This window comes from Peribacillus sp. NPDC006672, from assembly GCF_050274955.1.
In the GTDB taxonomy this organism is placed as follows: Bacteria; Bacillota; Bacilli; order Bacillales; family DSM-1321; genus Peribacillus.
Genome location: NZ_JBNNOR010000022.1, coordinates 1 through 57,671, shown reverse-complemented (window position 1 = coordinate 57,671; position 57,671 = coordinate 1). Strand labels below are relative to the sequence as shown.

General features: G+C 40.4%; 61 protein-coding genes, 2 riboswitches and 1 other annotated feature. Of the genes, 45 read left to right on the top strand and 16 right to left on the bottom strand.

The features are described from left to right. The first annotated feature begins 316 nt into the window (after window positions 1-316). Window positions 317-553, top strand: a binding site (T-box leader). Between the two features lie 59 nt (window positions 554-612). From ACQKKK_RS23555 to ACQKKK_RS23540, 4 genes are all read left to right on the top strand, one after another. Then, complete coding sequence (locus tag ACQKKK_RS23555) at window positions 613-1,962, top strand: amino acid permease (protein WP_427619540.1); 1,350 nt, start codon at window positions 613-615, stop codon at window positions 1,960-1,962. Between the two features lie 261 nt (window positions 1,963-2,223). Further along, complete coding sequence (locus ACQKKK_RS23550; RefSeq protein ID WP_427619539.1) at window positions 2,224-2,880, top strand: phosphatase PAP2 family protein; 657 nt, start codon at window positions 2,224-2,226, stop codon at window positions 2,878-2,880. Between the two features lie 416 nt (window positions 2,881-3,296). Continuing rightward, window positions 3,297-3,626 carry a PadR family transcriptional regulator gene (locus tag ACQKKK_RS23545; protein ID WP_260286719.1) on the top strand — a complete coding sequence of 110 codons (330 nt, stop codon included), beginning with the start codon at window positions 3,297-3,299 and terminating at the stop codon, window positions 3,624-3,626. 2 nt (window positions 3,627-3,628) lie between these two features. Further along, window positions 3,629-4,390 carry an HAAS domain-containing protein gene (locus tag ACQKKK_RS23540; protein ID WP_427619536.1) on the top strand — a complete coding sequence of 254 codons (762 nt, stop codon included), beginning with the start codon at window positions 3,629-3,631 and terminating at the stop codon, window positions 4,388-4,390. 81 nt (window positions 4,391-4,471) lie between these two features. Here the strand turns inward: ACQKKK_RS23540 and ACQKKK_RS23535 are convergent, their stop codons facing one another. The 3 genes from ACQKKK_RS23535 to ACQKKK_RS23525 form a co-directional block, all read right to left on the bottom strand. Beyond that, window positions 4,472-5,860 carry an L-cystine transporter gene (locus ACQKKK_RS23535; protein ID WP_427619534.1) on the bottom strand — a complete coding sequence of 463 codons (1,389 nt, stop codon included), beginning with the start codon at window positions 5,858-5,860 and terminating at the stop codon, window positions 4,472-4,474. A 235-nt stretch (window positions 5,861-6,095) separates the two neighbouring features. Then, window positions 6,096-7,223 (bottom strand): DUF4179 domain-containing protein, encoded by a 1,128-nt coding sequence (locus ACQKKK_RS23530; RefSeq protein WP_427619533.1) that lies wholly within the window; start codon window positions 7,221-7,223, stop codon window positions 6,096-6,098. Continuing rightward, window positions 7,220-7,786, bottom strand: a complete 567-nt coding sequence (locus ACQKKK_RS23525; RefSeq protein ID WP_427619531.1) for a sigma-70 family RNA polymerase sigma factor — start codon at window positions 7,784-7,786, stop codon at window positions 7,220-7,222. Before ACQKKK_RS23525 ends, ACQKKK_RS23530 begins: the two co-directional genes overlap by 4 nt. Window positions 7,787-8,100: 314 nt before the next feature. Here ACQKKK_RS23525 and ACQKKK_RS23520 point away from each other — a divergent pair, with 314 nt between their 5' ends. From ACQKKK_RS23520 to ACQKKK_RS23495, 6 genes are all read left to right on the top strand, one after another. After that, a complete protein-coding gene (locus ACQKKK_RS23520) occupies window positions 8,101-8,613 on the top strand; it encodes a GNAT family N-acetyltransferase (protein ID WP_427619530.1) in 513 nt (170 codons plus the stop codon). A gap of 108 nt (window positions 8,614-8,721) precedes the next feature. Beyond that, a riboswitch (cobalamin riboswitch) is annotated at window positions 8,722-8,909 on the top strand. Between the two features lie 191 nt (window positions 8,910-9,100). Continuing rightward, window positions 9,101-10,180 (top strand): FecCD family ABC transporter permease, encoded by a 1,080-nt coding sequence (locus ACQKKK_RS23515; protein WP_427619548.1) that lies wholly within the window; start codon window positions 9,101-9,103, stop codon window positions 10,178-10,180. Beyond that, window positions 10,177-10,944 (top strand): heme ABC transporter ATP-binding protein, encoded by a 768-nt coding sequence (locus ACQKKK_RS23510; RefSeq protein WP_427619529.1) that lies wholly within the window; start codon window positions 10,177-10,179, stop codon window positions 10,942-10,944. The genes ACQKKK_RS23515 and ACQKKK_RS23510 overlap by 4 nt, the downstream gene beginning before the upstream one ends. A 27-nt stretch (window positions 10,945-10,971) precedes the next feature. Then, entirely contained in the window at window positions 10,972-11,961 is a 990-nt protein-coding gene (locus ACQKKK_RS23505) for an ABC transporter substrate-binding protein (RefSeq protein WP_427619527.1), read from the top strand. Window positions 11,962-12,118: 157 nt separating this feature from the next. After that, entirely contained in the window at window positions 12,119-12,580 is a 462-nt protein-coding gene (locus tag ACQKKK_RS23500) for a VOC family protein (RefSeq protein WP_427619525.1), read from the top strand. Between the two features lie 49 nt (window positions 12,581-12,629). Continuing rightward, window positions 12,630-13,484, top strand: coding sequence for a pentapeptide repeat-containing protein (locus ACQKKK_RS23495; RefSeq protein ID WP_427619523.1), 855 nt, complete (start codon window positions 12,630-12,632; stop codon window positions 13,482-13,484). Window positions 13,485-13,517: 33 nt separating this feature from the next. Here the strand turns inward: ACQKKK_RS23495 and ACQKKK_RS23490 are convergent, their stop codons facing one another. Together ACQKKK_RS23490 and ACQKKK_RS23485 are read right to left on the bottom strand one after the other, a co-directional pair. After that, window positions 13,518-13,718: a hypothetical protein gene (locus ACQKKK_RS23490; protein WP_427619521.1), complete on the bottom strand. Its 201-nt coding sequence runs from the start codon at window positions 13,716-13,718 to the stop codon at window positions 13,518-13,520. A gap of 87 nt (window positions 13,719-13,805) precedes the next feature. After that, the gene (locus ACQKKK_RS23485) at window positions 13,806-14,144 is read right to left on the bottom strand and encodes a hypothetical protein (RefSeq protein WP_427619519.1); all 339 of its coding nucleotides are present in this window, start codon (window positions 14,142-14,144) and stop codon (window positions 13,806-13,808) included. A 181-nt stretch (window positions 14,145-14,325) separates the two neighbouring features. Between ACQKKK_RS23485 and ACQKKK_RS23480 the strand changes: the two genes are divergently transcribed. Both ACQKKK_RS23480 and ACQKKK_RS23475 read left to right on the top strand, forming a co-directional pair. Next, the gene (locus ACQKKK_RS23480; protein WP_427619517.1) at window positions 14,326-15,063 is read left to right on the top strand and encodes a MerR family transcriptional regulator; all 738 of its coding nucleotides are present in this window, start codon (window positions 14,326-14,328) and stop codon (window positions 15,061-15,063) included. 556 nt (window positions 15,064-15,619) lie between these two features. Next, window positions 15,620-16,042 (top strand): UPF0715 family protein, encoded by a 423-nt coding sequence (locus ACQKKK_RS23475; RefSeq protein WP_427619516.1) that lies wholly within the window; start codon window positions 15,620-15,622, stop codon window positions 16,040-16,042. A 30-nt stretch (window positions 16,043-16,072) separates the two neighbouring features. On the opposite strand, the gene ACQKKK_RS23470 is transcribed toward ACQKKK_RS23475, so the two are convergent. Then, the gene (locus ACQKKK_RS23470; protein WP_427619514.1) at window positions 16,073-16,753 is read right to left on the bottom strand and encodes a copper homeostasis protein CutC; all 681 of its coding nucleotides are present in this window, start codon (window positions 16,751-16,753) and stop codon (window positions 16,073-16,075) included. A 242-nt stretch (window positions 16,754-16,995) separates the two neighbouring features. Between ACQKKK_RS23470 and ACQKKK_RS23465 the strand changes: the two genes are divergently transcribed. From ACQKKK_RS23465 to ACQKKK_RS23450, 4 genes are all read left to right on the top strand, one after another. After that, window positions 16,996-17,262, top strand: a complete 267-nt coding sequence (locus ACQKKK_RS23465) for a transporter suffix domain-containing protein (protein ID WP_427619512.1) — start codon at window positions 16,996-16,998, stop codon at window positions 17,260-17,262. A gap of 41 nt (window positions 17,263-17,303) precedes the next feature. Further along, window positions 17,304-17,930, top strand: a complete 627-nt coding sequence (locus ACQKKK_RS23460; RefSeq protein WP_427619510.1) for an NUDIX hydrolase — start codon at window positions 17,304-17,306, stop codon at window positions 17,928-17,930. 367 nt (window positions 17,931-18,297) lie between these two features. Then, window positions 18,298-18,759, top strand: a complete 462-nt coding sequence (locus tag ACQKKK_RS23455) for a DUF2690 domain-containing protein (protein ID WP_427619508.1) — start codon at window positions 18,298-18,300, stop codon at window positions 18,757-18,759. 90 nt (window positions 18,760-18,849) lie between these two features. Then, complete coding sequence (locus tag ACQKKK_RS23450) at window positions 18,850-19,290, top strand: DUF2690 domain-containing protein (RefSeq protein ID WP_427619546.1); 441 nt, start codon at window positions 18,850-18,852, stop codon at window positions 19,288-19,290. Window positions 19,291-19,381: 91 nt separating this feature from the next. On the opposite strand, the gene ACQKKK_RS23445 is transcribed toward ACQKKK_RS23450, so the two are convergent. Further along, window positions 19,382-19,912, bottom strand: a complete 531-nt coding sequence (locus ACQKKK_RS23445) for a methylated-DNA--[protein]-cysteine S-methyltransferase (protein ID WP_427619506.1) — start codon at window positions 19,910-19,912, stop codon at window positions 19,382-19,384. Then, complete coding sequence (locus ACQKKK_RS23440) at window positions 19,899-20,498, bottom strand: bifunctional transcriptional activator/DNA repair enzyme AdaA (protein WP_427619504.1); 600 nt, start codon at window positions 20,496-20,498, stop codon at window positions 19,899-19,901. The genes ACQKKK_RS23445 and ACQKKK_RS23440 overlap by 14 nt, the downstream gene beginning before the upstream one ends. Window positions 20,499-20,681: 183 nt before the next feature. Between ACQKKK_RS23440 and ACQKKK_RS23435 the strand changes: the two genes are divergently transcribed. Both ACQKKK_RS23435 and ACQKKK_RS23430 read left to right on the top strand, forming a co-directional pair. Further along, window positions 20,682-21,608 (top strand): DNA-3-methyladenine glycosylase family protein, encoded by a 927-nt coding sequence (locus ACQKKK_RS23435; protein ID WP_427619502.1) that lies wholly within the window; start codon window positions 20,682-20,684, stop codon window positions 21,606-21,608. 176 nt (window positions 21,609-21,784) lie between these two features. After that, window positions 21,785-22,204, top strand: a complete 420-nt coding sequence (locus ACQKKK_RS23430; RefSeq protein WP_427619500.1) for a collagen-like protein — start codon at window positions 21,785-21,787, stop codon at window positions 22,202-22,204. 33 nt (window positions 22,205-22,237) lie between these two features. Here the strand turns inward: ACQKKK_RS23430 and ACQKKK_RS23425 are convergent, their stop codons facing one another. Continuing rightward, window positions 22,238-22,603 carry a hypothetical protein gene (locus ACQKKK_RS23425; protein ID WP_427619498.1) on the bottom strand — a complete coding sequence of 122 codons (366 nt, stop codon included), beginning with the start codon at window positions 22,601-22,603 and terminating at the stop codon, window positions 22,238-22,240. Between the two features lie 188 nt (window positions 22,604-22,791). Here ACQKKK_RS23425 and ACQKKK_RS23420 point away from each other — a divergent pair, with 188 nt between their 5' ends. From ACQKKK_RS23420 to ACQKKK_RS23380, 9 genes are all read left to right on the top strand, one after another. After that, window positions 22,792-24,369: an ATP-binding protein gene (locus ACQKKK_RS23420; protein WP_427619496.1), complete on the top strand. Its 1,578-nt coding sequence runs from the start codon at window positions 22,792-22,794 to the stop codon at window positions 24,367-24,369. 11 nt (window positions 24,370-24,380) lie between these two features. Next, a complete protein-coding gene (locus tag ACQKKK_RS23415) occupies window positions 24,381-25,070 on the top strand; it encodes a response regulator (protein ID WP_427619494.1) in 690 nt (229 codons plus the stop codon). Between the two features lie 146 nt (window positions 25,071-25,216). Next, the gene (locus ACQKKK_RS23410) at window positions 25,217-26,098 is read left to right on the top strand and encodes a helix-turn-helix transcriptional regulator (protein WP_427619492.1); all 882 of its coding nucleotides are present in this window, start codon (window positions 25,217-25,219) and stop codon (window positions 26,096-26,098) included. A 255-nt stretch (window positions 26,099-26,353) separates the two neighbouring features. After that, window positions 26,354-27,646 (top strand): CitMHS family transporter, encoded by a 1,293-nt coding sequence (locus ACQKKK_RS23405; protein WP_427619490.1) that lies wholly within the window; start codon window positions 26,354-26,356, stop codon window positions 27,644-27,646. A 407-nt stretch (window positions 27,647-28,053) separates the two neighbouring features. Beyond that, window positions 28,054-28,254, top strand: coding sequence for a hypothetical protein (locus ACQKKK_RS23400; protein WP_427619488.1), 201 nt, complete (start codon window positions 28,054-28,056; stop codon window positions 28,252-28,254). A gap of 188 nt (window positions 28,255-28,442) precedes the next feature. Then, window positions 28,443-28,697: a hypothetical protein gene (locus ACQKKK_RS23395; protein WP_427619486.1), complete on the top strand. Its 255-nt coding sequence runs from the start codon at window positions 28,443-28,445 to the stop codon at window positions 28,695-28,697. 138 nt (window positions 28,698-28,835) lie between these two features. Next, window positions 28,836-29,240, top strand: a complete 405-nt coding sequence (locus tag ACQKKK_RS23390) for a DoxX family protein (protein ID WP_427619485.1) — start codon at window positions 28,836-28,838, stop codon at window positions 29,238-29,240. 4 nt (window positions 29,241-29,244) lie between these two features. Beyond that, window positions 29,245-30,090, top strand: coding sequence for a VOC family protein (locus ACQKKK_RS23385; protein ID WP_427619484.1), 846 nt, complete (start codon window positions 29,245-29,247; stop codon window positions 30,088-30,090). A 29-nt stretch (window positions 30,091-30,119) separates the two neighbouring features. Next, entirely contained in the window at window positions 30,120-30,806 is a 687-nt protein-coding gene (locus ACQKKK_RS23380; protein WP_427619482.1) for an FMN-dependent NADH-azoreductase, read from the top strand. Window positions 30,807-30,887: 81 nt separating this feature from the next. Here the strand turns inward: ACQKKK_RS23380 and ACQKKK_RS23375 are convergent, their stop codons facing one another. Beyond that, on the bottom strand, window positions 30,888-32,300 hold the full coding sequence (locus ACQKKK_RS23375) for a sigma-54 interaction domain-containing protein (protein ID WP_427619481.1): 1,413 nt from the start codon (window positions 32,298-32,300) through the stop codon (window positions 30,888-30,890). Window positions 32,301-32,675: 375 nt separating this feature from the next. Between ACQKKK_RS23375 and pruA the strand changes: the two genes are divergently transcribed. The 6 genes from pruA (at window position 32,676) to ACQKKK_RS23345 (ending at window position 38,489) form a co-directional block, all read left to right on the top strand. Further along, window positions 32,676-34,223 carry an L-glutamate gamma-semialdehyde dehydrogenase gene (gene pruA, locus ACQKKK_RS23370; RefSeq protein WP_427619479.1) on the top strand — a complete coding sequence of 516 codons (1,548 nt, stop codon included), beginning with the start codon at window positions 32,676-32,678 and terminating at the stop codon, window positions 34,221-34,223. Between the two features lie 18 nt (window positions 34,224-34,241). After that, window positions 34,242-35,435 carry an ornithine--oxo-acid transaminase gene (locus tag ACQKKK_RS23365; RefSeq protein WP_427619477.1) on the top strand — a complete coding sequence of 398 codons (1,194 nt, stop codon included), beginning with the start codon at window positions 34,242-34,244 and terminating at the stop codon, window positions 35,433-35,435. A 22-nt stretch (window positions 35,436-35,457) separates the two neighbouring features. Next, window positions 35,458-36,723: a Glu/Leu/Phe/Val family dehydrogenase gene (locus ACQKKK_RS23360; protein WP_427619475.1), complete on the top strand. Its 1,266-nt coding sequence runs from the start codon at window positions 35,458-35,460 to the stop codon at window positions 36,721-36,723. A 37-nt stretch (window positions 36,724-36,760) separates the two neighbouring features. Then, the gene (locus ACQKKK_RS23355; RefSeq protein WP_427619474.1) at window positions 36,761-37,015 is read left to right on the top strand and encodes a hypothetical protein; all 255 of its coding nucleotides are present in this window, start codon (window positions 36,761-36,763) and stop codon (window positions 37,013-37,015) included. 497 nt (window positions 37,016-37,512) lie between these two features. Continuing rightward, the gene (locus ACQKKK_RS23350; protein ID WP_427619472.1) at window positions 37,513-38,184 is read left to right on the top strand and encodes a DUF975 family protein; all 672 of its coding nucleotides are present in this window, start codon (window positions 37,513-37,515) and stop codon (window positions 38,182-38,184) included. Between the two features lie 125 nt (window positions 38,185-38,309). Beyond that, window positions 38,310-38,489 (top strand): hypothetical protein, encoded by a 180-nt coding sequence (locus tag ACQKKK_RS23345; RefSeq protein ID WP_427619470.1) that lies wholly within the window; start codon window positions 38,310-38,312, stop codon window positions 38,487-38,489. Here the strand turns inward: ACQKKK_RS23345 and ACQKKK_RS23340 are convergent. Then, window positions 38,457-38,708 carry a hypothetical protein gene (locus ACQKKK_RS23340; RefSeq protein ID WP_427619469.1) on the bottom strand — a complete coding sequence of 84 codons (252 nt, stop codon included), beginning with the start codon at window positions 38,706-38,708 and terminating at the stop codon, window positions 38,457-38,459. The two genes, ACQKKK_RS23345 and ACQKKK_RS23340, sit on opposite strands and share 33 nt — an antisense overlap. Before the next feature lie 453 nt (window positions 38,709-39,161). Between ACQKKK_RS23340 and ACQKKK_RS23335 the strand changes: the two genes are divergently transcribed. From ACQKKK_RS23335 to ACQKKK_RS23300, 8 genes are all read left to right on the top strand, one after another. Then, the gene (locus tag ACQKKK_RS23335; RefSeq protein ID WP_427619544.1) at window positions 39,162-40,397 is read left to right on the top strand and encodes a cytochrome P450; all 1,236 of its coding nucleotides are present in this window, start codon (window positions 39,162-39,164) and stop codon (window positions 40,395-40,397) included. A 1,053-nt stretch (window positions 40,398-41,450) separates the two neighbouring features. Then, entirely contained in the window at window positions 41,451-42,113 is a 663-nt protein-coding gene (locus ACQKKK_RS23330; protein WP_427619467.1) for a phosphatase PAP2 family protein, read from the top strand. A gap of 53 nt (window positions 42,114-42,166) precedes the next feature. After that, complete coding sequence (locus ACQKKK_RS23325) at window positions 42,167-42,781, top strand: DedA family protein (RefSeq protein WP_427619465.1); 615 nt, start codon at window positions 42,167-42,169, stop codon at window positions 42,779-42,781. A 182-nt stretch (window positions 42,782-42,963) separates the two neighbouring features. After that, window positions 42,964-44,601: a spore germination protein gene (locus ACQKKK_RS23320; RefSeq protein ID WP_427619463.1), complete on the top strand. Its 1,638-nt coding sequence runs from the start codon at window positions 42,964-42,966 to the stop codon at window positions 44,599-44,601. Continuing rightward, window positions 44,591-45,814, top strand: coding sequence for a Ger(x)C family spore germination protein (locus ACQKKK_RS23315; RefSeq protein ID WP_427619461.1), 1,224 nt, complete (start codon window positions 44,591-44,593; stop codon window positions 45,812-45,814). The genes ACQKKK_RS23320 and ACQKKK_RS23315 overlap by 11 nt, the downstream gene beginning before the upstream one ends. Before the next feature lie 21 nt (window positions 45,815-45,835). Further along, window positions 45,836-46,954: a GerAB/ArcD/ProY family transporter gene (locus ACQKKK_RS23310; RefSeq protein ID WP_427619459.1), complete on the top strand. Its 1,119-nt coding sequence runs from the start codon at window positions 45,836-45,838 to the stop codon at window positions 46,952-46,954. A gap of 18 nt (window positions 46,955-46,972) precedes the next feature. Next, window positions 46,973-47,206, top strand: a complete 234-nt coding sequence (locus tag ACQKKK_RS23305) for a hypothetical protein (RefSeq protein ID WP_427619457.1) — start codon at window positions 46,973-46,975, stop codon at window positions 47,204-47,206. A gap of 191 nt (window positions 47,207-47,397) precedes the next feature. Next, complete coding sequence (locus ACQKKK_RS23300; RefSeq protein ID WP_427619455.1) at window positions 47,398-50,619, top strand: SNF2 helicase associated domain-containing protein; 3,222 nt, start codon at window positions 47,398-47,400, stop codon at window positions 50,617-50,619. Between the two features lie 159 nt (window positions 50,620-50,778). On the opposite strand, the gene ACQKKK_RS23295 is transcribed toward ACQKKK_RS23300, so the two are convergent. Next, window positions 50,779-50,964 (bottom strand): hypothetical protein, encoded by a 186-nt coding sequence (locus tag ACQKKK_RS23295; protein WP_427619453.1) that lies wholly within the window; start codon window positions 50,962-50,964, stop codon window positions 50,779-50,781. A 386-nt stretch (window positions 50,965-51,350) separates the two neighbouring features. On the opposite strand from ACQKKK_RS23295, the gene ACQKKK_RS23290 reads away from it, so the two are divergent. From ACQKKK_RS23290 to ACQKKK_RS23280, 3 genes are all read left to right on the top strand, one after another. After that, the gene (locus tag ACQKKK_RS23290; protein WP_427619452.1) at window positions 51,351-51,833 is read left to right on the top strand and encodes a DUF2975 domain-containing protein; all 483 of its coding nucleotides are present in this window, start codon (window positions 51,351-51,353) and stop codon (window positions 51,831-51,833) included. Between the two features lie 10 nt (window positions 51,834-51,843). Then, a complete protein-coding gene (locus tag ACQKKK_RS23285) occupies window positions 51,844-52,065 on the top strand; it encodes a helix-turn-helix domain-containing protein (protein WP_427619450.1) in 222 nt (73 codons plus the stop codon). 78 nt (window positions 52,066-52,143) lie between these two features. Beyond that, window positions 52,144-52,935: a DUF817 domain-containing protein gene (locus tag ACQKKK_RS23280; RefSeq protein WP_427619448.1), complete on the top strand. Its 792-nt coding sequence runs from the start codon at window positions 52,144-52,146 to the stop codon at window positions 52,933-52,935. 152 nt (window positions 52,936-53,087) lie between these two features. Here the strand turns inward: ACQKKK_RS23280 and ACQKKK_RS23275 are convergent, their stop codons facing one another. Continuing rightward, window positions 53,088-53,402 carry a DMT family transporter gene (locus tag ACQKKK_RS23275; RefSeq protein WP_370016139.1) on the bottom strand — a complete coding sequence of 105 codons (315 nt, stop codon included), beginning with the start codon at window positions 53,400-53,402 and terminating at the stop codon, window positions 53,088-53,090. Next, window positions 53,402-53,743, bottom strand: coding sequence for a DMT family transporter (locus tag ACQKKK_RS23270; protein WP_427619446.1), 342 nt, complete (start codon window positions 53,741-53,743; stop codon window positions 53,402-53,404). Before ACQKKK_RS23270 ends, ACQKKK_RS23275 begins: the two co-directional genes overlap by 1 nt. Before the next feature lie 72 nt (window positions 53,744-53,815). After that, a riboswitch (guanidine-I (ykkC/yxkD leader) is annotated at window positions 53,816-53,916 on the bottom strand. 180 nt (window positions 53,917-54,096) lie between these two features. On the opposite strand from ACQKKK_RS23270, the gene ACQKKK_RS23265 reads away from it, so the two are divergent. Continuing rightward, the gene (locus ACQKKK_RS23265) at window positions 54,097-55,098 is read left to right on the top strand and encodes a tyrosinase family protein (protein WP_427619444.1); all 1,002 of its coding nucleotides are present in this window, start codon (window positions 54,097-54,099) and stop codon (window positions 55,096-55,098) included. A 579-nt stretch (window positions 55,099-55,677) separates the two neighbouring features. Here ACQKKK_RS23265 and ACQKKK_RS23260 read toward each other — a convergent pair. Then, a complete protein-coding gene (locus ACQKKK_RS23260) occupies window positions 55,678-56,787 on the bottom strand; it encodes a lactonase family protein (protein ID WP_427619442.1) in 1,110 nt (369 codons plus the stop codon). Window positions 56,788-57,050: 263 nt separating this feature from the next. Continuing rightward, on the bottom strand, window positions 57,051-57,584 hold the full coding sequence (locus ACQKKK_RS23255; protein ID WP_427619440.1) for a hypothetical protein: 534 nt from the start codon (window positions 57,582-57,584) through the stop codon (window positions 57,051-57,053). Between the last annotated feature and the right edge of the window lie 87 nt (window positions 57,585-57,671).

The following is a 57,671-nucleotide window of genomic DNA, read 5'->3' as shown; positions in this document are numbered from 1 at the left end:
CAAGGTAGAATACTAAATTAGCATATATGTAAAAGAGTGATCAAATGAGCAAATCAATCATATCCCGTTTTCCCCAGAAGGTTGGTAGGCTTCTTTTATACTATCCTTTGGGCAAACAAAATCTATAAAGGTTTCAGTGATAACCAACCATACTTTATTCTAAATAGTATTTTACTGATTTTATATAGCTAGCTCACCACAATTCACTAAGAATTGTTTCTTTTAAAATATTATCCTAAGAAAATTATTGACAAATTTACTTCGAGTCCGTATAGTATGGGATATTATTAAAAATATTCAGATATAATTTAATTTTTGAAACGCAATGATCAGGAGTAGTAAAAGCACATCATTCGGTAAAGAGAGCTGCGGGTTGGTGCAACGCAGTCCAATGATACTTTGAACTTGCCTGGGAGTGGTAAAGTGAAAGATAGGAATTATTCCATTCTTTTGTTTTAACGATTGACCTTCGTTACAAGGTTTTTAAAGCAGGGTTCTTAAAAGAGCCAATAAGAGTGGTACCGCGGTAAGCTTAAGGCATATCGTCTCTTTCTTCATTTGATTATGAAGGAAGAGACGATATGCTTTTTTTGATTTTTGGGAGGTAAGGATATGGAAACGGAAAAACGGAATTTACAGAGGACAATGACTTCAAGGCATATTACGATGATGGCATTAGGCGGTGCCATCGGGGCAGGTTTATTTAAAGGAAGCAGTTCAGCCATTGATATGGCAGGACCTTCCGTAATCATTGCGTACTTGATAGGAGGCATCATCCTTTTATTCATCATGCAAGGTTTAGCTGAAATGGCGGTCCGCAATAGCGGTGCACGTACATTCAGGGATTTGGTCCAATCGATTTTAGGAAAGTATCCTGCCTATTTCCTGGATTGGATCTATTGGAAAATGTGGGTATTGAATATCGCGGCCGAATCGGTGGTTGCGGCAATTTTCATTCAATATTGGCTGCCTGGATATCCAATCTGGATACTGGCATTAGCTGTTTCGGTGTTAGTTACTGCGGTTAACTTGCTGTCGGTAAAGGTTTTTGCTGAGACGGAGTACTGGCTTGCTTTAATTAAAATTACCGTCATCATTGTGTTCATCATGGCTGGATTATTGTTACTGCTCGTGACTTTTGGTGATCATACAGCCGTCGGTTTCTCTAACTTGACTGAGCATGGGGGTTTCTTTCCAAATGGATCAACAGGCTTAATCACGGCGATGCTGGTGGTAATCTATTCATATGGCGGAACGGAAATTATCGGGGTCACATTGGCTGAAACGAAAAATCCTGAAAAAGTGGTCCCAAAAGCCGTTCGCAGTACTTTGGTAAGGATCATTTCTTTCTATATCATTCCATTTTTTATCATCGTTAGCTTAATTCCTTGGAATGAAGTAAACGGTGTGCCGGAAAGTCCGTTTGTGATGGTCTTTCAAATGATCGGGATTCCAGGTGCAGACCATATTATGAACGCCGTCGTTCTATTGGCGATCATTTCATCGATGAACTCTGGATTGTATGGTTCATCCCGCGTTCTGTATACACAAGCGGTGGACGGTCGCGTTCCGGAAATCTTTTCACGTTTATCCAAGAAAAAAGTTCCTGTTTTCGCAATATTAATGTGTACGTCGGCTTTATACGGCGGTGTACTGATTTCCTTATTTGCTGGAAGCAAGACCTTCGATTTCCTAATGGGATCGCTGGGATATACCGTATTATTCATCTGGTTGATCATTGCATTCGCCCATTTGAAATCACGTAAACAACAGTCCGGAAAAACAAGTGCCTATTCGGTTAAATGGTTCCCGTATACGACATGGGCTGCGATCATCGCTTTAATAACAATCCTGATCGGAATCATTTTCACGACATCCATAATCGTAACGATCATTACACTTTGCATCTACATTTTCATTACCTTAACGTATGTATGGAAAAAACGCCAAAACAAAATCTAGAGAAAGCAGTGAAATCACGTTTTTACCTTCTCGCATATAAATTTCAGTTCCAAGCCGTGGTATGCATGCCATGGCTTTCCTTATGTCATACAAATGAATCGGAATGAAGGCATTCTTGGTCGATAACTGTAAATAGGGTGAAATATCCATTTTACTAGTTCATGGGAATCATTAACTTTAGCAATTAAAGAGTTAATCTAGTGAAAAATGTTGTATAATAATCTTTGGAAAATAACCAATATATTGAAAGCTGGAGCGAGCATGAAAAACAATTCTATCTTATCCTTTCACCCAATATGTTATTTATTACTTTTAGTGATTACTAGTTCCATCTACTCGGTAATCAATCAATCCACAGGTCACGCTGTCGATGTTACGACTATAATAGATGGGGAGATTCCCTTTATTAAAGAATTTGTCGTTCCTTATTTACTTTGGTACCCGTATATTTATGGATTGCTGGTTTACTACTGTTTCGTTGACCGAAAGCACTATTTTGTGGCATTAGGCAGTTTGGTATCAGGGAAACTTATCTGTTTTCTTGTATATTGCCTTTGGCAATCGACAGTCCCTCGTCCAGAAGTGGTGGGGAACGATATCTTTGCCCATTTAATGCGAATCGTTTATAGTCATGATCAACCTATCAACTGTCTTCCCAGCATTCATGTACTGACTACATTCATCATGATGATCGTCGTCCATAAGCGGAAAGAACAGCATAAATGGGAGTACATCAGTGTCACTACGGTGGGAACATTGATTATCCTTTCCACGCTATTCACGAAACAGCATGCTGTATTGGATGTACTCGCAGGGATACTTCTTGCATGTGGGGTATATGCAGCTGTCCAGTATATGTTCCAAGCGCTATCGGCTTTTCAGGCCAATCATTATGCAGCGAGGCAAATGAAAAAGTGATTACAGGCCATAAAAGAAGGAAATGCCACTGTAAGATATTCACTCCCATGGGCTAATATTTTACAGTGGCATTTTGTGTTCAATCAAAAAAATTGGATATTTATGTTAAAGTGTATAAACAGAATTGAAATAGTGGACATTTAATTTAGGGGAATATGTATCCTCAATTTCTTATTAAACTATCATGTAGTTTAACAATAAAATGGACATTAAAAAATAAGTAGCTTTAATGAATCGCCAAAAATTTTATTATAGCCGGAAAAAGAATAAATCCCACTAAAGGAACAATAAGGAATTAATAACTTGCATTACAAGGTAGTTAAATGTAAAATAAAGTATATCTTTCTTTTTAAAGTAAATATTTTTTGAACTAATACCTTGTTATACAAGATAAAGGGGAAGGTGATTCAATATCCATGACATCAACTCAAATGCTTAAAGGGATTTTGGAAGGTTGTCTGTTAGCGATCATTAAAGAAGGGGAGGTTTACGGGTACGAATTAGCCGAAAAGCTTGGGGGATATGGGTTTGATTCTTTAAGTGAAGGTACCATTTATCCATTATTAATACGTATGCAGAAGGAAAAATTAGTAATTACGACTTTAAAGAAATCAACAGCAGGTCCTAGTCGGAAGTATTACTCTTTATCTGAAAAAGGCGAAAGCGAACTGGAAGTCTTCATTGACCGCTGGAGTAAGCTAAGTTCAAATGTAAATAAAATAGTGAAAAACAAAGGGGGAATGTAAAGGTGCTTGATGTTAACAAAGCGTTATCCAAGGAAAGTCAAAACTTTTTAGAGAACCTCAGATTATACCTTTTTTCAAGTGGAAAGAAAACGGCTGAAATCGAGGATATCATCGAAGAGCTAGAGGTCCATCTTCTTGAAGCTGAAAGGAATAAAAAAAGCGTGGAACATATCGTAGGCAGAAGTCCAAAAGAATATATGGAGCAACTTTCTGATGAAATGTCTGTTGATTTTATGGGATGGCTGAAATATATAGTGATGATTTTAATCGGGGCATTTTCTTATTGGATTATTTCAAAAGCTATAAATGGTGGTATTGAATTTTCATTGTGGGAAATCATCGGTTATCCTTTGGCGGGAATCCTTTCAATAATCTTTTATATGTTATCTTTTAGGTATATGGCTAGTCATAAATTATCCAAGGTAAAGCAAGGTGTACTCCTATATGGACTAAGCATGATCTCGATGGCGTTATTTGCAGGTTTATTTTTGGTTAGTGAGATTTATAGCACAACGTTTATTGAATTTGAAAACACAGGTAATATTATTGCTGTAATACTGGCCATTTCGATATTCATTCTCATATCCTTTTGGAGCAAATCCTGGGTTTCCATCATCATTCCGATACTCCTTTTTGCACCTGAATTTTTATTGAAACAGACCCATTACCAAGGGAACGTTAATTTGATACTGAGCAGTTTGATAACGATGCTGGGTATACTTATTTATTGTGGATATACGATCAGGAAAACGAAAAGCAGTTGAAGTGATTATTATACAAGTTCATTAGCCTATACAAAAAAAGCACCAGACTTCCCATGACAGGAAGTCCGATGCTTTTTTCTTTTACATTTCAGCTTCTATTTTCAAAGATGATTCTTCGCTGAATTGTTGCTTATCCAGGTCGCCCGTTATTTTACTGGTCAGAATACCGGAAGTCATGCTTCCGCTGACATTCACAGCCGTTCTTCCCATATCGATCAATGGCTCGACGGAAATCAAAAGTCCTGCCAAGGCAATCGGCAAGTTCATCGCTGACAATACTAGAATAGCAGCAAAGGTTGCTCCTCCACCTACGCCTGCAACCCCGAAAGAGCTAATAGCTACAATAGCAATTAACATGGCTATAAAGGATGGCGTAAGTGGGTCGATTCCCACTGTCGGAGCGATCATGACCGCTAACATGGCCGGATAGATGCCGGCACAGCCGTTTTGACCAATCGACAAACCGAACGATCCAGCAAAGTTGGCAATTCCTTCAGACACCCCTAGTTGTTTCTGTGTTTGGATGTTCAATGGAAGTGCTCCTGCACTTGTTCTCGAAGTGAAGGCAAACGATAATACCGGGAAGGCTTTTCGCAAATATACCATTGGATTCAATCCTGCAAGCGTCAGCAATAACAAATGAATAAGGAACATGACAATTAGGGCGACATAAGAGGCTCCTACGAATTTCCCTAATTTCAGGATAGCGTCCAGATCACTTGTCGCTACCGTCTTAGTCATGATCGCCAAGATTCCGTAAGGTGTTAAACGTAGAATTAACGTTACCACGCGCATGATGATGCTGTGCAATGTATCTACTATTTTAGCAAAAAATTCAGCATGTTCAGGTTGCTTTCTTTTGACCCCTAAATAGGCAATCCCAAGAAATGCAGCAAAAATCACAACAGAAATAGTTGAAGTCGGACGGGCTCCAGTTAAATCCAGAAACGGATTTGACGGAATCAATTCAAGGATTTGCTGCGGCATCGTTTTATCTTGAATCGTACCGTATGTTTCCGTTATTTGATCCCCACGGCTTAACTCTGCATCTCCTTGCTCAATTTGAACGGCTTCCAAATTGAATACAGTTGCCGAGGTGATCCCCACCGCTGCTGCAATCGCAGTCGTTCCAAGCAGGATTCCGATGATCAGGACACTGATCTTTCCGATATTGCTGGTTAGTTTCAATCTTGTAAATGCCGATAAGATCGAAATGAAGACAAGCGGCATAACGATCATTTGCAGGAACTTAACATAGCCTGACCCTACAATGTTAAACCAATCGACCGATTTAACGATCGCTTCTGACTGGGGTTCATAGAAATACTGTAAAAGAAGTCCGAAGACAATCCCTAAACCAAGTCCAGTAAAGACCCTTTTTGTAAAAGAAACATGTTTCTTATTCATGTAAAATAAAACGCCTAAAAGAACGAGCATTATAGCAAGGTTTAAAAACACATATCCAATCATATCTATTCCTCCTAATTCCGATTAACCAAATGTGAATAATGAATATCTGAAGACTATGATACATCATCTGTTGATTTTTTACCAGAAGAAAATAATTTATTTTTGACTTTTGAAGGGATTCATGTATATATCCATATTCACGAACTGGATTAGAAGGAACAATAAAAAGGAGGCATACATGAACCTTTTCCGCTCTCGGATCAAGGGTTCAGTATACCTCTTATAGTTGAAATTGTTATTTCTTCAAATCAATCATGATATCATCCAATACAAACTCTTTAGGAGCATTTTTTTGTTTTGATGGGAAGGATGACACCTTTTCTTCACCATCTTCTGTTATGGTTACTTCCCCATGGTTCTCTGAGGTGAAATTACGTAACGACAAATGAGGAGTTGCAATCAGTTTCGTAGCATTCTGATCAATTTTTTGGAAGGTTTTACTCCAGCTCATATTATAGGAACCCAAACCCATTCCCCCGTTGCCTTGACCAGAGTAAACATTTCCTAAGTCATCTTTAATGGTCAATTCAACATAGACGTCATCCCACATGTTTTTAACCAAGTCGGAAACTTCTTGATTGTAGTGAACGACAAATGACATCGGTGATATCGCGATTTTTTCAACGGAAACCTTTACTCCATATTGATCTAAACTTTTATTGATGACCTTTTCGTTGCTTTCGGTTGCCTCTAAAGAGAAGGCAAAGTTCCAATTTCCTTTTATCTCTTTATCCATGTCGGTAACACTGATGCTGTCTATATCCCAGTCTATATTTACCTTATCTTCTTTAAGATCTTCTAAGTTACTAGCCGTTAATAAGCCTACATATTTTTTATCAGCTACTTTTGTAACTCCATCCGATCCTGCTTGGGCTTTCATTTCTTTTATATTCGGGCCGGGAATATAGAATGATCCATCCCCCAAATCTTCTTCGCTTTCAATAGTATAAGTGATGGTTACCGTTTTTCCGTCATAAATGGCGTCATTTATCGTGAAAGTAAGGCCATTGCTTTTTTCGGTAAGGCCAATTTCATTGGAGTAGGCCTTATAATCACCGTAAAGACCCTTTCCAGTATTCTTGTTATCATCATTTCCATTACCTAAAAAGCTAAAAATATCTCCTATTAAAGGAATGCTTTTAGCAGAAGCGGTAAACGAGAATCCAATCGTTGCGGTGGATAATCCGAATATAATGGAAGCAGCCAATACATTCTTCTGCCAACGCTTCATTTTTTTCTTCTTGCTTATTGATTTTTTGAGTGATCTTTTGATTTTGGCTTTTTCTAGTTCGGTGACTTCCATTTCCTTAAATTCAGTTTCGTCTATGTCCATATCATTTAATAATTCATAAATATCCTTCATACGAAGCTTCCTCCTAACTTAAGATTCGTAGCTTTTTGACTTAGCTTCTTTTTCCCTCTATAAATACGATTGTCTATTGATGCTTTGCTCAACCCGAGTTTTATCGATATATCCTCATTTTTCAAACCTAGAAAGTACTTCATAATAAAAATATCCCGATCAACAGGTTCTAAGAGATCGATTAACTGAAGCAGTTCTTTTCTGTCTTCCAATATAATTAGTTCATCTTCTACAGATTTTTCTGAATCTACTTCTGTGTAACCTGACGTAAGCTCCATTTTCTTCATGGCTTTTCTGTAGTAATCAATCGCTTTAAACTTAGCGATCGCACAAATCCATTTTCTGAAATCTGTTTTATCCCCATGGAACTTTTTCGAATTGTTCCAGATTGAGAGAAAAATATCATTGATGCATTCTTCAATAATTCCGTCGTTCTTAAGGGGGGAGAGAATTTTATATGTGACCCCCTTGATTAATGGCAAATAGGTATCAACTATAAATTCCAATGCATCCTCTTTTTGGCGTTGCAGCCGCTCGATAAAATTTCTTTCGGTAGACTTCATGATCATGATTCCCCTTATTTTTTTGTAAAAGCTTTTACACCTTATACAACGTATGTAAAAAGATTTATTCTCAACTATTTGTGGAGTGGGTATGATGGGTTCATAGCATTTGGAATGATATGGTATTGAGAGTAGCACGATTTATCAGTTTGTTACAGTGTTATCCAAATGAAAGGTATGCTGACAGCAGTGAAAGATCAAAAAAATATTCTTTATCCATTTATCAGGAAGGATAAGCCCTTGGTTTTATTGAATGATAGGTATGGAAGATATCAGCTCTTATATGCTTAGCGTTTTTGGAAAGGGATGAAGGAATGATGGATATATACATTGATAGGCTTAATGAACAGGATGCACAAGAGTTATTTAAATTTGAGTGCAATAACAGAACATTTTTTGAACAAACGGTCCCAGGCCGGGGAGATGATTATTATAGCTTTGGAACGTTTGAAGTCAGGCATAAGGAATTATTAAAAGAACAAGAAGATGCAATATCTTCTTTTTATCTGATTAAGGATGGTTCAGGCACTATCGTCGGCAGGATTAATCTTGTGGATATCGACCCCATTAATGGTACGGCCCATGTCGGTTATAGAATTGGGGAGAAGTATACGCAAAGGGGAATAGCGAATAAAGCGTTAAAGCTTTTGGTTAATCTTGCGCCGGAATTGAATGTGACTCAAATACATGCCAAAACGACAAGCGACAATTTGGCCTCTCAAAAGGTTTTAGTGAAAAACGGTTTTGAACGGACTTCGATTAATGAGAAAATTAGTGCGGATACCGATCAAAAGCTAACATTCTACCATTATAGTAAGAACCTATAAATCCATATTCCTCTATTAATAGACGGCATTCCCATTTTTTAATTGAGAAAAGATGGGGAGTATACTATACTAACGTTGTATTAATGTTTGGGAAATTTTGCGAGGAATTCATATATTTGCCGCTGGGTGCCTTTGTGTGAACAAAGGGTAACAGGGAATCGGGTGTAAATCCCGAGTGGTCGCGCCACTGTAACCAAGGAGTTTTCTTTCAGGATGTCACTTGACAGTCAGTCAGGGAAGACGAAAGGAAATGTTGATCTGGAAGCCAGGAGACCTACCTAGTAGGCATCACCAATTTTTCCTTCGCTGAGAGGAGAGGTGTTCGAGAGAGAAAAGACGGACTTAGGTCCTTCCGTATTTTTTTTGCTTATACTCGTAACTCGATTCTTTGTTAAAAGGATGGGGTTTTTTTGTGTTGTTTTTTTGAAGGAGGAGTTCATCATTGGGAGAGTCATTGATTAGAAGCTCATTGAAAGAGAGCGGGGATGTGCTTGAAGAACCTCATTTTGAGAGAAAAGCCAAACGCAGGTTTCGTTTCCTGCTATTTTTCTTGCTGTGCATCCTTTTATTATCCGTTACATTCGCTGTTACCCTTGGGCCAGTTAAGATGTCAGCAATAACAGTGTGGAAGATTGCCTTAGGGCATCTGCCTTTTCTCGGTGATTCTTTGGAGGTGAATTGGAGTATCGCACAAGAGCGGATCATTTGGGATATCCGTCTGCCCCGTGTATTGCTCGGTGCGGTGGTAGGTGCAGGATTATCCGTAGTGGGTGTCGTCATCCAGGCATTGGTGCGCAATTCACTTGCAGATCCGTATATTCTGGGCATTTCATCTGGTTCCTCTGTTGCTGCAACCCTTGTCATTCTCTTTGGGGCGCTGCCTATATTCGGACAATATGCGTTATCATTCGGTGCCTTCCTGGGGGCCATGGCTGCGATGCTTTCCGTTTATTTATTGGCTCAAGTGGGAGGGAGAATCCAAACGACAAGGCTATTATTGGCAGGTGTAGCCATTTCGATGATCATGTCGGCTGTCACTAATTTCATTGTCACACTTGCACCAAGAGATTCAGGCATCCGTGAGGCGATGTTTTGGATGATGGGCAGTTTAGCAGGTGCAAAATGGGAATACATACCGATTCCAGCAGTTGTGGTGCTTGTGGTTTCCTTGTTCCTTATCGTACAATCCCGCTCCCTCAATATCTTATTGATGGGCGAAGAAGTCGCCGCGACGCTTGGAGTCAATATGGAAGCCTTCCGTAAAGTTCTGATCATCATTACGTCCCTTGTTACGGGGACCGTTGTGGCTGTAAGCGGTTCGATTGGGTTCATCGGTTTGGTCGTACCGCATTTATCCCGGCTATTGGTCGGGACAGACCATAAACGAGTTCTTTCATGCAGCATATTGATTGGCATGATCCTCGTCATTTGGTCAGATGTATGTGCCCGGCTAGTCCTGGCACCTCAAGAACTTCCGATTGGCGTTGTCACCGCACTGTGCGGAGGGCCATTCTTCATTTGGCTTTTGCGGCGAAGTTCATATTCATTTGGAGGTGGGGGCAAGTGAAATTAGCAATTGAAGAAGTGTCTTATTCAATTCTGGACACTCCTATCATTGAGGATATATCTCTACATATAAAAACTGGGCAGTTCGTCGGGCTGATCGGTCCGAATGGGAGCGGGAAATCCACTCTATTAAAAAATGTTTCCCGGATTGTGGAGCCGCATACGGGATCTGTTCATCTGGACGGTCGTGACCTTTACCGGCTTTCACCGAAACAAACAGCCCGGGAAATGGCGGTTGTCAGTCAAGAAACATCCCTGACCTTCGACTTTAGTGTACAAGAGATGGTTTGGATGGGACGGCATCCTCATAAGCGGTTATTTCAGGGAGATACTTCGACAGATAGACGAATCGTCAATCACGCTTTATCTCGTGTCGAAATGAATGGATTTGAAGACAGGAGTTTCATGAGCTTGTCGGGTGGTGAGAAACAACGTGTCCTCATAGCGCGCGCCCTTGCCCAGGAAGCGAAAATCATCATCCTGGATGAACCAACGAATCATTTAGACATCAGGCATCAGCTCCAATTGCTGGACCTTGTAAAAAAACTGGACATTACCGTCTTGACGGCCCTGCATGATATAAATTTGGCGTCCATGTATTGTGATCATATATACGTCATCCAAAATGGCAGAGTAATCACATCCGGAACACCGGAAGCTGTATTGACGACAGAAATGATAAGGAAGGTGTTCGGGGTGGAGACGGAAATCGGCATACACCCCGTCACGCAAAAAACGCATATCACCTTTTTAGCACATATATAAAATAACAATAGATACGAGGGGTAATATATGACTGGTTACCGAAAGATTTTATTAAGCATCAGTTTATTGGCAATGATGATATTGGCTGCTTGCAATAACTCCGAGGAAGCTTCAAAGGGCGGAGGCAATCAGAGTGAAAAAGGTGGAAAAGAAAAGGTGGTCATCACAAATCTGGGTCATAAATTCACCTATGCAGAGGCCCCCAAACGGGCCGTTTCGCTAAATCAGCATGCGACGGAAATCATGCTTGCATTAGGATTACAGGATTCAATGGCAGGTACGGCTTATTTGGATGACGAAATTTTGCCGAAATATAAAGATGCATATGAAACGGTGCCTGTGCTTTCCAAGGAATACCCATCAAAAGAAGTTTTCTTTGAAGCTGAGCCGGATTTTGCATATGCAGGCTGGAAAAGCGCCTTTACGGAACAAACGTTAGGAACCGTCCAAGAGCTAAAAGAAGCCGGAATCAATACATATATCCAAGAGTCTTCCAATACGTCAACACCGACAATGGTAGATGTGTATAAAGATATTGAGAATATTGGCCGTATCTTTCATGTAGAAGAAAAGGCAGCGGACCTCATCGAAGAGATGCAACGGGATATAAAAGAAACTACAGTAAAAATCGAAGCGGCAGGAAAGCCCAAAAACGTTTTCGTATATGACAGCGGTGAAGAAGTTCCGAAAACGGCAGCAAAAAATAATTACATGAACGGGATCATTTCAATGGCTGGCGGCCAGAACATTTTTGGCGATACGGAAGGGGGATGGCCTGAGGTCAGTTGGGAAGAAGTCGTCGATCGGAATCCGGATGTCATTGCCATCATTGATTATGGCGATATCCCCATAAAGCAAAAAGAAGCATTCTTATTAAATAAAAGTGAACTGGCGGATGTGCCGGCCATTCGAAATAAAGCAATCATCGTGCTTCCTCTTTCAGCGGGCGCTGAAGGGATTCGTGCCCCCCTAGCCTTACGGACAGTAGCGGAAGGACTTTACCCCGAAAAGTTTTAAACCCGGGTGGAAGCTGATCCAGAATAAGGACACGTATGAAACGTGTCCTTATTCACGTTTTTAATTTAATACAACAGAAGGATAATGCGATCGGTTTCTTGAATTATTTGTATGGCTGTATCTTAAATGAAGATTTTAGGAGAAAGGAGAATGTAATATGATAGAAGGTTTATATGAAGCCCATTTACCCGTTAAGAACTTGACCATCTCAATCGATTTTTATAAGAAAATAGGCTTGAAACTAGCTTGGAGGGATGAAGATACTGCCTTCTTTTGGATAGAGGAAAACAAAAGCTGGGTCGGCCTATGGGAAGGGAAAGAATATCAAACTCCGTACCACCCATCACTAAGGCATATCGCCTTTCGGGTATCTTATGAAAATATGAAAAATTCGTTAACTTGGCTTCAATCTCTAAAAATTGAAGTCGTCCCTTTTGGAAAAAGAAAAACCATTGAACCTTTTGTGCGTCCGAACCAAGGAAACGCTTCTGTCTATTTTACTGACCCTGATGGCAATAGCCTGGAACTTATGTGTTCGGTAAAAGTCCCTGATGCATATAAACATATGACCGAACAAATTTCACTTGAAGAATGGGAAGAACTAAAGTCTATCTTATAGAAGAAAACAAAAAAGGATTGGTTTTATATAATAGAAGGAAGTGTAAGGATTGTTTAATCAATTAACGAATAATGATAGTATTCTTAATCATTTACGTGCAGACTGTGAGAATTGTTTTGGTTTGTGCTGTGTAGCTTTGCCTTATGCAAAATCTGCTGATTTTGCATTTGATAAAGATGGAGGTAAACCATGTTCAAACCTGCAATCAGATTATCGTTGCGGCATCCATGAAAACCTCAGAGCAAAAGGATTTAGGGGCTGCACGGTATATGAATGCTTTGGTGCCGGTCAAAAGGTATCTCAACTCACTTATGATGGAAACGATTGGAGAGACAACCCAGCGTCAGCAAAGGAAATGTTTGATGTATTTCCTATTATGCAACAACTACATGAAATGCTTTGCTACTTAAATGAAGCACTGAATTTAGTAGATGCGAAACCACTTCATCGAGATTTGCAGGCTGCTTTTGAAGACACGGAATATCTTACTAAGCAAAGACCAAAGTCTCTATTGGCACTAAATGTACCAGCCCATAGAGCGACCGTTAATGATTTACTACTGCGCACAAGTGAACTGGTACGTGCAAAGGTTTCATTTAAGAAAAGTCAAAAAAAACAGTACAAAATAGGTAGGGGGAGCGACCTTATCGGTGCAAAGTTGAGAGGTGCTGATCTTAGGGGAGCGAACTTAAGAGGAGCTTTGTTTATTGCATCTGACCTCAGGGAAGCTGACATGAGAGTGACTGACCTTATCGGCGCCGACTTTAGGGACGCTGATTTAAGCGGTGCCGATCTCACCGGAAGTTTCTTTATCACACAAGCACAAGTTAACTCGGCTAAAGGCGATATCCATACAAAATTACCGCTTTCTTTAAGCATTCCCGATCATTGGAGATGTAGCTAAGATCGGAACTAACTTTCATGCAGAGCAAATGCTTCACTCACGAGTAAAAGGCTGAAAAGTCCAATTCACGAGTAAAAGGCCGAAACTCACGAGTAAAAGCATCAAACTCACGAGTAAAAGGCTGAAATTCACGAGTAAAAGCGTCAAATTCACGAGTAAAAGGCTGAAACTCACGAGTAAAAGCCGAAACTCACGAGTGAAAGCGTCCAATTTCATGAGAAAAGTCCAATTCATGATTAAAAGCGCCGAATTCACGAGTAAAATGCCGAAACTCACGAGTGAAAGCATCAAACTCACGAGTAAAAGGCCAAAACTAAAGCGTCAAATTTCATGAGAAAAGTCCAATTCACGAGTAAAAGCGTCAAACTCACGAGTAAAAGGTCGAAACTCATGAGTAAAAGCGTCAAATTCACGAGTAAAAAGCCGAAACTTACGAGTGAAAGCGTCAAATTTCACGAGTAAAGTCCAATTCACGAGTAAAAGGCCGAAATTCACGAGTAAAAGGCCGAAATTCACGAGTAAAAGGCCGAAACTCACGAGTAAAAAGCTGAAATTCACGAGTAAAGGCCGAAATTCACGAGTGAAAGCGTCAAATTTCATGAGAAAAGTCCAATTCACGAGTAAAAGCGTCAAATTCACAAGTAAAAGGTCGAAACTCATAAGTAAAAGCGCCAAATTCACGAGTAGAAGGGAATTTTAATGTGTGAATTCTGACTATCATGCGATTCTTCCTTAGGAAGGATCGTCTTTTTAAGTTAGGCGGAAAATTTTCATTTTTCCATTTGACTCTCACGTTGCGTAATACCTTACAGTAAATGATATCGAAAGGAGGTAAGAAGCAGTGGCAATGAAAGTGAAAGAACTAGCCGATTTAGTGGGCATTAGTGTGCGGACACTGCATTATTATGATGAGATCGGGTTATTATCGCCAGAGGAGACAACTGATTCCGGTTATCGCCTTTATTCGAATGAAAATCTTGAGATGTTGCAGCAAATCCTGTTTTTCAGGGAACTCGAAATGCCTTTAAAGGAAATTAAACAAATGATAAGCAGTTCTTCGTTTGATAAACAAGAAGCGTTAAGGCAGCATCAAAAAATGTTACTTGAGAAACGCAGTCAGCTTGATAAATTAATTAACACGGTCGATAAATCGATTAAGCATATGAAAGGGGAAATTCAAATGACGGATAAAGAAAAATTTGAAGGGTTTGACTTCAGTCAGAATCCATATGAAGAAGAAGCCCGCAAGCTTTGGGGAGAAAAAGCTGTCGATGAGTCAAAGGCAAAAGTAGCGGACATGTCCAAAGATGCACAGAAAATTGTGTCGGATATCTATATAAAACTTGCGTCAATCCGAAATGACTCGCCCGAGTCGGTGGAGGCACAAGAAGCAATTAAAGAATGGTATGATTGTTTGAACAATAACTTCGGAACATACTCGCTGGATGCTTTCAAAGGATTAGGTCAAATGTACGTCGATGATCAACGCTTCACCAAAAATATCGACCAATATGGTGATGGTTTAGCAAAATTCATGTGTGATGCGATGGGGCATTTTGCTGACACTAACAAAAATTAAATCTCAAGAATCAGAAATTCCATGATGGAAGGTTGCTCCGGTAACCTTCTTATTTTAAAATCAGGCAATATCTAACCCCTATGGTCTGTACCCGTATGAAAAACTGAATATGAAAATGAATAGTAAAAAAAGGGCCAATGATGGAATGAAACTAACGATCACCAATCCCTTCGCTTCCTTACTTTTCACACTTGTGAACCATTTAAAATAGATGAATAGGAGAATTATTAAAAAGGACCATAAATAATAACCAGTCATAGTGTCGACCCAGGCAGAATTTTTATCCCAGTAAGCGTCAGGTACAGGAGTGATATTCTCATACTGTTTATCAATTTTACTTTTAGTGGTAATGAAGAGATAGGAAATGACAGAGTAATAAACGGCAATGGCGACTTTTACCCACCAGGGTAAGAATCGATTGGAAATGACTATTAAAAAGATAATGGCCAGAAAAACGAATAATTCGATTTATAGCTCCAAAATAAAAACACCTCCATTTTATATAGTATAATGATTATGTAAAAATTTCCATTATATTATAGAGGTGTTTGTTAAAATGGAACTTTGGAAAATGAGTCAAAAGGTATCGGATCTAAGCGATGTGATTCCTTATTATTTTTTTAGTCTAGTCTCATCCTCTCTATCGCTTTCCACGGGAATGGTTATTTTTAGCTGGGGTTCCTGGGGAGTGTTTGGCTTTATCATGTTTTCCTTTTATATCGTTATCCCTTATTTATTATTTGCTGTTCCGGTACAGGTCCTTTTCAATAAACATCCTAAAAAATTCAGTTTACTTTATTTTTGTCTTTATATTTTTTTCTCTTTGCTGGCTGTATTCATTTATAGTTCGGTGCTTAATTTTGACATCAGTATGGAAGTTTTAACGACAAAGAATTACTATGCAATAAGCCTTTCTGCGGCCTTGATTTTTTGGTTTTGGGACTCGGTCTTTTTACAAAAAAAGAGATCTGCATCATAAAAGGGACCAAAGGAAGGTCCCTTTCCGACATTATTTCAATAGCATGTTCACGATTTCTTTAGCTTTTTCCAATTGAATTCCTTCAATAATACTGTTATTTTTTCGAACAGCCGTACCGAAATGATAGTGACCGGTATGCAATTCGGAATGGATAGCAAGGATATTATCCTTATTTAAGCCGCTTCCCACCAGTATCGCTATGCCGCCGCAGACTTTTTTCATTTGTTGAATCGTTTTCATGCGGCTGGGCAAATCCCCATGTCCACCTGACGTCAATATCGTTGTGATTTCTGGATATTGTGCTAGCATTTCAGCTGAAAGAACTGGGTCGTGTGTGTCATCGATGGCTCGGTGGAATGTAATCTCCAAACCTTCACATACCGTCAATAGTTCTTCGAGATATGGTCGATTGATTTCATTTTTTTCATTTAATGTACCCAATACAACCCCGTTCGCTCCGAGTGAACGAATGATTTGGATATCTTTTTTCATGATTTCCAAATCGTTTTGAGAATAACAAAACGACTGGCTATGAGGCCTTACCATCACGTTGACTGGTATCTTTACTGAATTGACGACAGCTTCTATCAGGGCGTGGCTGGGAGTTAATCCCCCCTCGGCTAAAGAACTGACAAGCTCGATTCGGTCTGCTCCCGATTTCTCGATTAAAATGGCATCTTCTATCGTTGTGGCAATGAATTCAATATACATTGGATTTTCCTTTCCTGCATGCAAGTGTTATATGATTATTAAATCCATTAAGAATCGTAAAGTCAAATACCTGCTCCGGTTTTCCCTAGCTTTCCTCAACTGATATTTCTTTATATCTCATATTATGAAACGAAATGAACATTCAAACGTATAAAAAAAGAATATATTCAACATGGTGGATTTGAAAGTGTATGTTTGGACGGAGTAATTAAATGAAAATCAGCATGACGGAGGTTATTTAATTGGATAACGAAAGTAAGGAAATAAAGAAATCGAGGTTTTACAAAGTAGGGATGGGATTCCTGATCATTTCCCTTCTCACTTGGATCATTCCTGTAATAGCTCCTTTTACGCCTGTTTCGACTGGTGTTAAAGCGGGAGTCATAACAGGTGCTATCGTCTTTGCGGAAGTCATGTTTTGGGCAGGCGCGCTTTTGGTTGGGAAAGAGGTGGCTGCTAAATATAAAGGTTATTTAAACCCGAAAAATTGGAAAAAAGAAAAAGGGTGAAGCAGCAGTTTTTTATATAAAAGGGCTAGGAGTGAAGCTCCATGGAAACTGAGTTGTTGAAAGTATTCGATTCCAATCGCATTCAAATCGGCGTGGCTCCGCGGGAGGAAGTACATAGATTGGGACATTGGCATGAGGTTTTCCATTGCTGGTTCGCAAGTTCGGAAGCGGGCGTGGATTACTTATATCTTCAGCACCGTTGTGCGATGAAAAAAGATTATCCGAATCTATTGGATATAACGGCTGCCGGTCATTTACTGGCTCATGAATCGGTATACGACGGAGTCAGGGAGATTAAAGAAGAAATAGGCATTGACGTTTCCTTTGACGAGTTGGTTCCATTAGGGATTATTGAATACCATCAAACGAAAGAAGATTTCATCGACAAGGAACTGGCAAACGTCTTTCTTTATGAAAGTGCACATTGCTTCGATGATTTCACCCTGCAGCCAGAAGAGGTTTCCGGGATGGTGAAGGTTGTACTGAATGACTTCGAAGAGCTTTGGACCGAAGCGAAGGACAAAGTGAATATTAAGGGATTCGAAATGGATCAAGAAGGCCGTAGGATGATGATCGATCGATTTGTTGGACGAGATGAGTTCGTGCCGCATGATCTTTCCTATTATGATAGCATCATTAGATTGATCAGAGAAAACCTTGCTAAATGAAATAAAGCCCCGACAAAACGATTCGAGTTTTGTTTGGGCTTTTCTCTTTTAAAAAAACATTAAGTACATCGACCTGTGTCTTTTCCCATTCAACTTTAGCCTATTGGCTCGTTTTGTCTCAACGCGACATTCATATGTCCTTAGTTGTTCCCGTATTTGTCCTGAATTGCTCATAGGCATAATGACTTTGTCTCTGTGATGATTCAGTTGATAAAGCGAGACATACCAGACTGTAATAGTGATGGCAGGCTGCAAGTTAAAGGAGGTTTCTGGATTTTCATGAACTAGGGAATTTATCACTTGTAAGAAAATTACAAAAATGTAAGATGAACAGTGTATAAATTTTGTTAAGGGGATGAGTGAAATAATGAAAAAAATGGTTTTATGTATTTCATTTTTTGTAGCTTTTTTAGTCCTTTTTGGCTCCCTTGATTCTTTTGCCAGCAAAGCATCAGCAGAAACACACACCTATGATGGAAAAAGTCCTTACTATAACAATTGTGCGGACAGTGCAGTAACGAAGAAGAATGTGAAAATTAATTTAAACGGTGCTTCTGCAAATTTAGAGTTGAAATTCAGTACAACTTGCAAAACAGCTTGGGCAAAGATCACTCTAAGCAGACCGGCTAAATCTGATGGTGAGGCAACGGCATTAGTTGTCCGAAACACGGATAATAAACAATATAGTTGTGCATCTCCAGGAGGAAATGGTGTTATTAATAAAGGTCAAACGACATGCTATACACCTATGGTATATGATTTAGATCCGCGAAAAGCTCAAGCAGTTGGATACTGGCCATATACGGCAGGCGAAACTGGCTGGTATTAATCATAAAGCAAAATCCTTCATCTACTTTTATGCAAAGAAAGGATGAATGACTTGAATAATAAGCTGAAAATGATAGGTTTATCGATGGTGATGACCTTGACTATGTTCATTGTCGAGTTTTTTGGATTTGGGAATAATCTAGCAATAGCAGAAACACATACTTATGATGGAAAAAGCCCTAACTATAATAGTTGTGCAAGTTCGGCGGTAACGAAGGATAAAAAATGGATCGATTCCAATTCGTACGTAGAATTGAAATTCAGCACTGTCTGTAAAACCGCTTGGGCAAAAGTGACCGTAACACGTTCCGCCGTATACAACCATGAAGCGGATGCCAGGATCGTCCGAAGTACTGATGGTAAAGCCTATACATGCGCCAGTTCCGGGGGCAATGGTGTTGTGAATATAGGGCAGACCTCGTGTTATACACCAATGGTATATGGTTTGGACCCGCGCAAAGCACAGGCCCAAGGGATACATGCGATTCCTAATAGTGATGCATATAATAAAGCGGTGACCATTTGGTACTAGAAGTAGCGAAAAAGAAAAGCGTATAAAGCAGTTTACAAGCATCCGCAAGATTGGATGCTTTTTTTGCGGTCCGGTTGAACTCACGCCTTATTCATTCATTACCGCTTTTTTGTGCTTCCAATTCAAGTAGATATTGTTTCATCTCCGTACCTCCTCGGTAACCGGTAATGGCCCCGTTTTTTCCGATTACCCGATGACACGGCACCGTAATCAGAACAGGATTGGCACCAATGGCCGTTCCGACCGCCCGAACAGCGGAAGGTCTTTGGATGACTTGGGCAATGTCGGAATAGGAACAGGTTTTGCCATAGGGTATTTGATTCAGCGCTGCCCAAATTTCTTGTTGAAAGGGCGTACCTTTTACATCTGCTGGAATAGAGAAAGTCTGCCTGGTTCCTTCGAAATATTCTAGGAGTTCTTTTAGATAGGGATTTAATGCTTCTTCATTTTCAACAAGACTTGCCATTGGAAAGCGTTTTTGTATCCAAGTTTTCAGTTCTTCATACGATTGACCAGGAGAGCCTACATAACAAAGTCCCTTGTCAGACTTGGCTACATATAATTGCCACTTATCGTATTTTAAAATGGCCCAATCTATTGTTTGTTCTTTAACATTCATCATGTTGCACACGCTCCTTATTCAAGTTTTGATGGTAAACTTTGCGATACCCTGAAGGTGTTTTACCCATCTTCCTTTTGAATAGCGTCAGGAAATAGGGTGTACTTGAGAACCCGACAGCCAAGCCTATTTCAGTTATAGGGTGTTCGGAGCTTTCAAGGAGCCTGCATGCTTGTTCAAGGCGAAGCCGTTGAATGTATTCAGTGGGCGATATCCCTTTTACACGCTTGAATGATCGTTGTAAATGATAGGGGCTGCCGTGGGAAATATCCGCCAATCTGTTCAATGTGAGGGGTTCTCTAAAATGTATGTCGATCCATTCGGCTATTTGTTCAACCCATTCTTTTGTCGGCAAATTCAGTCCGTCCGGTTTACATCGTTTACAAGGGCGGAAATCTTCATCCAAAGCCATCATGGCGTTTTTGAAAATCTTCACGTTTTCCTTATTAGGCACCCTGGATTTACAGGAAGGCCTGCAAAAAATGCCTGTCGTTTTTACCCCATATAAAAAATGATCATCATACGCTGCATTACACTCTATAATAGCTTTCCAGTAATCATAAGGAATGTCTGTTTTTTTCAAATTCATCACATTCACCTCTCCATTTAGTATACAAGAAAGTATTGATAGACAAACATTTCGATAATATAAAAGCAAGATAACGTAATTCATTGATAGTGTTGTTCTGTTAAAATAAGGGAGCGGATTTTGAAGGAAAGAGCAAGATTAAGTACCCATTTTTCATTAGAATAAAGCTAAAGGAGGAGTAGAATGAAAGAGACATTATCAATGGATGAAGGCATGATTGAATTGAGAATACATGCACCAAAAGAGTTTAGTTTTTCGGAAAACCTTAAATACTTATCAAGATCCTCCAATGAATGTCTGTTCGATATTGTTGATCAAAAAATTTATCGTGCACTTGTTGTCGAAAATGAGACACTTTTAGTAGAAATCAGTGCGATGAATGAAACCGAGCTGATCATTCGATTTCCAGGGCGAACTGCACCGATGGATAATCACGTAAAGGATGCTGTTTCCCAATATATTCGTCACTGGTTCGATCTTGAGACGAATCTTCTTCCTTTTTATGAGCTGGCCCAAAATGACCCTTTATTGCAAAATCCGGTAAGCCAATTCTTCGGTTTAAGAAATATGGGCATCCCTGATTTATTTGAAGCGATTGCCTGGGGAATACTTGGACAGCAGATTAACTTGACCTATGCCTATACCTTGAAACGGAGGCTTGTTGAGGGATTTGGTGAATTTGTTGAATTTGAAGGAAAGCAATATTGGCTGTTTCCGACACCTGATGTGATCGCGAAAATGACGGTCGAAGATTTTGCCGATTTGAGGATGACGGTGAAGAAGTGTGAATATTTAATAGGTGTTGCACAACTGATTGCAGAAGGGGAACTAACAAAAGAAAAGCTGTTGAATGCAAAGGATGTAAAAGAGGCTGAAAAAATGCTGACCAAAATACGGGGAATCGGTCCGTGGACAGCGAACTATGTCTTGATGCGCTGTTTGCGTTTTCCCGCAGCCTTTCCCATCGATGACGTCGGGCTGCATAATTCCATGAAACTGGTCATGGAAACGGAAGCAAAACCAACGAAAGCAGAAATCCTGAAACTATCGGAAGCGTGGGCCGATTGGGAATCCTATGCGACATTCTATTTATGGAGATTGCTATATTGAATTAGTATATATTTCAACTTCGGAGATAAAACTGCAGATTTCGTCGATATATTTCAATTTTCGAAGATAAAACTGTAGGTTTCGTCGATATATTTCGATTTTCGGAGATAAAGTTGCATCTCCAGCCCAAACATCTTTAGTCCATATAACATACAATCATATAGAGGTGAATGACCATGTATATGTACCCAACGTATCCTTATGAAGATCAAGCCTTTCTTGAACGACAGATTCCTGGTTTATCCGGCTTTCCGGGCATCCCTGGATCACCAGGCTTTCCAGGCCAACCTGGCTTTCCCGGTGCGCCTCAATTCCCAGGGCAGCCAGGACCCCCGCCGGGTTCGCAAGCACCAACGGCTCCCCCGCCAAGCTTTATCCCTCAACAACAATCGGCTTCACCATTTGCTGTAGATCCAGGGGCCATTTCGTTTTGTCTGTTTAGGAATACTTTTATATGGCTAAATAATGGTGCGAGTTTCTGGTATTATCCCATTTTTGTCGGTCCGCGATCTGTTGCAGGCTTCAGATGGAACGGCAGGTTCTGGACGATTTTTGGCATTGATACAAGACAAATCAATTCTTTTACCTGTTTTTGAAAATGCTCAAAGGAGATGTTTCCTTTGAGCATTTTAGGTTTCAGGCTGTTTTGCTTTCTTCCAGTATGAAAAGATATGGTAACAAGACAGAATCAGGACTATCCAAAAAAAGACATCATTAAAGGAAATGCCTATCGTTGATCGTCCCCCTAAAGCGGTCAACACTCCCACTAGGGAAAGGAGATACAAGGTGTAAAACAACTGCTCCTTGATCCTCGCATCGTGATCGGTGTGACTATCTTTCTTAAATAGGACACTGAAAAATAAACCGATCATAACCCAAAGAAGTACCTCTGGTGAAACGATATCAGAAAGAAAAAAGACTGGAAAAAAATCATAAATAAGCAAAAGGGTAATGATGATCATATAAATCATTTGAAAAGGATTCAAGAAATTCATTTCGCCCTCCATTTTTTGTTAAATTATACCTTGTTTTGTTACTTAAATCCTTTCATTTTTAAATATGGTGAAATAAACGCCAACAACGGTTAGTAATCACAATGTTCAATATTTAATTGAAATGGTAAAATCATTATATTCCTATAAAATTTAAAAAGTGGAAATGAAAATAGAGGATGCTGTTAAATATGAGGAAAGTATCGCTAGAAACCAAGATTCTTGGGTTAGTCTTATCGTTGAGCCTGTTTTTGATACTCTTATTGACGACTTCTTTTTCCTATATGGAAGGAAGGCAAATAGCGAAGGATAAAGGTCAATTGGCTTTGGAACTTTCAAAGACGATTAGTTTCATGCCTACGGTTACAGAGGCCTTTAAGACGGATGATCCCGCCGGCACAATCCAGCCGATTGTCGAAAAGATTCGCAGGGAAACGGGGGCTGAGTTCATCGTTGTCGGGAATAAAGAGGGCATTCGCTATTCCCATCCGCTGACTTCCGAAATTGGGAAGCGGATGGAAGGCGGAGATAATAGCAGGGCCATTCGGGATGGTGAATATTATGTTTCCGAAGCTGCAGGATCACTTGGTCTTTCCATTCGGGGAAAGTCACCCGTATTCAATGAGGATGGAAAAATAATTGGGATTGTCTCGGTCGGTTTTTTAGTGGAAGATGTCCGTGCCCAGATTTTCAAGGATTTGTCCAAAGAAATGATTGTATCTTTAGTGGCCATCATGATATCGATCATTGGCAGTTATATGCTTGCAAGGAGCATACGTAAAGATACATTGGGGCTTGAACCATTTGAAATCGCCAATTTATATAAAGAAAAAAATGCAGTACTTCAATCGGTGAAAGAAGGGATTCTGGCCATTGACCATAAAGGGTTGATTACATCGATGAATCAGCCGGCGAAAAAATTGCTGGATATTAAAGAGTCCGTACGCCATTTGAACGTGGATGGCCTATTTCCTTCGAAATATTTATTCGAGGTGTTGAAGTCCGGTCAACCGCAAATGGATAAGGAAATTTCATGGAAAGACAAATCCGTTATTGTGAATTGTACGCCAATTTTCGATAATGAACGGGTAAGCGGTGTTGTCGCTTCGTTCCGTGATCGAACGGAAATTGAGGAAATGGTCAACACATTATCGGAAGTGAAAATGCATTCAGAGGATTTAAGGGCTCAAACCCATGAGTTTACCAATAAACTATATGTTCTATCAGGATTGATACAATTAGGGGAATATGATGAAGCAATAGATATGATTCAAAGCGAAACCTCCGAATTGCATTCCCTGAACCGTGTAGTGTTCGAACAGATAAAGGATACAAAGGTACAAGCCCTGTTGCTTGGTAAGATAGGGAAAGCATCGGAAAAGAAGATAATCTTTGAAATAGACTCACAAAGTTACCTAGAGAAACTTCCGGGTCATATAAAATTGTCACAACTAACATTGATTCTGGGAAACATTATCGATAATGCACTTGAAGCGGTTTCAGGAATGGATGAGCCACTTGTGAAATTTTTCGCCACCGATATCGGAAATGATATGGTATTTGAAGTGAGTGATAACGGAAAAGGAATCCCGGAGGATGCTATCGCCCATATTTTCAATCGGGGTTTCACATCGAAAAACAATGGAAGTCCGAGTGGTTATGGACTTTCAAATGCTGATCGTGTCGTGAAAGAGCTTGGCGGCATTATCGAAGTTCAAAGCGAAGGTGAAAACACCATATTCACCGTGTATCTTCCTAAAGAACAGTGAGGAGGGAAAGAATGCTGAAGATAAGAGCAGTCATCGCAGAAGATGATTTTCGAGTAGCGGATATCCATGAAAAATTCTTGAAGAACTTTGATGAAATAGAAGTGGTCGGAAAAGCTGTCAATGCAAAAAAGACGCTTCGGATTTTGGAACAAAAAAGCCCTGATTTGCTTTTGCTTGATGTATATATGCCAGATCAGCTTGGTACAGACCTTCTTCCGGATATAAGGCGGAAATTCCCGAATGTGGATATTATCATGATTACCGCGGCAACGGATAAAGAACAACTTGAAAAGTCGCTTCACTACGGAGTAGAGAATTATTTAATTAAACCAGTGGAAATGAAGCGCTTCAACCAAGTTATCGAAGAGTTTCTTAAGAAAGCCCACTTGATGAAATCCAAACAAGAAATAGACCAGGATTTTGTTGATCTCATTTTGAAAAATGGATCTGCCGCTGCGGAACCGAACGATGGGCCCGCTTTACCGAAAGGGGTCGACGAAATCACTTTGACGAAAGTGATCGAGGTACTTGAAGCAAGCGAGATCGGTTTATCGGCTGAGCAAGTGAGCGCACAGATCGGCGCTTCCAGGACAACCGCGAGACGCTATCTGGAATACTTGATATCAGTAAAGAAATGTAAAGCAGAAGTCGTATACGGGGTAGTGGGAAGACCTGAGCGAAGATATTATAAAATTCAATAGAGTTTTTGGAAAGAATTAAGTGAAACATCTTCATTATTGGAGGTGTTTTTTTTATGTATGCATGGTTTGAAAGATTTCGAAAAAAGCAATATATGTCAAAAAAACAATATTTTAATCTGTTATCTTATTCTTAAGGAGGTTCGGAAATGAGATACAGTCCCATCATTCAAAAAACGATTGAATATATAGAAAATAGCTTACAAGACGAATTGTCCTTGGAGTACATCGCACGATTCGCAGGTTTTTCGAAATTTCACTATCATCGTATTTTTCACAAGGAGGTTGGCGTGACCGTATCAGAATATATTCGATATCGAAGGATCGCCAATGCCGCTAACATGTTGCTTTATACAGATGAAAAAATAATCGACATTGCTTTTTATTACCGCTTTGAAACACAAGAATCCTTTACTCGTTCATTTAAGAAATATTATAAACTGCCGCCAGGGCAATATCGGAAACTCGTAAGTAAACTAACCTTGCAAAAGGAGGAAATGACGATGAAAAACGAACAATTATTAAAAGGATGGAATTTAAGCGGGAGCCATCCATTCAATTATAAAATGGGAATTGACCGGGAGATATTCCATAAAGGCCAGGCATCAGGTTTCCTGAAATCCGTCACTACGGAATCCAAGGAGGAATTTGCAACGATGATGCAACAATTCAAGGCGGAAAATTACCTTGGTAAAAGAATGAAACTGTCAGGTTTTTTAAAATCAAAAGATGTTGATGGATTTTGTGGTTTATGGATGAGGGTGGATAATGCCCTTCATGATGTTTTGCAATTCGACAATATGGGGAATCGGCCCATCGTTAACGATACGGAATGGAACCATTATTATATTGTCTTGGATGTGCCCGAAAACAGTGCCATCATTTCATTCGGGGTCCTTCTTTCAGGGCGTGGAAAAGTATGGATCGATGAACTGGAATTCGATGAAGTCAGTATAGATACACCAACGACCAATATAGATTACGGCTGTGACCTCTTGGATGGGCCGGCAAATTTATCATTTGAAGAATAAATACGGTAGTTCGTTTAGCATGCCTTTTCCAGCAATAAAGATACAGTGACTGTTTGCTTAATCATCGTATCATTTCCATAATGAACCCGCCATTCAACCCGGGGAATGGCGTTCGGTTCAGCTCTAAAAATTGCTTCCGTGAACACAATGAACACAATTAACTAAATAGTTTTAAAACACAATAAATTGAAAACGCTTACAGGTTAAGCGTTTTCATATACAATTTATTTTATTAGAAGATGAGGAGTGATAGATATGCTCGCTTTATTAGGATACCTGATGATAGTAGTGTTTATGATTTTAATTATGACAGGGCGACTTTCAGCCATGATAGCTTTGATTGCAGTACCAAGTGCCTTCGCACTTATTGGCGGATTTGGCGGTGAAATGGGTGAGATGGCGTTGGAAGGGATCAAAGGTGTAGCGCCAACTGGGATCATGATTTTATTTGCGATTCTTTTCTTTGGCATTTTGATCGATGCCGGCGTTTTTGATCCAATCATCAATACGATCCTTAAGCTTGTAAAAGGAGATCCAATGAAAATTGCCATCGGCACGGCCGTCCTGGCCTTGCTCATTTCCTTGGATGGAGATGGTACGACTACATATATGATAACGATTTCTGCCATGCTTCCGCTATATAAACGGATTGGAATGAGACCGCTTGTATTGGCCGGTATTGCCGTGTCTTCATCTGGAGTCATGAACCTTCTTCCTTGGGGAGGCCCTACAGCACGGGTGATGACCGCTTTGAAACTTGAAATGTCCGATGTTTTCACCCCTGTCATTCCTGCGATGATTGGCGGAGTCCTATTCGTCCTTTTCATGGCATATTGCCTGGGTAAAAAAGAAAGAAAGAGAATTGGGATCATTGAGGTCGATTATCATGTTGTTGCACAGCATGCAGCAGCAACGGAAGATGCTTATATTAAGCGTCCAAAATTGATTATATTCAATTACGCATTAACTCTTACCTTGCTGGTGGCGTTGATAATGGAACTTATGCCTTCAGCGGTTCTGTTCATGATAGGTTTTGCCATTGCCATTACGGTTAATTATCCGAAACTCAGTGATCAAAAAGAACGTGTGGCAAACTATGCGGACAATGCTTTATCTGTCGTTTCGATGATTTTTGCGGCAGGTGTCTTTACTGGAATCCTTTCCGGTACGGAAATGGTGGACGCCATGGCAAACTCTTTGATTCAGCACATTCCAGATCAAATGGGTGCACATTTTGCCGTCATTACAGCCATCATCTCAGCACCTTTCACGTTCTTCATGTCTAATGACGCATTTTATTATGGAGTACTCCCATTACTTGCTAAAGCGGGAGCTGCTTATGGAATTGACCCTGCTTTGATTGGTAGAGCTTCTCTTTTAGGATTGCCTGTTCATCTATTAAGCCCGCTTGTTCCATCTACCTATCTATTGATTGGAATGGTAGGGGAAGATTTCGGGGCATTGCAGCGCACTTTCCTGAAATGGGCATGCGGATCGACGCTTGTCATGATAGTGGTAGCTGTCCTATTGGGAATCATCCCACTATAAGAAATATCATATCCCAATTTTGAGAAGAGTCCCGTTCGTAAAGATGCGAACGGGACTCTTCTCTTTTATCTTCAATAAACATCATGGGCTGTATAAATTGGAAAAATGAGATACATTATGTTTGTCTTCCCTTTCGTAACAAAGTTAGCTTTTTCTTTTATTGAATGCGGAAGGTATGTACCTTAAGAGTAATGAAACGATATTAATAATGAAGGGAAGAGAGCAAAATGGCTCACTTTAATATAAAGGTTGATGTTCAAAAGTATGAAAGGGGCTATTTTATATTAAGAATATAACACTTGCTTGATTTGAGGGATTTACACAAGGGAATTAGGGCAGTAAATCGAAAGTTTGGTCCATTTACTCAAGATTAAGGGCTATTACACGAGATTTTAGAGCTGTTACTCATGACTTTGCCGGATATACCATTGAGTTTGGCGTATTTACTCGTGAGTTTGGCGCAAATACTCGTGAAATTGGCGTATTTACTCGTGAAATTGGCGCAAATACTCGTGAATTTAGCGTATTTACTCGTGAATTTGGCGCATTTACTCGTGAATTTAGCGCAAATACTCGTGAGTTTGGCGCAAATACTCGTAAATGCGTAAATAATCTCGAGTTCGGTGCATGTACATAGAATGATGGTTAAACATCAGATAGGTGGTTACCTGGTTCATTATGATAGTAAAGCTGGAATATAAATCGTGATAAATTCGATTTGCAGCAATCAATAAAAATAGTTGAGGTTATGGAGGAAATATATCATGTTCATAAATTTTAAATCGATTTTTATTTTATGTCTATCATTCTTGTTTTTGGCTGCTTGCTCCACATTGACAGCCTGGTTCCCAATAAAGAAGAAATCCTGGAACGGATATTTCAGACGAACCCTGACGCAACCGTCGCAATACGGTCAGTGGAAGGCATTCATCAATTATTATATGAGCCCATTGATGCGACAAAGTTCCGCAAAGTGGTATGTGAAGAAGTAGGAAGAACCATTGCGGATTCTTTCATCATCAATTCAACCATTTATTACACATTGAAATAGTGACACCATGGAACGAGTTGCTTAGGCAATTCGTTTTTATTTAGGGAAAAAAGATATTCTTATAAACTTACTTGACATTACAAACTTATTAAAATATAATCACTTACATAAAGTAACCAAAAAAAGGAGAATTCATACATGAATAAAAATGAAGCAGGTCAAGTTTTTTTACGGGTAATCTTAGGTCTTACTTTTTTCATTCACGGCGTTTCAAAATTCCAAGGGGGCATAGGAAACACGGCGGGATTTTTTGATAGCCTTGGTATTCCTGGGTTCATGGCTTACATCGTTGCAAGTATCGAATTGATCGGAGGACTTGCGGTTATACTGGGTTTGGGAACAGGAATCGTTTCCGTGCTGTTTGCGGTCATTATGGCGGGGGCGATTTTCACGGCTAAATTACCTGCTGGTTTTCTTGGAAACGGGCAAGCGGCTGGCTACGAACTGGACTTGGCGCTACTAGCCATGTCTGTATATCTAGCGTGTGCAAACCGCACTGTTCTATCTTTGGATAACATGATTTTCAATAAAAAAGGGAAGTGACAATATGGAGAATTTTCATCAAAAACCAGTAACTTTTGTTGGAGAAGTCAGTATAAATGTTTTGGATTTGAAGAATGCCATCACTTTTTATCAAGATATCATCGGTCTTCAAGTATTGAAGAAAACAGAAAGGCAAGCTGTTTTAACGACAGACGGAAAAACCCCGTTGCTTACACTTGAGCAGCCTGCTGATGTGACTCCGAAAGAAGGGCGGACCACGGGTTTATATCACTTTGCCCTTTTGCTGCCGACCCGTGCCGCCTTATCGAATTTTTTACGACATTTACTTCAAACGAAATATCCATTTGGAGCGGCGGATCATGAAGTGAGTGAAGCGCTGTACATTACCGATCCGGACGGCAATGGCATCGAAGTATACTCTGACCGGCCATCCACTGATTGGAGATGGGCCGATGGGGAGGTTGCGATGGGCACGGATTCGTTGGATGGGAATGACCTTCTGGAAGAAAGTAATGGCGAGTGGAGTGCACTGCCTGCAGGTACATTAATGGGACATATACACCTGCATGTATCAGATTTACGTAAAACGGAGGAGTTCTACATGCAAGGTCTTGGGTTTACCGTTGTGAATAGATATGGAGGAGCGCTCTTCACTTCCACCGGGGGATATCATCACCACATCGGGTTGAACACTTGGAATGGTGTTGGCGCTCCGGCTCCCAAGGAAAATAGTGTGGGGCTAAACTGGTATACCCTCGTTTTTCCAGATGAAGAAGCGAGAAACAAAGTGATGGAACAACTCAAAGGAATCGGGGCTGCCGTCACGGAAAAAGAAGGGTTTTTCGCCGTAACGGATCCATCTGGCAATGAGATTCATTTAGTCGTCTGAATTTAAAGCAGAAAGCAAGGGTGAGGATAATGGGATTCTTAAGTAGATTATTTGGGAATAAAGAAGCAACAGCAGAGGAGAATGGAAAAATGACAAAAGTATTATTCGTTAAAGCGAACGATCGTCCTGCAGAACAGGCAATCAGCCCGAAAATGTATGACACATTCTTAGAAACATATAAAGAGACCCACCGTACAGATGAAGTGACCGAGTTGGATTTATTTAAAGAAGAACTTCCTTACTATGGGAATACTGCCATTACTGGTTTGTATAAACGTAATCAGGGTCTTGAACTGACAGCTGAAGAGGAAAAAGCGGCAAATCTGGTTGACCAATATTTAAATCAATTCCTAGCCATGGATAAAGTGGTATTCGCTTTCCCTCTATGGAACGCAACGGTTCCTGCACCGCTGATCACATACCTTTCCTATTTGGCACAAGCAGGTAAAATGTTCAATTATACGGCGGAGGGACCGGTTGGGTATGCTGGCGATAAAAAGGTCATGCTATTGAATGCCCGCGGTTCGGATTATGCATTGGAAGGAATGGCTTCTGCTGAAATGGCCGTGAATTTAGTTAAAAATATCATTAGCCTGTGGGGAATCAACAATCCGGAGGCAGTGGTCATTGAAGGACATAATCAGTATCCGGATCGGGCTCAAAAAATCATCTTGGATGGTTTGGAAAACGTTGCAAAAGCGGCTGAAACATTCTGATTGCGAAGTTTTTATAATGACATAGTTACAGGATGAACAGGCAAGAAGGCCCCCATATATCAATGGGGGCCTTTTTGGTGGTTATTTGTCCTGATACTTTTTCAAACGGTATTGAAGACTTTGGCGGCTGATATTTAGGGCTTTAGCTGCTTGAGAGATATTCATGCCATGTTCCTTTAATATCTTCTCCAAGTATTGCTTTTCAGTATTGGCGATATAATCATCAAGAGATAAGGTCGACTCCTGTAGATTTCCATTTGTTTGGACATCTTTTTTCTCAGGATGAATGTCTTCAAAATGGGTTTTCTTTCTAAATAGAGTGGGAAGGTGATTGGTGGAAATCTTTGTATCGCCTGGTTCCATTAAATTCATGGCCCCTTCGATGATATGTTCAAGTTCCCTTACGTTCCCTGGCCAGTCATAATCATAAAAAAGAGAGTAGACCTCCTCGTTGATCCCTTCAATATTCAATTCGAACAGCGCATTGAATTTCTCGATGAAGGATTGTGCCAGCAAAGGAATATCCTCTTTCCGTTCACGAAGAGGTGGGATGAATAACGATACGACGCTTAATCGATAATATAAATCCTTTCGTAAATGATCATTTGAAATGGCATCTATTGGATCTTCATTTATCGTTGCTATAACCCGTACGTCAATTTTCTTATCTTTTGTATCCCCGACACGGCGAATCGTCCTTTCTTGAAGGGCCCTTAATAATTTCGCCTGCAGATTCGGGTTTAACGAATTGATTTCATCAAGAAGAATGGTCCCGCCTTGTGCCTGTTCGAATAAACCAGGCCTTTCAATCGATCCGGTGAAGGCCCCTTTCTTCGTACCAAAAAGAATTCCTTCAATAAGACTATCTGGAAGGGCAGCACAGTTTTGGCTAATGAAAGGATGTGTCGAACGGCTGCTGCCATTATGGATGCTTTGGGCAAAGAGTTCTTTTCCGGTGCCCGTCTCCCCGACGATGAGGATGGAGGATGTCGTCCTGGTCGAACGCTTGCTTTTTTCAATGACATCCAGGAAATTCTCACTGGTTCCGATGATGCTGTCAAACGTATATTTCGTATCGCCCTTATTCAAGATATTATCTTTAATGATTCTTTCAAGATTCGTTATATCCTTTGCCACTTCAATGGCTCCGATGATATTTTGACTCTGATCCAAAATCGGAAATGTATTATTGATGGTTGTAATTTCCTGTCCGAGATTATTGAAGTAGGTCTGCTTCGAGTTTTCGGTTTTCCTTCCAGAATGAAGCGCCCGTATTAATGTGCTCTCCGTTTCCTCCTTGAATATAAAGATCTCGTGAATCTTTTTCCCTAATACCTCTTCTGAATCCATGCCTTCAATTTCAGCCATTTTTTTGTTATAAACAATGGTTCGGCCTTTTGTATCGATTATGTGTATTCCGATATCGATTACATCCACAAGCGAGTGGAGGATGGTTTGGAAACCTTCTATTTTAACGATTTGATCTAAATACATGGATGCCTCCCGTTTTTATTCATTTCCTAGAGCTATTGTAGTGGAATTATAGAAAAGGTGCAAATAAAATTTGCATAGCAATGTATTTTTGCATTGAAGTGCAAAAATATTTTGCGGAAAAAGTGAAAAAAAGCTCTTTTTTATGATTTTACACGTTGGCATGAATCTTGCATTAATAAAAAGTGTAAGATTTAAGCGAAAAAAAGGGGTTAGAGCAAAAAAAAAATGGCATGCTATGTCAGTTTTTCCCCATAAGTGCTGAATTTCATTGCATATTTCATGAAAAAACATTGTTTTTCTGAAAAGTTGGCACGGAACTTGCTTGTTTAATAAGCGAGAAGAAAAAAATATAAAACTTTAGGGAGATGAGCCATAATGGTCCAACCATATAAACACGAACCATTTACTAATTTTAAAATCGAAGAAAACAATAAAGCTTTTCAAGTGGCATTGAATGATGTAGCTAATGATTTAGGGAAGCAATATCCGCTAGTCATTAATGGTGAAAAAGTGTTTACTGATGAAGTCATTACCTCTGTAAACCCTGCAAATAAAGAAGAAGTTATTGGAACCGTATCCAAAGCAAATAAGGATCTTGCTGAGCAAGCCATGCAAGCGGCAGATAAGACTTTCCAAACTTGGAGAAAAACGAAAGCAGAAATGCGTGCAAATATATTATTCAGAGCAGCAGCCATCGTTCGGAGAAGAAAACACTACTTCTCAGCTCTATTGGTTAAAGAAGCAGGGAAGCCTTGGAATGAAGCGGATGCTGATACAGCGGAAGCGATCGACTTCATGGAATACTATGCACGTCAAATGCTGAAGCTTAAAGACGGAATGCCAGTGGAAAGCCGTCCGATTGAACACAATGCATTCAGTTATGTTCCACTTGGTGTCGGTGTCATCATCTCACCTTGGAATTTCCCATTTGCAATCATGGCAGGCATGACGACAGCGGCTCTTGTTTCAGGAAATACCGTCTTATTGAAACCGGCCAGTACAACACCGGTCATTGCAGCTAAATTCATCGAAGTGTTGGAAGAAGCGGGATTACCTGCAGGAGTTGTGAACTTCATTCCAGGAAGCGGTGCTGAAGTTGGCGATTATTTGGTAGATCATCCTCGTACACGTTTCATCAGCTTTACCGGATCTCGTGATGTCGGAGTCCGTATTTATGAGCGTGCGTCAAAAGTAAATGAAGGCCAAATTTGGTTGAAACGTGTCATCGCTGAAATGGGCGGTAAAGATACGATCGTTGTTGATAAAGAAGCTGATTTGGAATTGGCAGCACAATCCATCGTCGCTTCCGCATTCGGATTCTCCGGTCAAAAATGTTCTGCTTGTTCACGGACAGTCATAGTGGAAGATGTATATGACCAAGTATTGAATCGTGTCATTGAATTAACGAAAGAAAAAACGGTTGGGGAACCAACAGACTTAAACAACTTCATGGGTCCTGTTATCGATCAAGCCGCTTACGACAAAGTCATGAGCTACGTTGAAATCGGTAAAAAAGAAGGGAAACTTGTTGCAGGGGGAGAAGGGGACAATTCAAAAGGTTTCTTTATCCAGCCAACGATCATTGCCGATGTGGATGAGAATGCACGAGTCATGAAAGAAGAGATTTTCGGACCAGTGGTAGCGTTCTGTAAGGCAAAAGATTTCACTCATGCAATCGAGATTGCCAATAACACGGATTATGGATTAACAGGTGCTGTCATCTCGAACAATATTGAACATATCGAACAGGCACGTGAGGATTTCCACGTAGGTAACTTGTACTTCAATCGCGGCTGTACTGGTGCCATTGTCGGATACCAGCCATTTGGCGGATTCAATATGTCAGGTACAGATTCAAAAGCGGGCGGTCCTGATTATTTAGTTCTTCACCTTCAAGGAAAAACAACATCTGAAACACTATAATTTTTAGGGGGAATCAACATGACAACAGTAACGGATAAATTAATCGAGCAAACAGAACAATATGGTGCAAACAATTATAATCCACTTCCAATCGTCATTTCAAAGGCAGAAGGAGTTTGGGTGGAAGATCCTGAAGGAAACAAATATATGGATATGCTAAGTGCCTATTCAGCAGTGAACCAAGGTCACAGGCATCCGAAAATCATCGACGAATTAAAAAAACAAGCTGATCGCGTAACATTGACGTCCCGTGCATTCCATAGTGATAAATTAGGCCCATGGTATGAAATGGTTTCACGCATTACGCAAAAAGACATGGCGCTGCCTATGAATACAGGTGCTGAAGCCGTTGAAACAGCAATCAAGGCTGTTAGACGCTGGGGTTATGATGTTAAAGGAATCGCAGAAAACCAAGCTGAAATCATTGCTTGTATCGGGAATTTCCATGGCCGTACAATGGCAGCCGTGTCCTTGTCGTCCGATGAAGAGTACAGAAGAGGCTTTGGACCGATGTTACCAGGGATCAAGCTTATCCCTTATGGCGATCTTGATGCATTGAAAGAAGCGATTACACCGCAAACGGCTGGATTTTTAATCGAACCGATTCAAGGTGAAGCGGGAATCATCATTCCGCCTCAAGGATTCCTAAAAGAAGCTTACGAATTATGTAAAGAAAATAATGTCCTATTCGTTTCTGATGAAATTCAGTCAGGACTTGGACGTTCAGGAAAAATGTTCGCCTCTGACTGGGATGGAGTAGTTCCGGATATGTACATTTTAGGCAAGGCGCTAGGCGGCGGGGTTTTCCCGATCTCTTGCGTAGCTGCAAACCGCGAAATCCTTGGCGTATTCAATCCTGGTTCCCATGGCTCTACATTCGGCGGTAATCCATTGGCATGTGCGGTTTCCATTGCTTCTTTGGAAGTCCTTGAAGATGAGAAGCTTGCGGAACGTTCATTGGAGCTTGGACAATATTTCATGGATAGTTTAAAAGAAATCAAGAATCCAATGATTAAAGAGATCCGTGGTAGAGGCTTATTCATCGGGGTTGAATTGACAGAAGCTGCAAGACCTTATTGTGAGCAGCTTAAAGAAGAAAAACTGCTATGTAAAGAAACACATGATACAGTCATCCGTTTTGCTCCGCCATTAGTGATTACAAAAGAAGATTTGGATTGGGCGATCGAACGCATTAAAAGAGTTTTATCCTAATTTCCCTATGAGGTGAATTCCATTGAGTACAACGATCAAAGAAGAAAAAGAAACTGCCAGCTTGCTTGAATCAACACAGGTCGTAATCAAGGAGGCGCTGGAAAAGCTTGGCTATTCTGATGAAGTGTTCGAGCTTTTGAAGGAACCTCTTCGTATGCTGACCGTCCGGATTCCGATTAAGATGGATGACAATACGACGAAGATATTCACTGGGTATCGTGCCCAGCACAACGATGCTGTTGGTCCGACAAAAGGTGGAATCCGTTTTCATCCCGAAGTCGATGAGGAAGAAGTCAAAGCACTTTCAATGTGGATGAGTTTAAAATGCGGAATTGTGAATCTGCCATATGGCGGAGGAAAAGGCGGCATCATCTGTGATCCGCGCCAAATGTCCATTGGTGAATTGGAAAGACTTAGCCGTGGGTATGTTCGGGCGATCAGCCAAATAGTTGGGCCGACTAAAGATATTCCGGCCCCGGATGTTTATACGAATTCACAAATCATGGCATGGATGATGGATGAATACAGTAGAATAAGAGAACACGATTCTCCTGGTTTCATTACAGGTAAGCCACTGGTTCTGGGCGGTTCACACGGTAGGGAAAAGGCGACTGCACAAGGAGTCACCATCTGCATTGAGGAAGCGGCAAAGCGTAAGGGTATAGAATTGAAAGGTGCACGCATCATCGTCCAAGGGTTTGGGAATGCAGGAAGCTTTTTAGCCAAATTCATGCACGATGCAGGTGCGAAAGTGATTGGGATTTCGGACGCATATGGTGCCATTTATGACCAGGATGGTCTGGATATCGATTACTTACTTGATAAAAGGGATAGCTTTGGAACGGTAACGACACTATTCGATAATAAAATCACCAATCAAGAGCTTCTGGAACAAGATTGTGATATTTTAGTGCCTGCTGCCATTTCCAATCAAATCACCAAAGAAAATGCACATCTTATCAAGGCCCAAATTGTCGTGGAGGCAGCGAATGGACCTACCACTTTAGAGGCAACCAAGATCTTGACGGAACGCAATGTGCTTCTCGTACCCGATGTATTGGCAAGTTCAGGCGGTGTAACTGTTTCTTACTTTGAATGGGTTCAAAATAATCAAGGTTATTATTGGGAAGATGAAGAGGTCCAAACCAAATTAAAAGCGTTATTGGTCAACTCATTTAATCAAGTATATGAAATGTCCGAGACTAGAAAAGTGAATATGAGGCTGGCTGCATATATGGTGGGTGTCAGAAAAATGGCAGAAGCCTCGATATTCCGTGGCTGGGTTTAAGCTTTAGTCTAATAATGGAGAGTGGAGGAGTGATTCCGTGTTAAAACCGATTCATACCATCGAGTGTGCTCAGGATGGTACCATCGAACAAGTTTACGTTCAAAAGAATTCCTATGTTTATGAATGGGAGAGGCTCTTTTTAGTGAAAACGAAAGATGGGAAATTGATGGATGTTTCAATTGGTGCAAGTGGTCATATTACTGAAATTAATGTCTCGGCAGGGGATCCTATAAATAGAAAGCTTCCTTTAGCTTTGCTCCAAGACGATTTTGTTATAACAGGCTCTGATTGATTATAGGAAAGAGGGTGTTCCAAGGCGGAAGCGATTTCTGCTTTGGGATACTCTTTTTTTGTTGTGATCAAATAAATGGTGATGACAAAGCCAGGAAGGAAAAAAGAACTGTATAAAGAAAAAACTTTTAACCAAGATAAATAAAAGCGCCTTCGCTGACCATACACCTTAACATGGTATGGTTTCGCGAAAGTATTTTTCATTTGGAAGGGCATATTGCCATATTCCCTTTCATAAACTGTTATACAAACAAGCCAAGTACCATTTAATGGCCCTAAGGGGAGGTGATCATGGTTGCTCGAAACCGGTTAAGCCGTTTTTCTTTATCCGTGAGTGCTTTCTAGGAATTTAAGCCCATAGCTAGGAATATTATGTTAAAATACAAAGTGAGATTTAGACATCAATTAAATAGTGGTTTTTCTGAATTCATTGATATTTACAATGAAATGGTGAATGTTCAGAATTCTGCCGTTTAAAAAAGGGGAGTTAATCAGAGTATGAGAATCACAGAATTAAAAAGGAAAGCCCTTCATTCGTTGGGAGGTAAATGGGGAGTAGCAGTTTCGCTTATGTTGCTCTTGTTCTTGATCAATTTCATTTTACCTTTAATTGTCGATGTGATCGGAAGCGGTGGGTTTTCACAATGGTTCATGCAGGAAGAAACGACGTTATGGTCTGATATCTTCAGCATGGTCTTTTCCATTGCCTTAATCCCGCTAACCATTTCAGTCACTTGGTTCTACCTGAATTTGGTTAGGGAAGGAAACCCTGATATTCCAGAAGTATTCGCTATCTATAAAGATGGAAAAACTTCTTTCAAGCTTATTGGGGCATCCATCTTACAAGGTATTTTCATTTTTTTATGGTCATTATTATTAATCATTCCCGGTATCATCAAAAGCTTCGCCTATTCGCAGGTGTTTTTCTTATTAAAGGATCATCCAGAATACACCGTGCTTGAAGCCATTACAGAAAGCAGAAAAAGAATGAAAGGCTTGAAATGGAAGTATTTCCTTATGCACCTAAGCTTCATTGGTTGGGGCATCCTTTGCATGTTCACTATAGGAATTGGCTTACTATGGTTGATTCCTTATGCAGGAACAACAATGGCTGCATTTTATAATGAATTGATTGTGCCTCAAGATGACGAACAACAAATAGAGGTTTGAAAAATCAACCGATAGCAAATGGCTATCGGTTTTTTTATTCTCGATTCTCCTTAAAAAGGTTAAACTGTTAATTTTACCTGGTGTATAATAGAATACTGAGAATGCCATTTTAGGGGGATTACATAGTGAGTAGTTTTAATATTGCTGATCTGATATACCAATTGTTTTGCCTTGTATTTCTAATCCTGATCATAGTTGGCGCCGTATCCCTTTTCCGTTCCATCAAGCACCGTAAAACCAGGCTGGATATCATGGAAAAGAAAATGGATGATTTACATGAACTGATTAAAAGAGGCAAAAATTGATGGCTGCATCATACAGCCGTTCCAACTGCAGGCAAGCTCGATGAAAATCGAGTTTGCCTGCAGTTTTTTTCTTTTTAAAAAATTCCAGTTGATTTCAGAAATTCGCTCCTTTTCCGCAAGCGCCTCCGGGGTCTCGGCTAGCAGTTTCGGCAGGAGTGTCGCAAATTTCTTCAACCTAGTAATGGTTTCATCCATATAAATGCGGGGAAAGTGTGTCAAAGGGAGACCCCAACAGGCGCAAAGACCGCCCGCTGAAAGCGGGTGCCCTGCATTCCAATCAACGTTCAGAATTTACGAACTCGGCAATGATAAAAATAATCTATACTGAAATAACTTAGTCAAAAGCACTTTCTCCGAATTTGAAAAAGAGGATTGGATTATAAGTATCAATTAAGAGACATAAAAAAATAGAAAAAGAAAGGGAATTGTCAAAATAAGCAGTTTTACATAGGGGTGTTGGGATTGTGGGGCAAATTTCATGTGAGGGTGCTGGTATGGAAGATGCATGGTCTGTTGCGGTGTTTTACCCTATAATGGAATAGATTCATGTTTAAGGTAAATGGTAAAAAGTCAATCAGGAATGCTCGACCCTATAACAAATCGACTGAGACTTAAGAATACTGAACATTCGAACCTTTTGTTATGTATCTTTGAGAAGTGGGAGGAGTCGGTATCATGAAAGAAGTTATTGCAATAAAAGAATTTACTAGGTTTAAAACACGTGCGGAGGAATTTAGTCCGTACGCTTGGTGTAAACGGATGTTAGAAAATGACCCCGTGAGTTATCACGAAGGAACGGCTACGTGGAACGTTTTTAAATATGAAGATGTTAAGCGTGTTCTCAGTGATTATAAACATTTTTCGAGTGTTCGGAAACGGACTACCATATCGGTTGGAACGGATAGTGATGAAGGCTCAATCCCTGAAAAGATCAAAATAACTGAAAGTGATCCACCTGTGCATAGAAAACGACGTTCACTGTTGGCCGCAGCATTCACACCTAGAAGTCTTCAAAACTGGGAACCTCGCATTCAGGAAATTGCGGATGAATTGATCGGACAAATGGAAGGGGAAACGGAAATCGATATAGTACAATCATTGGCGAGCCCGCTTCCGACCATTGTGATGTCAGATTTAATGGGTGTTCCCTCAAAAGATCGTTTACTGTTCAAGAAATGGGTGGATATCTTATTCCTTCCTTTTGATAAAGAAAAACAAGAAGAAGTAAATGAATTGAAGCAAGTGGCAGCAAAAGAATACTATCAGTATTTATATCCGATTGTTGTGCAAAAACGATTAAACCCGGCAGATGATATCATCTCAGATCTCTTGAAGGCGGAAGTGGATGGGGAAATGTTTACGGATGATGAGGTTGTCCGCATGACCATGCTGATTTTAGGAGCAGGGGTCGAGACAACAAGTCATTTACTGGCCAATACCTTCTATTCCCTGCTATATGATGACGTTGAAGTTTATCGGGAATTACATGAAAACCTGGATTTGGTTCCGCAGGCGGTCGAAGAAATGCTCCGTTTTCGATTCCATCTTATTAAATTAGATCGCACCGTACAGGAAGATAACGATCTATTGGGAGTGGAATTGAAAAAAGGGGAAAACGTGGTTGTTTGGATGAGTGCAGCTAATTTGGACGAAGAGATGTTTGAAGACGCATTCACCCTAAATATCCACCGCCCTAATAATAAGAAACATCTAACATTCGGAAATGGTCCTCATTTCTGCCTGGGAGCTCCGCTAGCGAGGCTGGAAGCAAAGATTGCGCTTACTACCTTCCTGAAGAAATTCAAGCATATTGAAGCAGTGCCATCGTTCCAGTTAGAAGAGAATCTTACCGATTCAGCCACCGGGCAAACTTTGACATCACTGCCGCTTAAGGCACGCCGTACTTAAAAAACGAAAAACCTTGTGCACTAACCTGCATAAGGTTTTTTTCGTTTTAGCAGGACCGCATGGCATAAATGGTGAATGGATTTCTTTGATAAATGACTTAAAAAAAGCCTTCAATTTAAGGTGTGTAATAGTCCTAGTTTGTCTAGCGGGTATATACTTCATTGTCCCTGATTATCGATTGCTATTTTCGTATTAATGGTTCTATTTGGAGTATACCAGTTAGTTATCGGGGCTAGTCTAAAGGCTGTAACTACCTAGACTCAAAACCTTGGAGATTTAGCAGTTTTATTTACTTCTGGACCTTTGGAGCACCAATATCATAGTAATAACAACAAAATAACTGCTGTGATCAAAAATAAAGACTGAGTAGATTTATGATTCGGGTTGAAGTATATTAAGCACTCATTGTGATGCATACAATGGCTATCAACACTAACAGCAACTTGAAGACTTTCACTTTTAACTCACCATTTTCATAATTTATTGTGGTTCCCAAGATAGGATAATCTTGCCTGTGCTTTTTCGATCCATTCTTTTGATGGTTCAACACCAATCACCTTGCGCCTTTATTATATAAAGGCCTGCCCAGAACCCCAGATCCAAAACCTAGGTCTGCCCCTGAACCTCAGCAGAGTTCATTCCCCTCATTTTTAAACTTTCCATCAATTCATCCGCTAAATCATTTCTCCATTCATGCTTCTTTTTTCATTTGGTTTGAGAATGAAAATACATAATATGTATATTTTGATTATACTATAATCGATAATTAGGATAACGTGATTTGTAAACAAACTGGTAAGCGAGACCCTGGATGAAAAGAAACGAAACCGAAGATGTAACGATACATGTAAATGTATGAATCTAAAGTAACCTGAAGTTGAGGTGATAATGATGAATAGGGTAGTATGAAAAAGTAGATGGATTTGTGCTCCGGCATGTCCTCTTGGAGAGGTTTGCGGGCGATGAAGCCTTTACATTCTGCCTGTAATGAAGAAGGTTAGGATAAAATAGATATTCCATTTGAAACGGTTTCAAAAGTGAAAGGATGTTATTATGAAATTAAAGCAACAATTAACCATTGCCTTTATAGTAAGTGTAATTTCTTTAATAGGGTTCAGTTTCATTGCATTTACCATACGTGCAAATGAATACCTGAAATTTGATGAAGACGTGATTTCCTTAGTACAGGGATTGGAATCGCCCTTACTAACGAGCATCATGAAGTTCTTTACTTACATAGGTTCAACCAGTGCCTTGATCATCCTTTCTTTGTTCATATTGTTTTTCTTATATAAGGTTTTAAAGCATCGCTTGGAACTAATTTTATTCAGTGCTGTCATAATTGGTTCACCTCTTCTCAATTTGATGGTTAAGCTTTTCTTTCAACGCGCCCGGCCCGATTTACATCGACTCATCGATATAGGAGGGTACAGTTTCCCTAGTGGACATGCCATGAATGCATTCTCTTTATACAGTATTCTCACATTCCTGCTATGGCGTCATATTACCGCTAAGTGGGCAAGGGTTCTATTGATTCTGTTCAGCATGGCGATGATCCTCTCAATAGGTATAAGCCGAATATACTTGGGAGTCCATTATCCTAGTGATATCATTGCTGGATATTTGGCGGGTGGTTTTTGGATTGCGAGTTCCATTTGGTTTTTCCAAAGGTATCAAGACCGACGGAAGAACAAAGAAATAACGGGACAAGATTAGCAGCCGGAGGGAACAGTGTCAGCTGTTGACTCAAAACAGTTAGGAGCGATTAAATGGAAAACTGGATTACGGATTTCATGAATGATTTTGGGTATATAGGAATCTTTCTATTAATAGCATTGGAAAATATTTTCCCGCCGATCCCGTCAGAGGTCATTCTGACTTTTGGCGGTTTCATGACGACGACGGCGAATATGACAATTATCGGTGTCGTGATCGCATCGACACTAGGGTCAGTGGCAGGAGCGGTCGTCCTTTATGGGATCGGTTTACTTCTTGATGTGAAAATAATTGAAAAGTTCGTGGATAGATGGGGGCATATTTTTCGGTTAACGGTATCGGACGTCCATAAGGCGAATTCATGGTTTGATAAGTACGGGGCCTGGACCGTGTTTTTCTGTAGACTCGTTCCGCTGATCAGAAGCTTGATCTCGATTCCTGCAGGCATGTCCCATATGAGCTTTTGGCTCTTTCTGCTATACACTACATCCGGTACGTTAATTTGGAACGTCATCTTGGTGAATATCGGGGCGGCCGTTGGATCTTCGTGGGAAGATATTGTAGGGTATATGGACATTTATTCAAGCATCGTTTATGCAATATTGGCCTTGCTATTGATTCTTTTCGTTGTTTTGATTTTTAGAAGGAATAAAGGCAAAGGGAAATAATCTTAAGTGTAGTTGATTGGGCCAAACGAAAACGGCGCTTTCATTACATAACTGAATATAACCGCCAAAGGCTGTCATTGCGACAGCCTTTTTCATGTGTGAGGAAGAAGGTGGAACTCAGAATAAAGGGAATGTGCTTTGGACAAAATGAGTGAAACGAAAAAGGAATGAGGTTCGGTGCTATGGCTTCTTTTTTCAAACAAAAAAGACAAATGAAGCAACATGAAAAGAAAAAGGAAGATGAAGGTCAATCTAAAAGTAAAACACCTGATTATATTGAAAGTTCCATTTCGGCCAATCTGGAAATCGTGAAGAATAAGACGGGAAACAGTCCGGACATTATTATCCGAACGTTGAAAATAGGTCAAAATCCGGAGATAAAAACGACTATTTTGTATGTGCAGGGTCTGATTGATAATCCAAGCGTTACGGACTTTTTAATTGAATCTATCATGAAAAACCCTCATCTATCAGAAAAAATACTTCCACAAGAAGCATTGGATGTAATCTCTGAAGACGTGATTTCCCTCGGTGGTGTAGAAACCGTAAAGGAATGGGAAAAATTATTTTTGTCATTATTATCAGGGGATAGCATCATTTTTGTTGATGGTATAAACATAGCTTTGGTTGCCAGTACAAAAGGGGGAGAACGGCGCTCGATTCAGGAACCAAGCACGCATTTGACTGTCAGGGGATCAAGAGAAGGGTTCACGGAATCGAATGGAACGAACATCGCCATGTTACGCCGCATCATCAATACCCCAGATTTATGGATAGAGTCGATGAAAATAGGCACGGTGACAAAAACGGATGTTTCCATCATGTATATAAATGGGATTGCCAAGGAAGGGATCGTCGAAGAGGTCAAGAAGCGCTTAAACCGAATTAACATCGATAGCATTCTTGAATCAGGATATATTGAGCAATTGATAGAAGACCAGGTCATGACGCCATTCCCAACCCTTAATCATACAGAACGGCCGGATATGGTCGCAGGGAACCTACTGGAAGGAAGAGTGGCTATATTCGTTAATGGAACGCCTTTTGTCTTGGTGGCACCGGCCTTATTCGTCCAGTTTTTCCAATCTGTCGAAGATTACTATAATCGCTTCGATATTGCTTCAGCCACACGCTTTTTACGGATCATCGTTTTTATAATCTCTATAGTCGGGCCTGCTGTCTATGTTGCAGCCACGACTTTTCATCAGGAAATGATCCCAACGAAGTTGCTGATCATCGTTGCGGCCCAAAGGGAAACGGTTCCTTTGCCGGCCGTCATTGAAGCGCTTCTCATGGAAATGACCTTTGAAATATTAAGGGAAGCAAGCCTTCGGATGCCAAAGGCTGTCGGTTCGACCATGTCCATTGTAGGGGCATTGGTGATTGGGCAGGCGGCAGTCCAGGCTGGCATCGTATCGCCGGCAATGGTCATTATCGTTTCGATCACGGCGATTGCCAGTTTTGCTACCCCATCTTATGCAATAGCCATTTCCGCCCGTATAGTGCGTTTTGGATTTATTATTTGTGCCGGTGTTTTAGGTTTTTATGGCATGATTTTAGCCTTTATCGTCCTTATTGTCCATTTATGCAGCCTTCGTTCACTTGGAGTTCCTTATATGACACCGCTGGCCCCTCTGAATCCGGAAGGGTTAGGCGACACATTTTTCAGAAGACCGATGTGGGCGTTTAAAGAGAGGCCCAAATTAGTAACCAACCAAAATAATCTGATAAGGGAAGGCGATAATCAAAGACCTCTGCCTCCTGAATCGCGTGGAATGAAAACTTCTGACCAGAAAAAAGGTGAAGGCAATGAATCGTAAACGATTAGTCCTGCTCTTGATGTTGATCGGCACTACATTCACCTCCGGCTGTTGGGATAAAAAAGAGTTAAACGAAATGGCCATCGTTTCGGCAGTGGGAGTCGATAAAAATAAAGAAGGAAAATTAGTGGCAACGTTTCAAATCATTAATCCAAGCAATGTTGCGGGAGCTCTTCAAGGGGGCGGCGGGACAAATCCACCCATCTCCATTTATAGGGCCAGCGGAGATAATATATTGGAAATGGATATTGTTGCTTCAACCAAAATTTCAAGGGATATGTATTTTGCCCATGCAAACCTGATTGTCATAAGTGAGGAAATAGCAAAAGAAGAGGGCATCAACGCGGTTTTTGATGCCTTTGAACGTTCCCCGGAATTTAGGGCGACTACGAGGATCGTGATTGCTCGTGGTGTAAAAGCAAGGGATATAGTCGAAACGCTGACGGCAATCGATAAAGTAACAGCTGAAAAAATCATCAAGACAATTGAATCTACGGAAAAACAGCAGGGCGGAAGTGTCAATATCAATCTTCAAGAAGTGATCAAGAATCTTGTAAGTACCGGAAAAGAACCGATAATAAGTGGTTTTACCGTGAACGGTCAGAAAGGGAAAGAGGACAAAATGGAGAATACCCAGTCTTCGGATATTAAGGCAAACCCAAAAGCAGCTGGTATAGGTGTTTTTAAAGATGGAAAATTGGTTGACTGGCTGGATGGTGACATGGCAAAAGGCTCAATGTGGGTAATGGATAGGATTGAACATACAAACCTGAACATTGATTGGAAGGGCAAAAAAGACGCAATAACCTATCAAGTGATTCGCCAAAAAACCAATGTTTCGATAAAAATGGAAAATGGTAAACCAAAGGTCTTTATAAAAGTCCGTGCAGAAGGAGATATTCGCGAAGCGAATGTTCCTGTGAACCTTGGCAATCCGCACGTTCTGATAGACATTGAAAAGAAATTGGCAAAAGATTTAAAAAAGGAGACGGAAGGTGCAATCGTTCGTGCCCAAAAAAATAAATCCGATATTTTTGGATTTGGTGAAATCATGCATGAATCCCATCCAAAAGTATGGAAGAAGTTAGAAAAGGATTGGGACGATGTTACTTTTCCTAAGCTGGAGGCACAGGTGCAGGTAGAGACTTTCATTCGCCGTACAGGATTACGTAATAAGCCGTATCTTTCAAATATTAAAAAGGGTGATCAATAATGGGAAGGAAGTGGCATCCTCATGGAAAAGGCAAAAATTAGCGGCTATCAGCTGTTCGTCCTTATTTTCCTGTTTGAAATGGGCAGTGCTCTATTGGTTCCTCTTGCAGGAGATGCTAAACAGGGTGCTTGGCTAGTCATTCTTATTGCGATGATAGGCGGTTTTTTATTATTTTTCGTTTATTATGGCCTTTTTCAATACTACCCTGATCAGCTGTTAACTGATTTTGTAAGAAATATATTGGGGAACTTCTTAGGAAGGATAGTAGCCTTTTTATACATTCTTTATTTCGTTTATCTCGCTGCAAGGGTGTTGAGGGATTTCGGGGAGACACTGCTTACTTTTGCCTATCCTCACGTTCCATTATTTTTTGCTAATGCAACATTCATTTTGGTAGCGGTATTTACGGTTCGTAAAGGGATAGAGGTAATTGCAAGGACGGGTGAAATATTTTTTGTCTTGGAGAATTTACTTTTCCTGACATTCGTTTTTCTGATAGTCGTTTCAGGCATGATCCATTTAAACAACTTAAAGCCCGTTTTCGAAATCAGTGGGGCGGAGATGATGAAAATGGCCTTTACTGAAACCATATACTTTCCATTTGGCGAAATCATTGTCTTTTTTATGATTTTTCCTTATTTAAACGAACCTCAGCGACTGAAAAAAATTGGGATAGGGGGTTTGGTTACAGGCGGTATTTTTCTCGCGTTTACAATGGCTATGAACGTAGCGGTACTTGGAGTGGATCTTACAACTCGTTCGCAATATCCTCTGCTTACACTCATTCAGTCCATTGAGATCGCTGGCTTTCTCGAACGCCTCGATGTTTATTTTTTATTGAAGCTGATGATTGGCGGGTTCATCAAGGTAAGTATATTTACCTATGCAGCGATAACGGGTACGGCGAATGTTTTCAATGTTAAACAGCCCTCCAGACTTGCTTATCCGATCGGCTTTGTCATTTTACTGATTTCCATTATAATGGCAAGCAACTATTCGGAACATATCCAAGAAGGATTAGACGCCGTTCCGATATATATCCACCTCCCATTTCAAGTGATCATCCCAATGCTTCTCTTGATAATTGCCTTTTTTAAGAATCGAAAAAGAAGCAAGGCCAGCACCAAAATAAGTTCCTAAAAGGGGAATAGATGAAAAATGAAAATCTTCGGTATTACGGTTTTGATGCTGATTCCATTAGTGGCCTTTTCTTTAGGTATGGATATTCTTTTAGGATATGATTTGGATAATTCAATTAAGCATGCCTTGAACCCTTTTTTGGTGAAAGACCCGGCTGAACTAATCCTATTTCTTGTTCTTCTTGTGTCCTTATTGTTCAGCTTCATTTATCGAAAAAAAAAGAAAGGCAATAAAGTCAAAGGGCAACAATAAAGTTGCAATTCCCGTTGCTGAAGTAAAGATGAACTCCACTTTTCAAATCTTGATTTGAATGAGGGAGTTTGTCTTTTTGCTTTTTTGCAACCTCGTATACCCATTTCATAGTATGATGATTAAATGAGCTTTATTTTTCAGCGGAATGTAAAATCAATTAACAAAAAAACCTCAGGAGGGAGGACGGCAATTTGGATATCAAATTAAATCAAAAAATCATAAAAGACATGTGCGGGGCCGTCTCCTTCAAAAGAGGGGAAGCTTTTCATCGTGCCAATAAAGTGACATTTGAAAGTTACCGTCCTGATGGTTGTGAAGCAACGGTTAAAGGAATGGAAGATTTCCATGTCTCGATTGAAGTGGATTCTGTCGGTGGTTTTCAGACTAAATGCAGTTGTCCATCGTTAGCTTCCTACCAAAGGGATTGTCAGCATATTGCAGCTGTTCTGCTGGCGGTTTGCGATCACCAGCGAGATGGAACGATCCCTGATGGCCTAAATGTATCTCGTTCTGATATTTCAGCCAATAAGAAGTTGTCTGAGGGCTTGCTGACCCTATTCAATAATCAGCCTGTACGCAAAAGCGGTCATCAGCTTCACTTTGAAAACAGGCAATTGCTTGATGCAGAGTTTACGTGTAAACCTGTAAGGATAGTTACTGGACAATATATGTTAGGAATGGAAATGAAAATCGGTTCTTTCAATTTGTTGAATGTCCGGGATTTCCTGAAACGGGTAAAAGAAGGAAAAACTGCCCAATTGACCCTTTCTTTTAAATATGACCCGGAACTGCATTGTTTTCATAAGGAAACGGATTCAGTGCTTCAGGAGCTTATTACGGTGATATCGGATGAAAAGGTTTATGTTGATGCCCTTACGGACAAATTTGAATATACAATGGACGATCACTTATTACTTCTGCCTCCATCTTCCTTTCAAAGGCTTGTCCCCATCCTTGGCAGGGCGCCATTGGTGAAGCTTGCATATGGAGGCCATACATTTGATGGTCTTCGTTTATCCGGCGAACCGCTTCCTTTACAGTTTGATTTTACCCAAAGCGAGGGCAAAGATTATCAACTGAATATTAAAGGTTTGAATGAGATGATCGTGATGAATGCATACAAAACGGTTCTATTTGAAGGGAATTTGGTTCAGCTCGAAAAAGAAGATTGCCAACGCCTTTCAGAATTGAAGCAAATGCTCGAGGATTCTGGAATGAATCGAATTCCAATCCATCATGACCAACTGGAATTATTTCTGGACAAAGTGGTACCAGGTTTGAAAAGACTTGGTGAAGTCCATATAGCAAGGTCCATCACCGAACTGTTTTTGAAGACACCACTGGTTGCTAAGCTATACTTGGATCGAGTGAAAAACAGGCTGCTTGCGGGGCTTGAATTCCACTATGAAAATATCGTAATCAACCCATTGGAAAAACAGGAATCCAAGGCAGTCGCCATGCTTATAAGGGATGTGGATAAGGAGGCGGAGATACTAAAGCTTATGGAGGAAAGCCTGTTTGCCGAGACTGACGGAGGCTATTTCTTACATAATGAAGAGTTGGAGTATGAGTTTTTATACCACATCGTTCCAAAACTTCAAAAGCTGGTACAAATCTATGCCACGACAGCTGTAAGAAACCGGATTTCCCGTGGGAATGCTGCACCCCGCATTAGGGTGAAAATCAAAAAAGAACGGACCGATTGGCTGGAATTCAAATTTGAAATGGATGCGATCCCCGATAAACAAATACGTGAGGTCTTAGCAGCGCTTGAAGAGAAAAGGAAGTACTATCGTTTAAGAAATGGATCGCTGCTTTCCCTTGAAACAAGGGAGTTCGAGGAAATCAATCGGTTTCTGAATGCACTTCCCGTACAGAATGAAGACCTGGAAAACAGTCTGAATATGCCAATCGTAAAAGGGCTGCAGCTCCTTGATTCCGTTAATGACAGCAAGACATTCACAATGGAGGAATCATTCCGTCAATTTTTGGATAACATCAGGAACCCGAGTGCCTTGGAGTTCGTGGTGCCAATTAGTCTAGGACCGATCTTGCGCGATTATCAAAAAAACGGCTACAAATGGATGAAAATACTTGCCCAATACGGATTTGGCGGGATTCTGGCTGATGATATGGGACTGGGAAAAACACTGCAAAGCATCACGTTCATTTTATCGGAGCTGCCTGACATCCGTAAGAAAAGGGTCCCTGCGCTTATTGTCTGCCCTTCATCATTAACCTACAATTGGCTGAGCGAATTCACTAAATTCGCCCCTGAAATACAAGCCGTCGTCGTGGATGGCCACAAAAAGGAAAGGTCGAAGCTGTTAAAGGAATTAATGGACGTGGATGTAGTGATCACCTCTTATCCATTGCTCCGGAAGGACATCACGTGGTTTGAAAAAGAGGACTTCCATACGGTGTTTTTCGATGAGGCACAGGCCTTTAAGAACCCAGGGACACAAACGGCACGAGCAGCAAAGAAAATAAAAGCGGCACATCGCTTCGCGTTAACTGGTACACCTATCGAGAATTCACTAGAAGAACTTTGGTCCCTTTTCCACGTAGTATTCCCTGAACTATTCATGGGGTTAAAGGAGTATAGTAACCTCTCAAGGAAGAAGATTTCCCGGAGGATCCGGCCATTTTTGCTGCGGAGAATGAAAGAGGATGTGCTTGAGGAACTCCCGGAAAAAGTCGAGTCGCTGGAATCGATGGAAATGCTTCCAGATCAGAAGAAACTGTACGCTGCCTATCTGGCGAAGCTGAGGCATGATACATTGAAACACCTGGACAAGGATACCCTCCGGAAAAATCGGATTAGGATTCTTGCTGGCTTGACCCGGCTCCGGCAGATTTGCTGTCATCCCGCCTTGTTTGTGGACGGTTATAAGGGCAGTTCGGCAAAATATGAGCAACTGATGCAAATTGTTGAGGAATCGAAGCTTTCTGGAAGACGAGTACTGATTTTCTCGCAATTTACAAAAATGCTTCAAATCATCGGCAGGGATTTGGCTATTAAAGGACAGGCCTTTTTCTACTTGGATGGACAAACTCCATCAAAGGAACGTGTGGAAATCTGCAATCGGTTTAATGCAGGAGAACGGGATGTATTCCTCATTTCATTGAAAGCGGGCGGTACGGGTCTCAATCTGACGGGTGCCGATACAGTTATTCTATATGACCTTTGGTGGAATCCAGCAGTGGAAGAACAAGCCGCGGACCGTGCCCATCGAATGGGGCAGAAGAATGTGGTCCAGGTCATCAAACTTGTTGCCCGTGGCACAATTGAAGAAAAAATGAATGAACTGCAAGAGAAAAAGAGACACCTTATTGAAGAAATCATCGACCCTGGGGAAAAATCATCATCTGCACTTACAGAAGAGGATATTAGGGAAATCCTGATGATATAAGAGAGGAAAAAACGTAATATTATCAGTGCCGTTATCCTAAAGCTATAAAAGAAGATGGGATAGCATCTCGTCAGCCCAAGAAGGCCGCCCTCTAATTGGCGGCCTTTAATATTGGAGGGGACCATGGATATCCGGGATATGGGCCAGCCATACCAATCACTAAATCGATTTCTTCATGCCGCACTCTCTGCACTTACGAATATATACATAATTCTTGACCGAACTCTCGAACTGGGCCTTCCCGCAATTGTCACACCGTCCACTAACAATGTCAGGATGGTCATTGTAATCATAAATGATTGTAGTGTCATATTCCTTTTTTTCTTCTGGGATTTCTTCGGACAAAGTAAAATCACCTTCACTAAATTATTTAACTCATGTATCATACCAAAAATTCAATGGAGCATGTAGGTGGTTTGAAATAAAATGAGGATTTTTAGGAAGCATGTATTTTTCCTATGAAACATGTTTTAATCCGACCGAAAAAAATTGAAACCCTTGAAAATCGAGGAAGAAAGGATACGGGCTGGATTGCTGGGTAGCAAATTATAAATCATGTTTAAAGTTATGGAGCATTTCTTTGTAAGTGAGGAATGCTTTTTTTGTTTTTTTAAAATGTAAAGGATATTTCTTTAACAACAATAATATAATAAAAAACAACAATGTTTTATTGTAATACGATAAATGTTGTGTTAAATTCAATTTGACATAAATTAAATGAGGTGCTTTTTATGAAACAAGTGTCAACGATCTTTTTAAAGATAGCTGTTATTCTTATTGGAATGCCGATTCTTGCTTTGTGCATCTTTTTGGTGCCTAAGATAGCGAAGTTTGCAGCAGAATTGTATCCAGATATGGCTTATTTGAAATATCTCGTTTTAATCGATTTGTATGCATCGGCGATACCATTTTACTTTGCTCTATATCAAGCTTTTAAACTTTTAAGCTACATTGACAAGAACAAAGCTTTCTCGGAATTATCTGTAAGAGCTCTAAAGAAAATAAAGAACTGTGCCATCACAATCAGTGGCTTGTATGTAGTAGGCATGCCGCTCTTTTATCTGATGGCGGAGATGGACGATGCCCCAGGTATCATATTAATCGGATTGGTCGTCATTTTTGCTTCAATGGTGATTGCAGTCTTTGCTGCTGTTCTTCAAAAGCTTTTACAAGAAGCCATCGATATAAAATCAGAAAATGACTTAATAGTCTGAGGTGAATAACATGGCAATTATAATCAATATTGATGTGATGCTGGCTAAAAGGAAAATGAGTGTTACAGAGCTTTCTGAGAGGGTTGGAATAACAATGGCTAACCTTTCCATATTGAAAAACGGCAAGGCAAAAGCGATTCGATTATCAACTTTAGAAGCGATTTGTAAGGCTTTAGATTGTCAACCTGGAGACATTTTAGAATACCGAAACGATGAAAACACCGAAGATTAATAGTTGAAGGGAAAAGAAAGATTTCATAAAAGGGGAGTTACTCATGAATTTAACCATTCGAAAGTGGAGGTACATATCATGCGAGCACTAAAACAACTCGTTCGGTTTGGTTGGGAGCAGGCCCTATCATGTTTGTTTCCTGTCGTTATTTTTGCCTCTTTGGCTTTTACAAAATTCATTCCGCTCCCCTTCATGCCACGGTATGACTGGCTGCTCATCATTTGTCTTCTGATGCAATGGTGGATGGTGCGTTCCGGGCTTGAAACAAGGGATGAGCTAAAGGTTATCACATTATTTCACCTTATTGGACTTGCTCTTGAACTTTTCAAGGTACATATGGGCTCCTGGACTTATCCAGAGGAAGGATATTTCAAAATTTTCGGAGTGCCATTATATAGTGGATTCATGTACGCAAGTGTAGCGAGTTATCTTTGCCAGGCGTGGAGGAGGTTAAAGGTTGAACTGGTTAAGTGGCCACCGTTTTTGGTCGTTGTACCTCTTGCCGCTGCGATTTATTTGAATTTTTTCACACACCATTATTGGATTGATGTTCGTTGGTGGTTATCCGGACTTGTTATCATCGTCTTTTGGCGATCATTGGTCATATACGAGGTTGGTGGAACTCGTTATCGTATGCCACTCGCCCTTTCTTTTGTACTCATCGGATTTTTTATCTGGATAGCCGAAAATATCGCAACGTTCTTTAGAGCTTGGGAATACCCAAACCAAACCGAAGCATGGAGTCTCGTTCATCTAGGAAAGGTAAGTTCGTGGCTGTTATTAGTGATTGTTAGCTTTCTTATAGTAGCTACGCTAAAGCAGGTTAAGGGGAAAGACTCCACTGAGATGGATGCTGGTCAATTTTTATAAAATGACTTCACACAAGAAAATAAATAAGTAAAGACGACACATAAATGGATATATCTAAATTGTGCCGTCTTTATTTTTCTATGCTTTTATAGGTAATGCGGTGTCATATTCCGAATTTCTACAGACAAAAGTAAAATCACCTCCACTCATTCCTATGAAACAAGTTTTAATCCCACTGCTGCACCTAGGACCATGGCGATAAAAACGACCCTTCGCCAATCTTTGGATTCCCCATATAAGAGCATCCCGATTATCGCCCCACCTGATGCGCCGATTCCTGTCCAGATAGCATAAGCCGTCCCCATCGGCAAGGTTTGCATGGCGTAAGCAAGAAAAAGGAAACTTGCTCCAAATCCGATGAATAACAGCAGCAAGGATTGCCAATTACGGTCTTTGTGCAATTTATTTATCATCGCAACCCCAAACATTTCAAATAGCCCCGCTAAGATTAAAGAGACCCAAGCCATTATGCTTCCTCCCCTTTCTCAGCCTTATCATCAGTCACTAGCTTCAAGCCGACCACACCTGATAATAAAAGGAGGATCAATAGCGTTTTGCTCAGCTTGAAGGATTCTCCAAAGAAAATAATTTCTGAAAAAACGGTACCGGCTGTCCCCATACCGACAAAAACGGCATATACCGTTCCGACAGGAAGCTTCCTGCCAGCCATTATCATCAAGTAAAAACTGATGATGATCGAAATGACCGTTCCAGACCAAGTCCAAAAGTCATCTGCATGTTTTAAGCCAATCACCCAAAATACTTCAAAAAAAGCTGCAATGAATACTTTAATCCAGTTTGTGCTCATGAATTATCACACCTCCGATTTTATTCTTTACCAATAAAACAAAAAAAGCCCAAGAGATAACTGTTAAACAGTTTCTCCCAGGCTTTTATCCTTCCGTGACACAGCATGCTGTGAGTTTTCTCTCGGACCAGACCAGCAATAAGACGCACTGCGGAACCCTAGAAAACCTTTGAGATATGCAATTACCTTTCATTATACATACTTTTTGAACTTACTCAAGGTAAAAAGTTTTTCCAAGGACATGCCCAATTTAGACTAATATCCGCAAATGTCCCGTAACGTTTGCAGCAGTGATGACTTAATATATCCCAAGGTTTTTAGTTTAATTAAACATTGGGAAAAGAGGGCAAGTCATGACTGCTGAATATAACATTAGAAAAAATGCACTTCATCTTTCTGAACAGGAAAAAAGGAAATATATCCATGCTGTTTTGGTCTTAAAAGAAAAAGGGATATATAATCGGTACGTAGCGTGGCATGCTGCTGCAGGGAGATTTCAAACCCCTCCCGTTAAGCGCCCGGAAGCAGGGAACGATCCATTAGCATCGACCCGCAGTCATAATGATCATGGGGAGCGGACTGGGGCTGACAATGACAATATCCATGGAAGCCATGGTGATCAGCGAAATGCAGCTCATAGTGGGCCGGCGTTCTTGCCTTGGCATCGCTATTTCCTATGGCTGTTCGAACGCGATCTTCAATCCATTGACCCCAGTGTGACCATTCCCTACTGGGATTGGGCAGCGGATTCAGAATTGGAGGATCCAGCTTCATCCCCAATCTGGGATAGCGATTTTATGGGCGGAAACGGGAATAAAAGGAAAAACAACCTTGTCGATTCAGGACCTTTTGCCGCTGGGGGCTGGGAAGTTCTTGATGAGGAGGGGAAACCTTCAGGGGGATTGAAACGGAACTTCAGATCTAGTGAACAAGTTGCAAACCTGCCAACGAAACAAGACGTTCAAAACGTATTGAAAGTCACCCCTTTTGATGCACCACCGTGGAATTCCGAAAGCAATCCAAGTTTCCGAAATCAGCTTGAAGGATTTGTCGATGGACCGAACCTTCATAATCTAGTGCATGGCTGGGTCGGGGGACATATGGGTTCTGTACCTGTTTCGCCTAACGATCCAGTCTTCTTTTTACACCATGCCAATGTCGATCGGATATGGGCAATGTGGAAAATCCGGCACCGGGAGGAGAAATATCTCCCAAGAAGAGGTGGACCATTCAGCCATAACTTAAATGATCCTATGTTTCCGTGGGATATAACCCCCAAGGAGATGATCAATCATAGAAAATTGGGCTATATATACGATATGGAAAGGAAGATGGTGAAGGGAGATCACCATTGACTGAAGGTCAACAAGGTGCAGTGTGAGCACTGCGTCAATTTGTCGATAAAATGGAGTTCGGAATGATAACCATGATTTTTACTCGGTTGAAATCTAACTAGCTAGCCGAGTCGGCGGAAAGCTAAAGGAAGAATCATCCTCCATTGACTTTACTATTCGTAATAAAACAGATGTAATGACAGAACAAGATGTAGAGAGAATCTTTGATAGGGTTTATACAGGAGATACGCAAGAAATAAAAAAGGAACGGGACTAGGGTTATCTATTGTTGACTTGGAATAAAGATTGATGAAAAGTATGCTGCAAACGTTGATTTTATATATAGTAAAAACCCACTCATTTTGAAAAAAGATTGATCAAAATAAGTGGGTTTGGTTTTTAGGTGGAGTTAGTTTTTATAAAGGATTGATCATTTTGTGAACCTTAATGAACTAACGCACCCGTTAGTTTAAGTACATTTCTTCACAATCTTGCTTGCAATTATGTTGCCTCATAACAAAAGCCACCAATGTGTCGGCAGCCTTGTTTTTAGAAACTCCTGTATATTCTTTTCCTCCCAGTATGGTGAACCTAATAGAATCAAAGAACAGCTAAACCTTGCGACCCAAAGTAAGGAAAGTTAGTCCAGGCAGCAACCTGTAATCTTACTAGACTACCATCATCTTGGATATTAAATACTGACACTGTACCCTGATTTCCGTTAAGCGTATAGAGATATCGCCCATCTTGACTGACTTCAATATTCATAGGTAAACCGGTTGGTGTACCTGCTGGCGTACTGGAATTATGCCCGGCTACCGTTAAGGCACCGCTTCCGCTAATTCGATAAATGGTTATTGTACCGCTAAAGGTATTGGTCGCATATGCAAAACGTTCATTTTTTGATGCTGTCACCCAGCAAGTGGCCTTTTGTCCGGTCGGTATAGAGCCACTAATTACATGAAGGATTCCATTGTCACTTAAGGAATAGGAAGAAAGCGCATTAGAACCTACTTCCGTAACTAAAAGCAACCCTGAGGAAAGAAAATAAGAGCCAAAAGGCATATTGCCATTAGATTCGTTAATCATTGGTCCTGTCACTGTACCATTTTTGTTAACATTAAATATGCTGAGATGGTTTGTAGTAAGTTCAGGTATAATAATTTTACTTCCGTTCGGAGTGAAGAGGACTTGCGCGGGTTGTGCATTAATGGTGCTTAGAGAGCGATTAGATCCTGGAATAGGAAGGAGATGCCCGTTTTCTTCTATATAAAAACCCGAAATATTCGATGCAAAATGATTGGCGGCATCACCTACATTGGAGACATAAAGAAGGTTCCCGAATACACCGATGCTATTGGGTTGGGCGCCTCCCGATAGTTTTACGTCCGCAAAGATAAGACGCCCATTTTCAGTTACCATAAAACTGCTGATACTATTACTGCCTGCATTAACTGCAAAAAGGAAACGACCATCACTGGACAAAGTTAAAGAGCCTTGAGACTGAAGAGGATCGATTCCATCGTTCCGCAATGCGGTTGAGACTTCCTTTGTCCCCGTACCTTTTCCGTAGGTCGGATAGGAAGCCATAAAGGTGAGCAATCCATTCATGTCCTTGTAAAAGGCAATGATTTGATTCATTACTTCATTATTGGTCATCATGTACACCATACTCGCACGCGCACGAAAATAATTGTTCATTATCTGCATTTTATGACTCTCCTCCTTCCATAATTTTATATGGTTCTTTTGCCATTTACATTCCGAAAATGGAAGTAAATTGGTTTACAAAGAGAGGTGGACTATCATCCAACTTATCCCACTAACCTGCCCCGTTAGTTTATTAAGACAAGCTAACCTTATTCAAGAATCGCGCCCGATTGTTGAAAATTGTCCCGGAACACCAACACTGAAAGGATATTCAAGATAAGCACTCGAAGTAGATTATTGCCTAAAATACTTTTTTTATGAGACTATTTGTTTTTAATCCGATGCTGGAACGACAGAGTCGCAATAAATACAGTTACTCCCCACAAGAATAATCCTCCGTACGTTACCACATACACCCAAATGGCTAATCCTTCGGCGTATCCTTTTGGAAGCACTCCTAAAAATTGAAGAGCTGTCAAGAAGCTAATTAGAACTGTCAACACCCCAACTGACCATCCTGATATGATTAATAACCATTTTGGTAGTTTCTCCCCCCAGGAAGTCACGAGAGCTAAAGCAAATAAAGATGCCAGTATCGCCAAGATAGCTGTGAAGTCTATTCCGATGGTATATAACGTATTTAGAAAAGCAGATCCTTCTTTTAATGTATCACCAAGCCCTGCTACATCTTGTACAGCTTGTTTTGTTGTAAGTCCTACCGTTGATCCCCATGCCCAAAGCGATTTTAAAATTGCATACGGCAACAGTGCAAGAGCTGCAACATAGCCCCATCCTTTAGTCAAATAAGTTTTTTCAGCTATTTCTGACCTCATATGTTTCTCATGTTTCAAGCTCAAAAGACATTCTCCCTTCTCGTTTAAGAAATGAAGCCTATTAGTTTTAAAAATTACCTAAAAGTACAAAGTTTCAAAAATCTTCAAATA

Coding starts and splice junctions, on each gene's coding strand:
- ACQKKK_RS23555 (WP_427619540.1), top strand. CDS start 613: ATGGAAACGGAAAAACGGAATTTACAGAGGACAATGACTTCAAGGCAT.
- ACQKKK_RS23550 (WP_427619539.1), top strand. CDS start 2,224: ATGAAAAACAATTCTATCTTATCCTTTCACCCAATATGTTATTTATTA.
- ACQKKK_RS23545 (WP_260286719.1), top strand. CDS start 3,297: ATGACATCAACTCAAATGCTTAAAGGGATTTTGGAAGGTTGTCTGTTA.
- ACQKKK_RS23535 (WP_427619534.1), bottom strand. CDS start 5,860: ATGATTGGATATGTGTTTTTAAACCTTGCTATAATGCTCGTTCTTTTA.
- ACQKKK_RS23530 (WP_427619533.1), bottom strand. CDS start 7,223: ATGAAGGATATTTATGAATTATTAAATGATATGGACATAGACGAAACT.
- ACQKKK_RS23525 (WP_427619531.1), bottom strand. CDS start 7,786: ATGAAGTCTACCGAAAGAAATTTTATCGAGCGGCTGCAACGCCAAAAA.
- ACQKKK_RS23520 (WP_427619530.1), top strand. CDS start 8,101: ATGATGGATATATACATTGATAGGCTTAATGAACAGGATGCACAAGAG.
- ACQKKK_RS23505 (WP_427619527.1), top strand. CDS start 10,972: ATGACTGGTTACCGAAAGATTTTATTAAGCATCAGTTTATTGGCAATG.
- ACQKKK_RS23500 (WP_427619525.1), top strand. CDS start 12,119: ATGATAGAAGGTTTATATGAAGCCCATTTACCCGTTAAGAACTTGACC.
- ACQKKK_RS23490 (WP_427619521.1), bottom strand. CDS start 13,718: ATGAATTGGACTTTTCTCATGAAATTGGACGCTTTCACTCGTGAGTTT.
- ACQKKK_RS23485 (WP_427619519.1), bottom strand. CDS start 14,144: ATGAGTTTCGACCTTTTACTTGTGAATTTGACGCTTTTACTCGTGAAT.
- ACQKKK_RS23475 (WP_427619516.1), top strand. CDS start 15,620: ATGGAACTTTGGAAAATGAGTCAAAAGGTATCGGATCTAAGCGATGTG.
- ACQKKK_RS23470 (WP_427619514.1), bottom strand. CDS start 16,753: ATGTATATTGAATTCATTGCCACAACGATAGAAGATGCCATTTTAATC.
- ACQKKK_RS23460 (WP_427619510.1), top strand. CDS start 17,304: ATGGAAACTGAGTTGTTGAAAGTATTCGATTCCAATCGCATTCAAATC.
- ACQKKK_RS23455 (WP_427619508.1), top strand. CDS start 18,298: ATGAAAAAAATGGTTTTATGTATTTCATTTTTTGTAGCTTTTTTAGTC.
- ACQKKK_RS23450 (WP_427619546.1), top strand. CDS start 18,850: ATGACCTTGACTATGTTCATTGTCGAGTTTTTTGGATTTGGGAATAAT.
- ACQKKK_RS23445 (WP_427619506.1), bottom strand. CDS start 19,912: ATGATGAATGTTAAAGAACAAACAATAGATTGGGCCATTTTAAAATAC.
- ACQKKK_RS23440 (WP_427619504.1), bottom strand. CDS start 20,498: ATGAATTTGAAAAAAACAGACATTCCTTATGATTACTGGAAAGCTATT.
- ACQKKK_RS23435 (WP_427619502.1), top strand. CDS start 20,682: ATGAAAGAGACATTATCAATGGATGAAGGCATGATTGAATTGAGAATA.
- ACQKKK_RS23430 (WP_427619500.1), top strand. CDS start 21,785: ATGTATATGTACCCAACGTATCCTTATGAAGATCAAGCCTTTCTTGAA.
- ACQKKK_RS23425 (WP_427619498.1), bottom strand. CDS start 22,603: ATGAATTTCTTGAATCCTTTTCAAATGATTTATATGATCATCATTACC.
- ACQKKK_RS23420 (WP_427619496.1), top strand. CDS start 22,792: ATGAGGAAAGTATCGCTAGAAACCAAGATTCTTGGGTTAGTCTTATCG.
- ACQKKK_RS23415 (WP_427619494.1), top strand. CDS start 24,381: ATGCTGAAGATAAGAGCAGTCATCGCAGAAGATGATTTTCGAGTAGCG.
- ACQKKK_RS23410 (WP_427619492.1), top strand. CDS start 25,217: ATGAGATACAGTCCCATCATTCAAAAAACGATTGAATATATAGAAAAT.
- ACQKKK_RS23405 (WP_427619490.1), top strand. CDS start 26,354: ATGCTCGCTTTATTAGGATACCTGATGATAGTAGTGTTTATGATTTTA.
- ACQKKK_RS23400 (WP_427619488.1), top strand. CDS start 28,054: ATGACTTTGCCGGATATACCATTGAGTTTGGCGTATTTACTCGTGAGT.
- ACQKKK_RS23395 (WP_427619486.1), top strand. CDS start 28,443: ATGTCTATCATTCTTGTTTTTGGCTGCTTGCTCCACATTGACAGCCTG.
- ACQKKK_RS23390 (WP_427619485.1), top strand. CDS start 28,836: ATGAATAAAAATGAAGCAGGTCAAGTTTTTTTACGGGTAATCTTAGGT.
- ACQKKK_RS23385 (WP_427619484.1), top strand. CDS start 29,245: ATGGAGAATTTTCATCAAAAACCAGTAACTTTTGTTGGAGAAGTCAGT.
- ACQKKK_RS23380 (WP_427619482.1), top strand. CDS start 30,120: ATGGGATTCTTAAGTAGATTATTTGGGAATAAAGAAGCAACAGCAGAG.
- ACQKKK_RS23375 (WP_427619481.1), bottom strand. CDS start 32,300: ATGTATTTAGATCAAATCGTTAAAATAGAAGGTTTCCAAACCATCCTC.
- pruA (WP_427619479.1), top strand. CDS start 32,676: ATGGTCCAACCATATAAACACGAACCATTTACTAATTTTAAAATCGAA.
- ACQKKK_RS23365 (WP_427619477.1), top strand. CDS start 34,242: ATGACAACAGTAACGGATAAATTAATCGAGCAAACAGAACAATATGGT.
- ACQKKK_RS23350 (WP_427619472.1), top strand. CDS start 37,513: ATGAGAATCACAGAATTAAAAAGGAAAGCCCTTCATTCGTTGGGAGGT.
- ACQKKK_RS23330 (WP_427619467.1), top strand. CDS start 41,451: ATGAAATTAAAGCAACAATTAACCATTGCCTTTATAGTAAGTGTAATT.
- ACQKKK_RS23325 (WP_427619465.1), top strand. CDS start 42,167: ATGGAAAACTGGATTACGGATTTCATGAATGATTTTGGGTATATAGGA.
- ACQKKK_RS23320 (WP_427619463.1), top strand. CDS start 42,964: ATGGCTTCTTTTTTCAAACAAAAAAGACAAATGAAGCAACATGAAAAG.
- ACQKKK_RS23315 (WP_427619461.1), top strand. CDS start 44,591: ATGAATCGTAAACGATTAGTCCTGCTCTTGATGTTGATCGGCACTACA.
- ACQKKK_RS23310 (WP_427619459.1), top strand. CDS start 45,836: ATGGAAAAGGCAAAAATTAGCGGCTATCAGCTGTTCGTCCTTATTTTC.
- ACQKKK_RS23305 (WP_427619457.1), top strand. CDS start 46,973: ATGAAAATCTTCGGTATTACGGTTTTGATGCTGATTCCATTAGTGGCC.
- ACQKKK_RS23290 (WP_427619452.1), top strand. CDS start 51,351: ATGAAACAAGTGTCAACGATCTTTTTAAAGATAGCTGTTATTCTTATT.
- ACQKKK_RS23285 (WP_427619450.1), top strand. CDS start 51,844: ATGGCAATTATAATCAATATTGATGTGATGCTGGCTAAAAGGAAAATG.
- ACQKKK_RS23280 (WP_427619448.1), top strand. CDS start 52,144: ATGCGAGCACTAAAACAACTCGTTCGGTTTGGTTGGGAGCAGGCCCTA.
- ACQKKK_RS23275 (WP_370016139.1), bottom strand. CDS start 53,402: ATGGCTTGGGTCTCTTTAATCTTAGCGGGGCTATTTGAAATGTTTGGG.
- ACQKKK_RS23270 (WP_427619446.1), bottom strand. CDS start 53,743: ATGAGCACAAACTGGATTAAAGTATTCATTGCAGCTTTTTTTGAAGTA.
- ACQKKK_RS23265 (WP_427619444.1), top strand. CDS start 54,097: ATGACTGCTGAATATAACATTAGAAAAAATGCACTTCATCTTTCTGAA.
- ACQKKK_RS23260 (WP_427619442.1), bottom strand. CDS start 56,787: ATGCAGATAATGAACAATTATTTTCGTGCGCGTGCGAGTATGGTGTAC.